This is a genomic window from Chryseobacterium arthrosphaerae, assembly GCF_001684965.1.
Lineage (GTDB): Bacteria > Bacteroidota > Bacteroidia > Flavobacteriales > Weeksellaceae > Chryseobacterium > Chryseobacterium arthrosphaerae.
This window is the reverse complement of the sequence record NZ_MAYG01000023.1, coordinates 287968-345638: the sequence shown is the minus strand read 5'-3', so window position 1 is coordinate 345638 and position 57671 is coordinate 287968. Positions and strand designations below refer to the sequence as shown.

The 57671-nt window shown below is 38.7% G+C and carries 57 protein-coding genes, 1 pseudogene and 1 riboswitch (1 of these 59 running past the window's edge); of the genes and pseudogenes, 41 read left to right on the top strand and 17 right to left on the bottom strand.

What is annotated here, in order from left to right; translation table 11 throughout:
- Positions 1 to 241 carry the 5' end (the start) of a metallophosphoesterase family protein gene (locus tag BBI00_RS20735; RefSeq protein ID WP_065400733.1) on the bottom strand. Its footprint begins 506 nt before the window's first position, so 241 of the gene's 747 nt are visible here — the first part of the coding sequence; it begins with the start codon at positions 239 to 241; its stop codon lies beyond the left edge, outside the window.
- A 312-nt stretch (positions 242 to 553) separates the two neighbouring features.
- Between BBI00_RS20735 and BBI00_RS20730 the strand changes: the two genes are divergently transcribed.
- The 5 genes from BBI00_RS20730 to BBI00_RS20710 all read left to right on the top strand — a co-directional run bounded on the left by BBI00_RS20730 (position 554) and on the right by BBI00_RS20710 (position 4625).
- Positions 554 to 1171 carry an NAD(P)H-dependent oxidoreductase gene (locus BBI00_RS20730; protein ID WP_065400732.1) on the top strand — a complete coding sequence of 206 codons (618 nt, stop codon included), beginning with the start codon at positions 554 to 556 and terminating at the stop codon, positions 1169 to 1171.
- Complete coding sequence (locus BBI00_RS20725) at positions 1168 to 1455, top strand: putative quinol monooxygenase (protein WP_065400731.1); 288 nt, start codon at positions 1168 to 1170, stop codon at positions 1453 to 1455. Before BBI00_RS20730 ends, BBI00_RS20725 begins: the two co-directional genes overlap by 4 nt.
- Before the next feature lie 80 nt (positions 1456 to 1535).
- Positions 1536 to 2219, top strand: coding sequence for a type 1 glutamine amidotransferase domain-containing protein (locus BBI00_RS20720; RefSeq protein WP_065400796.1), 684 nt, complete (start codon positions 1536 to 1538; stop codon positions 2217 to 2219).
- Positions 2220 to 2463: 244 nt separating this feature from the next.
- A complete protein-coding gene (locus BBI00_RS20715; protein ID WP_065400730.1) occupies positions 2464 to 3447 on the top strand; it encodes an aldo/keto reductase in 984 nt (327 codons plus the stop codon).
- Positions 3448 to 3656: 209 nt separating this feature from the next.
- Positions 3657 to 4625 carry a cyclase family protein gene (locus BBI00_RS20710; protein ID WP_065400729.1) on the top strand — a complete coding sequence of 323 codons (969 nt, stop codon included), beginning with the start codon at positions 3657 to 3659 and terminating at the stop codon, positions 4623 to 4625.
- Positions 4626 to 4820: 195 nt separating this feature from the next.
- Here the strand turns inward: BBI00_RS20710 and BBI00_RS20705 are convergent, their stop codons facing one another.
- The 3 genes from BBI00_RS20705 to BBI00_RS20695 all read right to left on the bottom strand — a co-directional run bounded on the left by BBI00_RS20705 (position 4821) and on the right by BBI00_RS20695 (position 6339).
- A complete protein-coding gene (locus BBI00_RS20705) occupies positions 4821 to 5264 on the bottom strand; it encodes a carboxymuconolactone decarboxylase family protein (RefSeq protein WP_065400728.1) in 444 nt (147 codons plus the stop codon).
- Between the two features lie 7 nt (positions 5265 to 5271).
- On the bottom strand, positions 5272 to 5703 hold the full coding sequence (locus BBI00_RS20700) for a DoxX family protein (protein ID WP_065400727.1): 432 nt from the start codon (positions 5701 to 5703) through the stop codon (positions 5272 to 5274).
- Positions 5704 to 5766: 63 nt separating this feature from the next.
- Positions 5767 to 6339, bottom strand: a complete 573-nt coding sequence (locus BBI00_RS20695; protein ID WP_065400726.1) for a Crp/Fnr family transcriptional regulator — start codon at positions 6337 to 6339, stop codon at positions 5767 to 5769.
- Between the two features lie 65 nt (positions 6340 to 6404).
- On the opposite strand from BBI00_RS20695, the gene BBI00_RS20690 reads away from it, so the two are divergent.
- From BBI00_RS20690 to BBI00_RS20675, 4 genes are all read left to right on the top strand, one after another.
- Positions 6405 to 6770 (top strand): DUF1304 domain-containing protein, encoded by a 366-nt coding sequence (locus tag BBI00_RS20690; RefSeq protein WP_065400725.1) that lies wholly within the window; start codon positions 6405 to 6407, stop codon positions 6768 to 6770.
- A 540-nt stretch (positions 6771 to 7310) separates the two neighbouring features.
- A complete protein-coding gene (locus BBI00_RS20685) occupies positions 7311 to 8561 on the top strand; it encodes a quaternary amine ABC transporter ATP-binding protein (RefSeq protein ID WP_065400724.1) in 1251 nt (416 codons plus the stop codon).
- 1 nt (position 8562) lies between these two features.
- Positions 8563 to 9390, top strand: a complete 828-nt coding sequence (locus tag BBI00_RS20680) for an ABC transporter permease (RefSeq protein WP_065400723.1) — start codon at positions 8563 to 8565, stop codon at positions 9388 to 9390.
- A gap of 1 nt (position 9391) precedes the next feature.
- On the top strand, positions 9392 to 10246 hold the full coding sequence (locus tag BBI00_RS20675) for a glycine betaine ABC transporter substrate-binding protein (RefSeq protein WP_065400722.1): 855 nt from the start codon (positions 9392 to 9394) through the stop codon (positions 10244 to 10246).
- 288 nt (positions 10247 to 10534) lie between these two features.
- On the opposite strand, the gene BBI00_RS20670 is transcribed toward BBI00_RS20675, so the two are convergent.
- Positions 10535 to 10912, bottom strand: a complete 378-nt coding sequence (locus BBI00_RS20670) for a winged helix-turn-helix transcriptional regulator (protein WP_034697438.1) — start codon at positions 10910 to 10912, stop codon at positions 10535 to 10537.
- 92 nt (positions 10913 to 11004) lie between these two features.
- Here BBI00_RS20670 and BBI00_RS20665 point away from each other — a divergent pair, with 92 nt between their 5' ends.
- The gene (locus tag BBI00_RS20665) at positions 11005 to 11997 is read left to right on the top strand and encodes an NADP-dependent oxidoreductase (protein ID WP_065400721.1); all 993 of its coding nucleotides are present in this window, start codon (positions 11005 to 11007) and stop codon (positions 11995 to 11997) included.
- 4 nt (positions 11998 to 12001) lie between these two features.
- The gene (locus BBI00_RS20660) at positions 12002 to 12478 is read left to right on the top strand and encodes a cupin domain-containing protein (protein WP_065400720.1); all 477 of its coding nucleotides are present in this window, start codon (positions 12002 to 12004) and stop codon (positions 12476 to 12478) included.
- A 316-nt stretch (positions 12479 to 12794) separates the two neighbouring features.
- On the opposite strand, the gene BBI00_RS20655 is transcribed toward BBI00_RS20660, so the two are convergent.
- Together BBI00_RS20655 and BBI00_RS20650 are read right to left on the bottom strand one after the other, a co-directional pair.
- Positions 12795 to 13256 (bottom strand): thioredoxin domain-containing protein, encoded by a 462-nt coding sequence (locus BBI00_RS20655; RefSeq protein ID WP_065400719.1) that lies wholly within the window; start codon positions 13254 to 13256, stop codon positions 12795 to 12797.
- Positions 13253 to 15322, bottom strand: coding sequence for a TonB-dependent receptor plug domain-containing protein (locus tag BBI00_RS20650; protein ID WP_065400718.1), 2070 nt, complete (start codon positions 15320 to 15322; stop codon positions 13253 to 13255). The genes BBI00_RS20655 and BBI00_RS20650 overlap by 4 nt, the downstream gene beginning before the upstream one ends.
- A gap of 121 nt (positions 15323 to 15443) precedes the next feature.
- On the opposite strand from BBI00_RS20650, the gene BBI00_RS20645 reads away from it, so the two are divergent.
- The 9 genes and pseudogenes from BBI00_RS20645 to BBI00_RS20610 all read left to right on the top strand — a co-directional run bounded on the left by BBI00_RS20645 (position 15444) and on the right by BBI00_RS20610 (position 25337).
- The gene (locus BBI00_RS20645) at positions 15444 to 16595 is read left to right on the top strand and encodes a homogentisate 1,2-dioxygenase (RefSeq protein ID WP_065400717.1); all 1152 of its coding nucleotides are present in this window, start codon (positions 15444 to 15446) and stop codon (positions 16593 to 16595) included.
- Between the two features lie 185 nt (positions 16596 to 16780).
- Entirely contained in the window at positions 16781 to 18292 is a 1512-nt protein-coding gene (locus tag BBI00_RS20640; protein ID WP_065400716.1) for a succinate CoA transferase, read from the top strand.
- A gap of 211 nt (positions 18293 to 18503) precedes the next feature.
- Positions 18504 to 19778, top strand: a complete 1275-nt coding sequence (locus BBI00_RS20635; RefSeq protein ID WP_065400715.1) for an acetyl-CoA hydrolase/transferase family protein — start codon at positions 18504 to 18506, stop codon at positions 19776 to 19778.
- Positions 19779 to 19917: 139 nt separating this feature from the next.
- On the top strand, positions 19918 to 20709 hold the full coding sequence (locus tag BBI00_RS20630) for a hypothetical protein (protein WP_065400714.1): 792 nt from the start codon (positions 19918 to 19920) through the stop codon (positions 20707 to 20709).
- 238 nt (positions 20710 to 20947) lie between these two features.
- Positions 20948 to 22078 carry a 4-hydroxyphenylpyruvate dioxygenase gene (hppD, locus tag BBI00_RS20625; protein WP_065400713.1) on the top strand — a complete coding sequence of 377 codons (1131 nt, stop codon included), beginning with the start codon at positions 20948 to 20950 and terminating at the stop codon, positions 22076 to 22078.
- A 72-nt stretch (positions 22079 to 22150) separates the two neighbouring features.
- Positions 22151 to 22612: a hypothetical protein gene (locus tag BBI00_RS20620; RefSeq protein ID WP_065400795.1), complete on the top strand. Its 462-nt coding sequence runs from the start codon at positions 22151 to 22153 to the stop codon at positions 22610 to 22612.
- A gap of 55 nt (positions 22613 to 22667) precedes the next feature.
- Positions 22668 to 23915, top strand: a complete 1248-nt coding sequence (gene fahA, locus BBI00_RS20615; RefSeq protein ID WP_065400712.1) for a fumarylacetoacetase — start codon at positions 22668 to 22670, stop codon at positions 23913 to 23915.
- Between the two features lie 204 nt (positions 23916 to 24119).
- Positions 24120 to 24464 (top strand): annotated as a pseudogene (locus tag BBI00_RS23010) (GxxExxY protein); the annotation flags it as partial.
- A 48-nt stretch (positions 24465 to 24512) separates the two neighbouring features.
- On the top strand, positions 24513 to 25337 hold the full coding sequence (locus BBI00_RS20610; protein WP_065400794.1) for a flavin reductase family protein: 825 nt from the start codon (positions 24513 to 24515) through the stop codon (positions 25335 to 25337).
- Positions 25338 to 25538: 201 nt separating this feature from the next.
- Here BBI00_RS20610 and BBI00_RS20605 read toward each other — a convergent pair whose 3' ends face one another.
- Both BBI00_RS20605 and BBI00_RS20600 read right to left on the bottom strand, forming a co-directional pair.
- Entirely contained in the window at positions 25539 to 26033 is a 495-nt protein-coding gene (locus BBI00_RS20605; RefSeq protein WP_065400711.1) for a hypothetical protein, read from the bottom strand.
- Positions 26034 to 26082: 49 nt separating this feature from the next.
- A complete protein-coding gene (locus tag BBI00_RS20600) occupies positions 26083 to 26925 on the bottom strand; it encodes an alpha/beta hydrolase family protein (RefSeq protein WP_065400710.1) in 843 nt (280 codons plus the stop codon).
- A 61-nt stretch (positions 26926 to 26986) separates the two neighbouring features.
- Between BBI00_RS20600 and BBI00_RS23005 the strand changes: the two genes are divergently transcribed.
- The 10 genes from BBI00_RS23005 (at position 26987) to tenA (ending at position 35621) form a co-directional block, all read left to right on the top strand.
- Positions 26987 to 27370: a hypothetical protein gene (locus BBI00_RS23005; RefSeq protein ID WP_083988602.1), complete on the top strand. Its 384-nt coding sequence runs from the start codon at positions 26987 to 26989 to the stop codon at positions 27368 to 27370.
- On the top strand, positions 27367 to 28239 hold the full coding sequence (locus BBI00_RS20595) for a PKD domain-containing protein (protein WP_083988601.1): 873 nt from the start codon (positions 27367 to 27369) through the stop codon (positions 28237 to 28239). The genes BBI00_RS23005 and BBI00_RS20595 overlap by 4 nt, the downstream gene beginning before the upstream one ends.
- A gap of 15 nt (positions 28240 to 28254) precedes the next feature.
- A complete protein-coding gene (locus BBI00_RS20590; protein WP_065400709.1) occupies positions 28255 to 29028 on the top strand; it encodes a HipA family kinase in 774 nt (257 codons plus the stop codon).
- Positions 29015 to 29398 (top strand): DUF3037 domain-containing protein, encoded by a 384-nt coding sequence (locus tag BBI00_RS20585; protein WP_065400708.1) that lies wholly within the window; start codon positions 29015 to 29017, stop codon positions 29396 to 29398. The genes BBI00_RS20590 and BBI00_RS20585 overlap by 14 nt, the downstream gene beginning before the upstream one ends.
- Positions 29399 to 29420: 22 nt before the next feature.
- A complete protein-coding gene (locus BBI00_RS20580; RefSeq protein WP_065400707.1) occupies positions 29421 to 30455 on the top strand; it encodes an alpha/beta hydrolase in 1035 nt (344 codons plus the stop codon).
- A gap of 214 nt (positions 30456 to 30669) precedes the next feature.
- Complete coding sequence (locus tag BBI00_RS20575; RefSeq protein ID WP_185116329.1) at positions 30670 to 32511, top strand: carbon starvation CstA family protein; 1842 nt, start codon at positions 30670 to 30672, stop codon at positions 32509 to 32511.
- A gap of 57 nt (positions 32512 to 32568) precedes the next feature.
- Positions 32569 to 32661, top strand: a riboswitch (TPP riboswitch).
- A gap of 63 nt (positions 32662 to 32724) precedes the next feature.
- Positions 32725 to 33522: a hydroxyethylthiazole kinase gene (thiM, locus tag BBI00_RS20570; protein WP_065400706.1), complete on the top strand. Its 798-nt coding sequence runs from the start codon at positions 32725 to 32727 to the stop codon at positions 33520 to 33522.
- Positions 33519 to 34154 (top strand): thiamine phosphate synthase, encoded by a 636-nt coding sequence (gene thiE / locus BBI00_RS20565; RefSeq protein ID WP_065400705.1) that lies wholly within the window; start codon positions 33519 to 33521, stop codon positions 34152 to 34154. Before thiM ends, thiE begins: the two co-directional genes overlap by 4 nt.
- Complete coding sequence (gene thiD, locus BBI00_RS20560) at positions 34151 to 34984, top strand: bifunctional hydroxymethylpyrimidine kinase/phosphomethylpyrimidine kinase (RefSeq protein ID WP_065400704.1); 834 nt, start codon at positions 34151 to 34153, stop codon at positions 34982 to 34984. Before thiE ends, thiD begins: the two co-directional genes overlap by 4 nt.
- Positions 34971 to 35621, top strand: coding sequence for a thiaminase II (gene tenA, locus BBI00_RS20555; protein ID WP_065400703.1), 651 nt, complete (start codon positions 34971 to 34973; stop codon positions 35619 to 35621). Before thiD ends, tenA begins: the two co-directional genes overlap by 14 nt.
- A 140-nt stretch (positions 35622 to 35761) precedes the next feature.
- Here the strand turns inward: tenA and BBI00_RS20550 are convergent, their stop codons facing one another.
- Entirely contained in the window at positions 35762 to 38530 is a 2769-nt protein-coding gene (locus BBI00_RS20550; protein WP_065400702.1) for a TonB-dependent receptor plug domain-containing protein, read from the bottom strand.
- A gap of 420 nt (positions 38531 to 38950) precedes the next feature.
- Positions 38951 to 41281 carry an ATP-dependent helicase gene (locus tag BBI00_RS20545; RefSeq protein WP_065400701.1) on the bottom strand — a complete coding sequence of 777 codons (2331 nt, stop codon included), beginning with the start codon at positions 41279 to 41281 and terminating at the stop codon, positions 38951 to 38953.
- 278 nt (positions 41282 to 41559) lie between these two features.
- Between BBI00_RS20545 and BBI00_RS20540 the strand changes: the two genes are divergently transcribed.
- The 3 genes from BBI00_RS20540 to secG all read left to right on the top strand — a co-directional run bounded on the left by BBI00_RS20540 (position 41560) and on the right by secG (position 45420).
- Positions 41560 to 42873 carry a M16 family metallopeptidase gene (locus BBI00_RS20540; RefSeq protein ID WP_065400700.1) on the top strand — a complete coding sequence of 438 codons (1314 nt, stop codon included), beginning with the start codon at positions 41560 to 41562 and terminating at the stop codon, positions 42871 to 42873.
- A gap of 8 nt (positions 42874 to 42881) precedes the next feature.
- The gene (locus BBI00_RS20535; RefSeq protein ID WP_065400699.1) at positions 42882 to 44927 is read left to right on the top strand and encodes a M16 family metallopeptidase; all 2046 of its coding nucleotides are present in this window, start codon (positions 42882 to 42884) and stop codon (positions 44925 to 44927) included.
- A 133-nt stretch (positions 44928 to 45060) separates the two neighbouring features.
- A complete protein-coding gene (gene secG, locus BBI00_RS20530) occupies positions 45061 to 45420 on the top strand; it encodes a preprotein translocase subunit SecG (RefSeq protein ID WP_065400698.1) in 360 nt (119 codons plus the stop codon).
- Positions 45421 to 45533: 113 nt separating this feature from the next.
- On the opposite strand, the gene BBI00_RS20525 is transcribed toward secG, so the two are convergent.
- The gene (locus BBI00_RS20525) at positions 45534 to 46373 is read right to left on the bottom strand and encodes a glycosyltransferase family 2 protein (protein ID WP_123902331.1); all 840 of its coding nucleotides are present in this window, start codon (positions 46371 to 46373) and stop codon (positions 45534 to 45536) included.
- Entirely contained in the window at positions 46369 to 46980 is a 612-nt protein-coding gene (gene recR / locus BBI00_RS20520) for a recombination mediator RecR (RefSeq protein WP_065400696.1), read from the bottom strand. Before recR ends, BBI00_RS20525 begins: the two co-directional genes overlap by 5 nt.
- A gap of 246 nt (positions 46981 to 47226) precedes the next feature.
- Between recR and BBI00_RS20515 the strand changes: the two genes are divergently transcribed.
- The 6 genes from BBI00_RS20515 to BBI00_RS20490 all read left to right on the top strand — a co-directional run bounded on the left by BBI00_RS20515 (position 47227) and on the right by BBI00_RS20490 (position 52112).
- On the top strand, positions 47227 to 47832 hold the full coding sequence (locus BBI00_RS20515) for an LURP-one-related/scramblase family protein (RefSeq protein ID WP_065400695.1): 606 nt from the start codon (positions 47227 to 47229) through the stop codon (positions 47830 to 47832).
- Between the two features lie 21 nt (positions 47833 to 47853).
- Entirely contained in the window at positions 47854 to 48345 is a 492-nt protein-coding gene (locus BBI00_RS20510) for a hypothetical protein (protein WP_065400694.1), read from the top strand.
- Positions 48346 to 48499: 154 nt separating this feature from the next.
- The gene (locus BBI00_RS20505) at positions 48500 to 49942 is read left to right on the top strand and encodes an aminoacyl-histidine dipeptidase (RefSeq protein ID WP_065400693.1); all 1443 of its coding nucleotides are present in this window, start codon (positions 48500 to 48502) and stop codon (positions 49940 to 49942) included.
- Between the two features lie 77 nt (positions 49943 to 50019).
- Positions 50020 to 50985: a hypothetical protein gene (locus BBI00_RS20500; RefSeq protein ID WP_123902327.1), complete on the top strand. Its 966-nt coding sequence runs from the start codon at positions 50020 to 50022 to the stop codon at positions 50983 to 50985.
- Positions 50986 to 51567, top strand: coding sequence for an LOG family protein (locus BBI00_RS20495; RefSeq protein ID WP_065400691.1), 582 nt, complete (start codon positions 50986 to 50988; stop codon positions 51565 to 51567).
- 41 nt (positions 51568 to 51608) lie between these two features.
- Positions 51609 to 52112, top strand: coding sequence for a hypothetical protein (locus tag BBI00_RS20490; protein ID WP_065400690.1), 504 nt, complete (start codon positions 51609 to 51611; stop codon positions 52110 to 52112).
- An 87-nt stretch (positions 52113 to 52199) separates the two neighbouring features.
- Here the strand turns inward: BBI00_RS20490 and BBI00_RS20485 are convergent, their stop codons facing one another.
- Both BBI00_RS20485 and BBI00_RS20480 read right to left on the bottom strand, forming a co-directional pair.
- Positions 52200 to 52529: a 2Fe-2S iron-sulfur cluster-binding family protein gene (locus tag BBI00_RS20485; RefSeq protein WP_047098450.1), complete on the bottom strand. Its 330-nt coding sequence runs from the start codon at positions 52527 to 52529 to the stop codon at positions 52200 to 52202.
- Positions 52530 to 52541: 12 nt separating this feature from the next.
- Positions 52542 to 53597 carry an NAD(P)/FAD-dependent oxidoreductase gene (locus BBI00_RS20480; protein WP_065400689.1) on the bottom strand — a complete coding sequence of 352 codons (1056 nt, stop codon included), beginning with the start codon at positions 53595 to 53597 and terminating at the stop codon, positions 52542 to 52544.
- A gap of 151 nt (positions 53598 to 53748) precedes the next feature.
- Here BBI00_RS20480 and BBI00_RS20475 point away from each other — a divergent pair, with 151 nt between their 5' ends.
- Positions 53749 to 54519 carry a DUF3108 domain-containing protein gene (locus BBI00_RS20475; protein WP_065400688.1) on the top strand — a complete coding sequence of 257 codons (771 nt, stop codon included), beginning with the start codon at positions 53749 to 53751 and terminating at the stop codon, positions 54517 to 54519.
- A gap of 277 nt (positions 54520 to 54796) precedes the next feature.
- On the opposite strand, the gene pheS is transcribed toward BBI00_RS20475, so the two are convergent.
- Both pheS and BBI00_RS20465 read right to left on the bottom strand, forming a co-directional pair.
- On the bottom strand, positions 54797 to 55807 hold the full coding sequence (gene pheS / locus BBI00_RS20470) for a phenylalanine--tRNA ligase subunit alpha (protein ID WP_065400687.1): 1011 nt from the start codon (positions 55805 to 55807) through the stop codon (positions 54797 to 54799).
- Positions 55808 to 55936: 129 nt separating this feature from the next.
- A complete protein-coding gene (locus BBI00_RS20465) occupies positions 55937 to 56596 on the bottom strand; it encodes a YceI family protein (protein ID WP_065400686.1) in 660 nt (219 codons plus the stop codon).
- A gap of 75 nt (positions 56597 to 56671) precedes the next feature.
- Here BBI00_RS20465 and BBI00_RS20460 point away from each other — a divergent pair, with 75 nt between their 5' ends.
- Positions 56672 to 57607, top strand: a complete 936-nt coding sequence (locus BBI00_RS20460) for a sulfate/molybdate ABC transporter ATP-binding protein (protein ID WP_065400685.1) — start codon at positions 56672 to 56674, stop codon at positions 57605 to 57607.
- Positions 57608 to 57671 lie beyond the last annotated feature (64 nt).

The window sequence follows — 57671 nt, the reverse complement described above, 5'->3', positions numbered from 1 at the left end:
AATGCTTATCCAAAGGAAAAACAGGCATATCGAAAGCAATTCTTTCATCATGATTTCCCATCAGACAGGGAATGTTCTGATCCCTTATTTTCTGGATCACTTCATTTCCCCAGGGAGCAAAATCTACCAGGTCTCCCAAACAGAATTTCTGATGAATTCCTCTTCGGTCCATATCTTTCAAGACCACTTCCAACGCCGGAAGGTTCCCATGCACATCACTGAAAATCGCTATCTGTATCATTATCATTCAATTTTGCCAAACAAATGTACATGACACAGAATGAAATCAATTCTTTAGGGATATGATATTTGACCATAACGGACAATTTTTATTCATCAATTCATAGACTACTATTAAGTATTCCCTTAGCAATCATCAGGCATTTTATCAAAAGCCATTGCATTAAATTTTATTCTGAAAGCTCACAAACGAACTGATTTACATCAAAAAACAAATTATAAATATTCTGATACTTTACTATAATTTATATTATTTTTATTATACAAAATACACTACTAACTTTGCAGAGTAAAATTTAAACAGTCATAAAAAATGAAAAAAGTACTCATCATCAACGGAGGGCAGAACTTCGGACATTCCGGAGGAAAATATAATCAGACTATCGCAGAAAATACATTAGCCGTTCTTCAGGAGTTTGAAAATGTAGAAGTAAAAATCACTAATGTAAGCGAGGATTATGACAAGCATGAAGAAGTAAAAAAATTCGTTTGGGCAGATTATATTATTTACCATACCCCAATCTGGTGGTTTCAGCTTCCTAACGGGTTGAAAAAATATATCGATGAAGTTTTCACTGCAGGCCACGCCAAAGGAATTTATATGAGTGACGGAAGAAATGCAGCGAATCCTGAGATCAATTACGGAACAGGAGGAATGCTTGGTGGCAGAAAATATATGCTGACCACAAGCTGGAATGCACCGGCAACGGCCTTTACGCTTCCCGGAGAATTTTTCAATGAAACAAGTGTAGATGACGGGCCATTATTTGGGTTCCACAGAATGAATGCCTTTGTGTCTTTAGAAAAAATGGAGAGCTTCCACTTCCATGATGTGGAAAAAAATGCCAATATAGAGCGCGATATGAAGCTTTACAGAGAGCATGTGAGAAATGTTTTTGAACAGGAATTAAAACCGGAATTTGTATCATGAAAATTCACCTTACAGCAGTCATAAAAGCAAAAGAAGAACACCAGGAAGAGGTACTGAAAGTTCTTCAGAACATGGTAAAAGAAACCAGAAAAGAAGAGGCTTGCGAACTTTACAACCTTCACCAGGGAATTGAAAATAAGAACCATTTTATTTTCTATGAGATCTGGAAAAGTGAAGAAGGATTGGCATTACATAATCAACAGCCTTACATCAAAGCATTTGGAGCTCTGGCAGATGAAAAACTCCAGGAAAAGCCTCAGATATACCTAACCCATATCATTTAACGATGAAGAAAATAATGCTGTTAATGCTGACAGTCCTGAGTATCGGGTTCGTTCAGGCACAAACTAAAAAATCAAAACACATGAAAAAGAAAATTTTATTCGTCGTTACAAGCCATGATAAAAAAGGAAGTACAGGTGAAGATACAGGATACTACCTGGGTGAAGTTTCCCATCCATGGGAAGTTCTTTACAAAGCCGGGTATGAGATAGATTTTGTAAGCCCCAAAGGAGGAACGCCACCGGTAGATGGATTTGATTTAAAAGATCCTGTCAATAAAGAATTCTGGGAAAACAAGGAATACAAAAACAAGATTGATCATTCTATGACACCGTCACAGGTGGATCCTAAAGAATATTCAACCATCTTTTATGCAGGAGGACACGGGGCCATGTGGGATTTTGCAGATAATAAAGAACTGGCAGCTATTGCTTCAGAAATTTACGAAAACGGTGGTATTGTTGCAGGGGTATGCCATGGGCCGGCAGGATTGGTAAATATCAGACTTAATAATGGAAAATACCTGGTAGATGGAAAGAAAATCAATGCGTTTACCAATGAAGAAGAATCTGAAGTAAAATTAACAAACGTTGTTCCTTTCTTATTAGAAAACAGACTGAAAGAAAGAGGGGCACAATTTGAAAAATCAGGGCTTTGGCAGAACCATGTAGTTGCTGATCAGAGAGTGATCACCGGGCAAAATCCGCAATCTGCCAAGAGTGTTGGGGAAGCAATTTTAAAAGAATTACATAATAAATCATTTTAACCACAAAGGCACAAAAGCTTTTAAACACTTAAGTAAATACAAGTGATTATGCAGAGACTATTGAGAAGAGCACTTAAGTTTTTGAAGATCTACGATTTTCATGAGTTTCTGATCAAACGGCTGCAAATCCCTCTCTCGGAGGAGTGGTAAATCAAAGATTTGACGGGGGCGGTTAATCAGATGTCTACAATATATTTTGAGTCTTTCAAGGTTTAGCACACAATAACAATTTAAAACAAACAAAATGGAATATAGAACATTAGGAAATACAGATTTAGAATTATCAACCATCACACACGGAGCTTTTGCCATTGGCGGTAACATGTGGGGTGGTAATGAAAAACAAGACTCTATTAACTCAATTCACGCATCATTGGATCATGGAGTGACTTCTATTGATACAGCACCTTTCTACGGTTTCGGATTAAGCGAAGAAATGATTGGTGAAGCCATCAAAGGAAAAGACCGTTCAAAAATCCAGTTGCTAACCAAGTTCGGGCTGGTATGGGACGGAAGCAACAACGGAAAAGGAGAGTTTTTCTTTGACGCTGAAGATGAAGGAAAAGTAATTCCGGTATATAAATTAGCTTCAAAAGAAAACATCATCAAAGAAGTTGAAGAAAGCTTAAAAAGACTCGGGACTGATTATATCGACCTTTTACAGCTTCACTGGCCGGACAGTACCACAGCGATCAGCGAAACGATGGAAGCTATGGAACTGTTGATCCAACAAGGAAAAGTTCGTGCTGCAGGGGTAAGCAATTACAGTGTTGCCCAGATGGAAGAGGCTAACAGAACTTTGAAATTAGCCAGCAACCAGGTTTCTTACAGTATGCTGAACCGTTCTATTGAGAATGATCTTGTTCCTTATTCATTAGAGAACAATTCAGGAATTATCGTATACAGCCCAATGGAAAGAGGTCTTTTAACAGGTAAATATTTTAAGGATAACAAATTAAAAGACAATGACCACAGAAACGGGTATTTCTCACAGTTTGATCTGAATAAAGTAAAAACATTCCTGGAAAAAATTGAACCTATTGCTCAGGAAAAAGGGGCCAGTCTTTCTCAACTGGTATTAAGATGGACTACTTTACAGCCAGCCATTACAGTAGTTTTGGCAGGTGCCAGAAATGCAGAGCAGGCTATTGACAATGCAAAAGCAATGGATATCAGCCTTTCTCAGGAAGAATTGAATTTCATCAACGCTGCTTTAAGCGAAATTTAATATAAAAACTGGAAGCCGGAAGAGGGAGGATGAAAGTACTGTCAGGTTGTTGACCGACTTCAAAAACTTCCCTCCTCCAGCTTCCTTTCTCTTTAAAGAAAAGTAACCCCGGAAGCATCATTTTCAATAACCGGAATGCCAGCTGTTCAGAGACTGCAACAACTTCCCGCTTCCAACTTCCCTTCTTTTTAACCTATACATCATAAAAAATGAAAAAGAATCTGATTAAAATATTCGGGTTAGTAACCCTATTGACTATAAACAGCATTGCATTAAACGCACAAACCCTTGTTAATCCTGCAGACCAGTCATGGTATCCGTCTGCTTACGGAGCGCAGGATGAAATCGGAGCTGCGAATTTATTAACACCTGAAGTGGTAAAACAGGCGCTTGGACTGGTAAAACAAGGCAAAACATTGGCATTGGCTGTTCCTATTGATAAAAACTTACCGGCTTTCAGACACAGAAGCTTCAATCTATACAACATCCAGCCCGGAGAACAGGGTGGAAAAAGTATTGGTCCCAACAGGTTTACATTCAACGATGAACTGGTGAACGGATGGACCGGCGTAGGCACTCAGCTTAACGGCATAGGACACATCGGTATTGATAATGTTTACTATAACGGGAATAAAGCTACAGATTTTGTAACCGTAGAAGGCGTAAAAAAACTGGGTGTTGAGAAAGTACCTCCTTTTGTAACCAGAGGTGTAGTTCTTGATATGGTGTCTCATTATGGAAAAGCCATTGTACCCGGCGGGACAGAATTTACCGTTGAGGATATCAAATCTGTCTTAAAGAAACAGGGGCTTACTTTGAGAAAAGGTGATGTTATTCTTTTCAATACAGGATGGCTTGAACTGATAGGTAAAGACAATAAACAGTTCTTAGAAACTGAGCCGGGAATCGGAATGGATGCCGCAAAATGGTTAGCTGACCAGGGAATTGTTGCTTTCGGTGGTGACACCTGGGCTTCTGAGGTCTATCCAAATCCAAAAAGTAAAGAAGAATTTCCCATCAACCAATATATGCTGGCCAAAAAAGGAATCTATAATTTAGAATTAATTGACAGCCGCCCGCTGGTAAAACAGAAAGTATGGGAATTCCTGTTTGTACTGGGACAGCCTCTCTATGTAGGGTCTACCCAGGTGAATGTGAATCCGGTAGCTGTATATTGATTTCTTTCTCAGATTTAAGAATAATGCGTAATTTACTATTCCGGACCTGAGGTACTGATTATACAATTTTAAAAATATCAATTACAGAATTTAATACCCACGGAACCTTCTGCTTTGCTATTTAACATCCAAAAAAAAGAGCTTTTCAGTGTTGAAAAGCTCTTTTTTTTAGTATAAAAACTGTATTATCACTACCTATTTAGCGATGGGCATGTGGGTACTGATTGCAATTCTGTTCCATGCATTGATAGTTACAATGGCCATAATGATCTGGGCAATCTGATTGTCATCAAAGAATGCTTTTGCTTTTTGGAATGTTTCATCACTTAATCCTTTGTGGCTGATTAAAGTAATTTCCTCAGTCATTGCCAGAAGTACCTGTTCTTCTTCCGTAAAAAACTCCCTGGCTTCTGTCCAGCCATCCAGAATGAAGATCCTTTGAGGCGTTTCTCCATATTTAATGGCATCTTTCGTATGCATATCAAGACAGAAGGCACACTTATTAATCTGGGAAGCCTTGATTTTAATTAATTCCTTTTGAATAGGGGTTAAAGAAGTTGTCTGTAAATATCCTTCTAATCCCATCATCGCTTTGTAAGCTGCTGAATCTACTGTTGCAATGTTTAATCTTGCGCTCATTATTATATTATTTTTTGGTTAATTGATCTATGCTGAAAGAATATTGTGGCTGCACAGCCAGTAAAAGAGCTCCTGCACACCCTACCCATACGGAATAGTTCAGCGGGGCTTTTGGTCCTGATGCAATGGTCATAGACAGGGCAAAAATCAGCAGCAGGATACTGCTTCCATAGGCTGCGAACTTTGTTTTAAATCCAAAAATCAGGAGTAAAGGAAAAAGAATTTCCAGAAAAGTAGCGGCATACGCTGAAACCGTGCTCAAAGATTCGGGAAGGAAAAATGTAAGCTGTCTTGTATATTCTTTAAAACGCTCCATATTCCCCCATGATGAGTTTTCTTTACTCCACCATCCGAAGCGGTCTGCCACTGCTGAAAGCATCGTTACAGCAAGAGCTGATCTTAAAAACAGCTGTGGAAATTGATTTTGGGTATCTGTCATTGTATTGGCTTTTAATCACATGACAAATTTCCGATATCTGATCCGTAAAAAACTTAAACTGGTTTAAGAACGTAATTTTGCTTTGATTTCACTTAAATATTCGGGAGTAAAACCCAGAAATGAAGCGATCAGATATTGAGGTATCCGTTGAATAAACCAGGGATATAATGTACTGAAATGAACATACAGCTCTTCTCTTGAATATTCTGCCAGATAGCGGAGTTTTCTTTCAGAAGCGGCATATGCTCTCTGATAAATGATTCTGAAGTATTTTTCCATCACAGGATGTTGCTCCAGTAATAGTTCCTGATTTTTAAAATCAATAACAAGAATGGTAGATTTTTCTACAGACTGAATATTGAAATCCGTCTGCATCTGCCTTTCATAAGCAAATGTATCCGTAATCCACCAATTCTCAATGGCAAACTGAGTGGTGTGCTCTACCCCTTTTTCATTAATAAAGTATTTTCTCAGGCAGCCTTCCACCACAAAATACATGGTCCTGCAGATTTCCCCTTCCAGCATCAGGCTTTGTTTCTTCTTTACCCTTACTACCTCGAAGAAAGAAAAAATGGAAGTATATTCTTCATCTGTTACTGTAATGAATTTATTTAAATGTGCCTTGAAATTATCCATCTTTAGAATTGAATACTCAAACTTAACTTTATTTTTTTAGTTTTACAATCACAAAATATGAAATCATGGAAGTCATTGCTAAAATCCTCATTGCAGCTGTCGCATTAGAACACCTTTATATCCTCTGGATGGAAATGTTCGCATGGGAAACCAAGGGAAAAGAAGTCTTCAAAGCAGCATTGCCTGCGGAAATGTTTAAACCTACAAAGGGATTGGCTGCCAACCAGGGATTATACAATGGTTTTCTGGCCGCAGGACTGATCTGGTCTTTTCTGATCAAAGATCCGCAATGGCAAACCAATGTAGCCTTATTCTTCTTAGGATGTGTAGCTGTAGCAGGGATCTATGGAGCGATTTCCGCAACGAAGAAAATATTCTTTGTACAGGCTTTGCCCGCAATTCTGGCGATTATTGCAGTTTTACTGAAGTAATTTTATACTTCATACGGTAAAGATCACTTTAATTTTTTACAATTGTCAATACTCTCCTATTTTTTAGCAGGAAAGAAAAAAAACACGAATAGCAGCTCATTTTTCAACCACACTAAAAACCAACACTTTACGGCTTAAAAAATCCATTTAATATAAAATCCGTAAATTTGCACCGTCATAAAAAATTGATACACAGTTTTTTTATGCTGGCCTGCATTTTGATGCAAAGTAGGCATTCAAGTTGTTCAGTACACATATCTGTAATTACCTCATCAGTAATTTAATTGTAGAATCTATGTAAAAGATTAGCTTCTTTTTACATATACACTCTTTTTCTAGAGTATAATCTATTGAAATATTTAAAATAAACATAAGGCCTCATGGTGCTTATGCATTATTTTTTTTTGTTGAAAGCTTTTATTTTTTAAAAGCCCAGCAAATTATTTTATCCTGTCACATCAGCAGAACAACTAAAGCTAAACGTATATAATGAATTGGTGTACAATTTTTTATATCAATTATTAATTCAAAATTCTGAATATGGAAAAAAATGAAAACAGTAGAAAAGTAAAACTTAAAGTTGAAGATCTGACTATTATTTTTGGTAAGAACAAAGAAAAAGCACAGGAACTTTTAGACAAAGGCTTTTCCAAAAAGGAAATTCTTGAAAAAACAGGTTGTACCATAGGAATCAACAAAGCAAGTTTCGAAATCTATGAAGGCGAATTCTTTGTCATCATGGGGCTGTCAGGAAGTGGAAAATCTACTCTACTGCGCTGTTTGAACAGACTGAATGAACCCACATCAGGAAAAGTATACATCAATGACGATGATATCACAGGGAAAAACAATAAAGAGCTGCTGGAAGTAAGAAGAACGGAAATGAGTATGGTATTCCAGAAATTCGGTTTGCTGCCTCATCATACGATTTTAGACAATGCAGCTTTCGGGCTGGAGATAAGAGGTGAAGATAAAGCTTCCCGGGATAAAAAAGCACAGAAAGCACTCGATATTGTGGGCTTAAATGGCTTCGAAAACCAGTATCCTTCGCAACTTTCAGGAGGAATGCAGCAGAGAGTCGGGCTGGCAAGAGCCTTGGCAAATGATCCCGAAGTGTTGCTGATGGACGAAGCCTTCTCTGCACTGGACCCACTGATAAAATCTGAAATGCAGGATCAGATGCTTGAACTGCAGAATACATTACAGAAAACCATTGTCTTCATTACCCATGACCTGGACGAAGCCATCAAAATCGGAGACCGCATCGTCATTATGAAAGATGGGGTCATAGAACAGATAGGTACAGCCGAAGATATTTTAACCAACCCTGCCAGCGATTATGTAAAAGCTTTCGTAGAAAAAGTAGACCGTAAAACAATCATCACGGCCAGATCTCTGATGTTCGACAAAGCTACGGTAGTCCGTTTCAGAAAAGACGGCCCTGAAGGCGCTTTAAGAAAAATGAGAACCACAGGCTTAGAAAACCTTCCGGTAGTAGATTTTCAGAATAAATTTCTGGGGTTTGTAACCCTTAATGATGTGGTCCGGATCGCCAAAAAGAAAGAACCTACGGTAGAATCAATTATCAACAGTAACGTTCCTTCAGTGTATCCTGAAGTGACGGTAGAGGAAATGCTGCCGCTGATCTCCGAAAATAAATCTTCCATTGCTGTTATTGATGAAGACAATAAATTTTTAGGTCTTGTTACCCAGTTATCCCTTGTCATAGAAGCGACCAAGTTTAACGAAGAAGAAATTATTGAATTAAAAGAAATTGCAAACAACCAATAAGATGAATAAAACTATAGATATAGGTCAATATGTAGAAACTGCAATCAATTGGCTCACAGAAAACGGAAAACCTGTATTTGATGTCATAAAACACATAGGAAATTCCTCTATCATGGGGATTGAATGGGTATTAACAAACACTCCTTTTTATGCAATCATTCTCTTTTTTACGCTGCTGGCACTATGGAAGGCCGGAAAAGGCGTCGCTGTGATAACCGCAGCCGGACTGAGCCTGATATTTTTAATGGGATTATGGAAAGAAACCATGGAAACCCTGGCCCTTATATTTGTCTCCACTATTACAGCCCTTATCCTTTCTATCCCTCTGGGAATTTTTGCCGCTAAAAGCAAAATAGCTGACAAAATCATCCGTCCGTTACTGGATCTGATGCAGACCATGCCCGCATTCGTCTATCTGATTCCTGCCGTATTATTTTTCAGTATCGGTAAAGTACCCGGTGCTTTTGCCACCATTATTTTTGCAATGCCGCCTGCGGTACGATTAACAACACTTGGAATAGAAGCCGTTCCGAAAGACATTGTGGAAGCAGCCAGAGCTTTTGGGGCCACCAACCGACAGATTTTGTTTAAAGTAGAGCTTCCCCTGGCGATGAAAACTATTTTGACAGGGATCAATCAAACCATACTGTTATCTTTATCCATGGTGGTTATCGCAGGAATGATTGCTGCAGGCGGCTTAGGAGAAAAAGTACTGGAAGGAATTAATAATCTGGATATCGGTCTGGGATTTGAAAGCGGACTGTCCGTTGTGATTTTAGCCATCATCCTGGACAGGATCACCCAGGGATTTGTAAAGAAAAAACAATAAAATGAAACAATTAAAATACCTTTTTTTCCCCGTTTTAATGTTCATTTTTACAGCATTAAATTCGTGTGAAAACATAAAAAACTCTAAATATATCACTATAGGAATGGTAGACGGCTGGGCAGAAGATGTGGCAATGACCCATATTGCTAAAGCTATTCTGGACCGGCAGGGCTATCATGTCATTATTCAGAAAGCCTCTACGGATATGATTCTGGCTTCAATGAATAATGAAGATACTGACCTTTTCATGGGCGTCTGGCTTCCTTACACCCATGCCAAAAAACTTGCTAAATTTCCGGGGCTGACTCATCTTGGAACCAATTATGATAACGGCCGTATAGGATTGGTAGTTCCTGAATACGTTCCTGTTAATTCCATTGAAGAACTTAATCAGCACCAGGAACAGTTCAATCATAGAATTATTGGAATTGAGAAAGGAGCAGGATTAACGACCGGTACAGATAAAGCCATTATTGATTATAAGCTGGATTACAGACAGATCAACTCCTCTACCATCGCCATGATCACAGAATTACAGAATGCCATACAGCGCAAACAGTGGATTGTGGTTACAGGATGGCAGCCCCACTGGATGTTCGGTAAAATGAAACTTAAATTTCTTGATGATCCCCAAAAGATTTATGGTGAAGCTGAACAGATTAAAACCTATTCCAGAAAAAGCTTTGGGAAAGATCATCCGGATCTGGCAAAATTCTTTTCAAGGCTCCATTTCGATGATGAAACCATGACTGATCTTTTAACAAAAATGGAAGACAGTAAAAACAAAGAAGCCACAGCAAAAAAATGGGTGGAAGATCATTCTGAACTGGTACAGTCCTGGCTAGATAAAAATTAATATAATTTGGTATTATTAAAAATCCTCAGCTCCACACGGGTCTGAGGATTTCTTCATCGAGATAGAATTTGATCTTTTCTCTATGAAGCAATATTATCAGTAATCGCAAAGGCGCAAAGAAATTTAATAACATAAAACTTTAAGGCGCAAAAAAATCAAAGATTTTCAGCAGGTTTGTTTTCAGTTAAAATTCAACAGAATTAAATTTTATCAAAAATAAAATCCTTGCACTTTAAGGTATATTTAAAGGAAAATTCTTGCTTCTTTACATTTTCCAATATCGTATAACTATCCCATTGATTCTTTAATTTTTTCCCGATGGATTATTCCCCAATTGACTAATGTCTCTGTCACCGGAAATACAGATTTCCCATACTCCGTTACGGCATAGGTTACCGTGATAGGTTTCGTATCCTGAATGGTTCTTGTGATCAGAAGATTGGTTTCCAGCTCTTTTAACTCTTTGCTCAGCATTTTCGCAGAAATTCCTTCGATGCTGCGTTCCAGCTTTTTAAAATGGATCATCTGATCCGGTCTGTTCGTCAGATACCGGAGAATCATCAGTTTCCATTTTCCTCCTAAAACATCCAGACTGTCCCGCATTGCGAATAATTCTTCTGTGCAGCTGGCTTCTCTCTCAATGCCGTTTTCGATAATTTTTGCCATAATAGTTTCATGAAGGTAACTAGTTACCATGAGTTAACTAGTAGCAAATATAAACTATTCCCTCTTTACATTTGTGTATCAAATTAACAATAATGAAAGCAGTTATTTTAAATAAAAACGGAAATCTGGAAGACGGTTTTACCGAACAGCCAAAACCTAAAGATAATGAGGTTTTAATCCAGATTAAAGCAAGCGGTTTCAATCCCATCGATTATCAGATGCTGGAAAATGAACTGGAACGGAAATTAATCAGTTCCCCGATCCTGGGACGCGAATTATCCGGAATTGTTGTAGATAAAGGAGCTGACGTCACTCAGTTCAATATTGGAGACGAAGTTTTCTGCGGAAGCGGATCTATGGGAAGCAATGGAACCTATGCAGAATATATTGCCGTTCCTGAAGCCATTGTAGCCCTTAAGCCGGAAAACATTTCCTTTGAACAGGCAGCCTCAATTCCTTCCGCAGGACTTACCTCTTTGCAGATCTTTAACCGTTTGAAATTAAAGCCGGAAAACACACTTCTTGTCACCGGGGCGGCCGGAGGTGTCGGTTCATTTCTAATCAAACTTTTACTGGCTCATAACATCCGGAAGATTACAGTAACCGTTGGCAGTGAAGAAAACAGACAGATGCTTCTCGGCTTAGGATTACAAAGTCATCAGATTGTTAATTACAGAGATGAAAATCTTATTGAAAAACTTTTAAAAGCCAACAATGATCAACCCTTCGAATATGGAATTGATCTCGTAGGCAATTATATGGCAGAAGTAACTGCGGAAGTTTTAAAAATCAACGGCACTTATGCAGATGTCACGGCCCTGGTAACAAAAGATGCTCATGAGATCCTTTTCAACAAAGGAACTTTAATCATGAATATCTCCAATTATACTTATGGCATGGTTAAAAAATATGATTACTATAAAAACAGCTTACTGGAAATAAAGAAACTTCTTGAAAACGGAGACATCCTTCCTCCCCAACATAAAATAATAGGAGATCTTTCTTTAGAAACCGTTCTAAAAGCACATTCCATTTTAAAAAATAATCAGACGCAGGGGCACAAACTCGTCATGAAAAACTCTTAAAACTATGAACAAAATACCAAGACGTATCGTAACCGGAATCAGAGAAGGAAAATCGGCCATTGTAGAAGATCAGCAGGTTGAAAATGCTGTAGAACACTTTCCGGGACTCATTATTTCAGACATCTGGAATACCCGGACAATGCCGGCAAGCTTAGAATTTGAAACCAGAATTCCAAACACCGGATTTCCGCAAACGCCCCAAAATGGCACTTATTTCAGGTATGTAGTTGTTCCACCGGATAAAGATTTAGGAATTGAGCTCAAAAAAGGAGAAACTCATCCGATGATGCACCAAACGCCAACACTGGATTATATTATTATTCTTTCCGGTGAACTTTACCTCATCATGGAAGAAGGAGAAACGCTTCTGAAACCGGGCGATATAGTAATTCAGCGGGGAACCAACCATGCATGGAGCAACCGCTCTGATGAACCTTGTATTCAACTGGCGGTGTTGATAGATGCTGAGGGGAAGAATTAAAAGATTTAATTATTTAAAATTTAAAGATTGGGATAGTTCTCACAAATTTTAAAAATTCAACCAATAAAAAATCTGTGTGTTCTGTATGATCTGTGGGATATAAAAAGATGACCTTTTACAGTTGGGTAAACGCAAAGGCGCAAAGAAATAAATATGATGCTGTTTTAAGGCGCAAGAAAATCAAAAATTTTCAGCAAGAATTGATGCATATATATTAGAATTATACAATTTTATCACAGATAAAATCCTTACGACTTAAAAATATCACCAAAGAAAAAACTTGCGCCTTTGCGTTTCCAACAAAAATCTCCCGATTTTACAAAGCAGAAATTTCCAACAGTTTCTCCTTCATTTTTTCAGGCGTCATCTGCCCTTCCTGATAATACACCAGATTCTGATGCTTATCAAGAAATACCCATAAAGGATAAACAGGCTGATTTTTATTTTTTGACAAAGCAAGCGCCAATTCATGAATTCCCGAGTTCCCATTCTGCAGATATTCAAATTCCTGATGCTGAAAATGAATCTTCTCTTTCGTTTTCTCTGCCTCAAAATTGACAAAATAAAAATGATCATTCATTAAATTAACCAGCTCTTTATCTTTATTCAAATGGTAAGATTCAATTTTACAGACCGCACACCAGTCCGTATAAAGATGGATCACCACAGGTTTTGGAAATTCTTTCTGCAAAGCTTCCAGTTCAGAAAAAGTGCCTGTCTTCATCTGAGACAGATAAAAACAGGGCACTAACATTAAAAATAAAGCTATTTTTTTCATTTAAGATTATATTTTACTCCCAAAAATCCTCTGATACGCTGCATCGGAGCATAGCCGTAAGCCGTATCGAAAGTATAATGATTCGGATTATTAATGGGATCATCAACATGTTTATCAAATGGATCAAACGGTCTCATCAGAGGATCTCCAGGGGTAAAATTGAATACATTTTTCACCCCGCAGTACACTTCAAATCCGGATTTGAAAGTCTTTGAAACCTGGATATTCGCTAAAGAATAGAATGGTGAATATTCAGGCCGGTAGTCATTCGGTAAAACAGGCAGTCTCATCGGCCCGTAGAACTGCCCTGTAAAATCGATGGTCAGATTGCTTGGAAATTTATAAGTTAAGTTATAAGTTCCACTCCATTTTGGAGCGTGTAACTGTTGTGTTTTTTGGTTTTCATTATCAAATTTCTGGTAAACATCAAGATAGGTTACGCCCAGGTTAACGCTTAAAGGAAACTGAAAAGCAAAGTCTACATTCAGGGAAGCCCCTCTGGAAATTCCATATCCATGAAGATTGTCATAGATGATCTTATCAGGATCAGAATCAAAGTCACCTACAATTTTATTGCTGAAATACGTATAGAATGCAGAAGCATCAAGATTTATCAAACGGTTTCCAACAGGAATTTTCCAGATATAATTCAGATTTCCGTTCACCGATCTTTCAGGCTGAAGATCTGATTTCACAACGACTTCCCTGGATCCGGTTAAAGCAGCATGGTCTTCTGTAAACAGATTCACCACCCTGAATCCGGTACCGAAATTGAAACGCAGCGTATGATAGGGGTTCGGAGAAAATTTCCATGCCAGTCTGGGTGAATGTACAGAATGATGCACCTTATCATAATCGTATCTGTACCCCAGCAATAAAGTATTTTTATCATTGATTTCCCATTGGTCCTGAATAAAAGCTCCCCAGATCGGAGATTTCATAGGAGCATTGGTGATGCCGTCTGATGCCAGTGTTCCCGGGGTGTTGTCATCGTAAAAAGTTCTTTTAAAAGTAAGTCCGGCCGTGATATCATGCTTTCCGAAACTTCTGTCCCAATAGGTTTGTACAAAAGCTACTTTCTGCAGGGCATTGAACGGATTGGCTCCGTAATATGAATTCTGATCGTGGTAATTATAAGAAAACTGGGTTACAATATGTTCTTTCAAAGGCCATTCATACAACCCGAAAACCTCTGCTCTGTTCGTATAAATACTTTCTCCATATACCTCATCACTTCCTCTGAATGATTTATTCCATTGCATCTCACCTCCGAAACGGTCCTCATACAGATACCTCAGGGCAAAACTTGCCTGCCTGTTCTCCTTTCTTTTAAAATTCCATTTGTTGAAAACAGAAATCCTGCTCTGTAAAGCAGTATCTGTGAAATTATCTTTATTCTGATCTATCCTTTCCTTAAAGCTGAAATAATTTAAACTTAACAGTGAAGCCGCATTCTTACCCACATTAAATTTAGTGGAAAGATCGAGATTATTTTCAAACCAGCCCGTCGTCATGAGATCAACACTCAATTTAGGAGCTGTCAGAGCATTTTTGGTGATAATATTGATTACCCCTCCCATTGCTTCAGAACCGTAAATGGAAGATGCGGGTCCTTTTACCACCTCTATCCTGTCCACCAGGCTATTCGGAATACCACTCAGCCCATATACTGTAGAAAGAGAGCTTACAATCGGCATTCCATCGATCAGGATCATCGTGTACGGCCCTTCAAGACCATTGATATGGATATCGCCGGTATTACAAACCGAACAGTTCAGCTGAGGTTTTACTCCGTTGACCATAGCGATGGCTTCAAAAATACTCGGTGTAGGGTTTTTCTGAAAAAATTTCTGACTGTAGATCTCAACTGCCACGGGACTTTTTGATCTGCTCATCGGTTTTATGGTACCGGTAACCACTACATCCTCTATAGTACTCGTCCTGATTTCTCTTTTAGTAACTCTCGCAGAATCCATGCTTTGGGGTGAATGTATATTTAAACTGTCTGTCTCCTGTGCAAAACAGTATGATGATAAAAAAGTAATAGAAAATAATATTCGCTTCATGAAATTAAAATTGTTAGACAAATCTAACAATTATTTTTTAATTACAAAACATCAGAAAAAATATTGATCAAGCTAATTCATGAAAAATGATTAAATTTGAGAAACTACATATGAAAGTAAAATGAGATATCATCTAGCGGGAAATATCCCACCAAAAAGACACACTATCTTTAAGTCTCCGGAAGATAAATTTTACTATGAACAGCTTTTCGGAACGGAGGGCTTTCATGGGATTTCGTCTTTGTTATACCATATTCACCGTCCTACACAGATCAAATCGATCGGTGAGCCTAAGGATGTAACGCCTAAAATTGCAGTTGAAAAAAATGTGACTCCAAGAATGTTCAAAGGAATGAATGTCACTCCTGAAGACGATTTTCTGGACAGCAGAAAGATCCTTTTGATGAACAATGACCTGAAAATGGGATTGGCCAAGCCAAGAAAATCAATGGATTATTTTTATAAAAATGCTGAATGTGACGAACTTCTGTATGTTCATAACGGAACCGGAATCTTAAAAACATTTGTAGGAGACCTTGAATTCGTAACCGGAGATTATCTTATTATCCCGAGAGGAACCATTTATCAGATAGAACTGCAGTCTGATGATACTGTATTTTTCGTATTGGAAAGCCACTCTCCTATTTATACTCCGAAAAGATATAGAAATGAATTCGGCCAGCTTCTGGAACATTCTCCGTTCTGTGAGAGGGATATCATTGCTCCTTCTTTCAAAGAACCTGTGGATGAGAAAGGAGAATTCCTGATCAAAGTAAAGAAAGAAAACCAGATCACCGACTTCATCTATGCTACACACCCATTTGACGTAGTAGGCTGGGACGGATATTTTTATCCTTATAAATTCAATATTAAAAACTTTGAACCGATTACGGGAAGAATTCACCAACCGCCGCCGGTTCACCAGAACTTTGAAGGTCACAATTTCGTAGTGTGCTCATTCTGTGCAAGAATGTATGATTACCATCCACAGGCTATTCCGGCACCTTACAATCATTCCAATATTGATTCTGATGAGGTATTGTTCTATACAGAAGGTGATTTCATGAGCCGTAACCATATCGACCTGATGGACTTTACGCTTCACCCGGGAGGAATTGTACACGGCCCTCATCCAGGTGCCATGGAAAGAAGCATCGGAAAAAAATTCACTGAAGAATATGCCGTGATGGTTGATCCGTTCCGTCCGTTGAAAATCACGGAAGAAGCTTTAAAAGTGGAAGATCCGTCATACAAAACTTCATGGCTCGAATAAAACGTAAAAGATCTTTCTTATTATAGAGAAAAACTATTACTGATTACATACAAAAGACGCTTTAAATCCTTTATTTAAAGCGTCTTTTTTCGTAAATTTGTAAGGCATGGTTAAGTCCATTTAACCATCATTATTTTTCATGACGCATCCTAAGTAATGGTGGTTTAATACAAAATCAATATTACATGTTAGAAAGAATCAGATTAGAAAGTCTACACCAAAAAGTAACAACGGCCGAAAATGCCGTGAAAATCATTAAAGACGGTATGACCATAGGGTCCAGCGGCTTTACCAAAGCGGGTGACAGCAAGGCTATTTTACCGGCCCTTGCGGAAAGAGGAAAAACTGAGAACCTTAAAGTCACTTTAATGACCGGAGCTTCACTGGGCCACGGAACCGACGGAAAATTAGCGGAAGCTGATGTCATCAGAAAAAGAATGCCGTTCCAGGTAGATCCTGTTTTAAGAAATAAGATCAATACAGGTGAAATTCTTTTCATCGACCAGCACTTAAGTGAAAGCGCCGAACTTCTCCATACCAAAAACCTTCAAAGTATTGATGTGGCTGTCATTGAAGCAGCTTATATAGAAAGAGACGGAAGCATTGTTCCCACAACCTCCGTAGGAAATTCCGTTACATTTGCAGCTTTGGCCAAAAAGATCATCATTGAAATCAATACGGAAGTTCCTGAAGAAGTTTACGGAATCCATGATATATACCAGGCAGAAGATTACCCTTACAGGAATGTTATCCCTATTGTGGCACCGTGGAATAAAATCGGCAGAAAAAGTATCCCTGTGGATCCCGATAAAATCGAAGCTATTGTTTTCACCAGTCTTAAAGACAGCCCGGCAGATATTGCAGAACCGGATGAAAAGACCACAGCTATTGCCAGACATCTTCTTGATTTCTTTGAGAATGAAGTTCGTTTAGGCCGCCTTACAGACCGTTTACTTCCTCTTCAGGCAGGCATCGGAAAAGTAGCCAATGCAGTACTTACAGGATTTAAAGACAGCAATTTCTATGATCTTACCATGTTTTCCGAAGTACTTCAGGACAGCACCTTCGATCTGATAGATTCCGGTAAACTCAGCTTTGCTTCGGCCTCCTCTATTACCGTTTCTAAAGAATGCTACGAAAGGGTTTTAGGAAATCTCTCCAGATACAAGGATAAATTTGTTTTAAGACCACAGAACATTTCCAATACTCCTGGACTGATCAGAAGACTGGGCGTCATTGCAATCAATACTGCTATAGAATTTGATATCTACGGAAATGTAAATTCCACCCACATCGGAGGTACAAAAATAATGAATGGTATCGGAGGTTCGGGTGACTTTGCAAGAAATGCTTATCTGAGTATTTTCGTGACACAGGCTGCTTCAAAAGGTAATAACATTTCCCACGTGCTTCCGATGGTTTCCCATACAGACCATACCGAACATGATGTTGATATCCTGGTGACAGATGTGGGACTGGCCGATCTGCGAGGGCTTGCTCCGAGAGAAAGGGCTCAGAAGATCATCGACAACTGTGTTCACCCGGATTACAGGGAAGAATTACAATCTTATTTTGACAGGGCCTGCGAGCGTGGAGGCCATACCCCTCACCTGCTGGAAGAAGCATTCAGCTGGCATTTACGTTTCTCAGAAACAGGAAGTATGAAACAGGCTGCTGAAGCTGAAGTTTCCCATTAAAAATACGATCTCTATAAATCATAAAAGGCTGAATGCAATGCATTTGGCCTTTTATTTTTAAGTAATACACCCCTCTTCTGATATGATAAAAATCCTTTTCAATATCTGCAAAATAATTAGAAAAAGTAAAAATATAAGATTATCTTTGAAGGAAGAGAGGTCATTTTTTGAAGCTGAAAATACAATCAACATCCTGTTAAAAAAATAAAATATGCATAATTACATAAGCGCAGAAGAGGCAATATACACCATAAAAAGCGGCAACCGGGTATTTTTCCACGGAAGTGCCTGCACCCCCAATTATTTGATTGACGAACTGGCAAGACAGTCACACAGGCTGGAAAATGTAGAAATGGTCTCCATTACCCAGCAGGGGAATGTAGAAATTGCAAAACCTGAGTATAAAGACAATTTTTTTATCAATTCTCTGTTTGTGTCCACTCCGGTGCGTGATGCCGTCAATTCCGACAGAGGTGATTTTGTACCCGTATTTTTAAGCGAAATCCCGATTTTATTCAGAAAAAACATTCTTCCACTGGACGTAGCACTGGTAACGGTTTCCCCTCCGGACAGGCATGGGTTCTGTACGCTGGGAACTTCAGTAGATATAGCGAGATCAGCTGTAGATACGGCTAAAATCATCGTGGCAGTTGTCAATCCAAGAATGCCGAGAACTCATGGGGACGGTATGATCCACATCAGCAGGATCCACAAGCTTGTATGGCATGAGGAAGAGCTTCCAACAGTAGATTACGGATCAAAAGTAGGTCCTGAAGAAATGTTGGTTGGAAAAAATGTAGCAGAGCTTATTGAAGACAGATCCACCCTTCAGATGGGTATCGGAACCATTCCTGATGCGGTCTTGAAATGCCTTACCAATCATAAAGATCTGGGAATTCACACTGAAATGCTGAGTGACGGCGTTATCGACCTGATCCAGAATGACGTGATCAACAACAAATACAAAGGTTACAACGATAATAAAACCATTACCAGTTTTTGTTTCGGGACCCGGAAACTGTATGATTATGTAGACGATAATACCGTATTTGCCTTCCGGGATGTGAGTGAAGTCAATTTCCCGATCAATATCATGAGAAACAAAAAAATGGTAGCCATCAATTCTGCCATTGAAATCGACCTTACGGGACAAGTCTGTGCAGATTCCATTGGAACCATGCAGTACAGCGGTATCGGCGGGCAAATGGACTTCATGCGGGGAGCAGCATTAGGTGAAGACGGAAAACCGATTATTGCCATCACCGCCAGAACGAAAAAAGGAGTCTCCAGAATTGTTCCTTATCTTAAACAGGGAGCCGGTGTAGTGACTACAAGAGGACACATCCATTACGTTGTTACGGAATACGGAACCGCTTATCTGTATGGGAAAAACCTTCGCCAGAGAGCTCAGGAGCTGATCAGTATTGCTCATCCTGACGACAGGGAAATGTTGGAAAGAGCAGCATTTGAAAGATTTAAACACTGATAATCAGCAAATAAAGTTTTTCAATCTGCATTTTTCGTGAGATGTTAAAAACATTTTTCTATCTCAACCCTACAGATCATAAAAAAAACTTTAATATTTTGGCAGTATATTTGATAAAACTCTTTCAAAAACAAGGAAATTGAAAACTATATATAATTCGATACGAGAAGAAGTTGTAAAGCATTCTAAGGTAAGGAATTCTGTTTTGGGGAATGTGAATGAATGGAAGAGAAGCCATTATATTATTCTTTCCGAAATTATCAAAGATGAGCTGTCCGGAGCCGAGGAACTGAAAGGAGGAAAAAAGTTTGAAATCGGGAGTACCATTTCGCATGTAACGCTACAGCGTTTCTTTGAAAACGATTACCAGGACAAAACCCACAGCGACCTGAGATTTTTAAAAACTTTAGACAAAATATGCATCTTTCTGGGCTACAGAGACCTTAATGATTATATCCACACGGTAAGACACAGGAAACAGGATGATCAGGGAGAAGAAAGCAATTCATTCATGACCCAGATCGTCTATGATTACTGTGCAGCTGCCTTTGAGTTCTACAAACTTTTTCCGGCGCATAATACGGAACTTCTGAAAGGTCTTGTGTTTGAAGATTCACCGTTTCTGGAAAGGGCATCACAGTTCAGTAAAGAATTATGTGATAAGGATTTTCATCTGGTAACGAAAAACAACCGTTCCAATTACGAAGTTTTTGATATCAATATTGTAACAGATGAACCGGACAAAAAAATACTGGAATCCCAGGAATTCTGGAATCTGCTGTTCAAAGTCGGGGAAACCGGAGAAGAGCACTTTGTGAACCAGCTGAGTACACAGATTTATTTTATTAAAAAGATTGATAATACCTGGAAAATCTGGGATAATTATAATCCTGATGCCGGGAGACTGAACAGAAAAATAGAAACCGTCTGAAAAATAAGAAAGCCGCAGAGATGATCTGCGGCTTTCATGTTCGAAATATTTTTTTTCACTTGTCTTTTGTATTACAAATGTAGGCGGTTGATTCCATACAGATGAAACTTAAATATACTTAAATAAACTTTTCTTTAACGTTATGTTAAATAAATTCAAGGATTAGTAGGGAATATTTTTCCTATATCCAAGTTTTTTGTAATTTGCATACCAATAAAATAAAAGTAAAAGAGAAAATATGTCAACACTTACATTTGCCGAGAAAATTGCTCAAGCAGAAAATTTCTTGCCGATTAACGGTACAGATTACATTGAGTTTTATGTAGGAAATGCAAAACAGGCTGCCCATTATTACAAAACCGCTTTCGGTTTTCAGTCTGTAGCTTATGCGGGTCCTGAAACAGGAGTAAGAGACCGTGCATCTTATGTGCTTCAACAGGGAAAGATCAGATTGGTATTAACTACCGGATTGAAGTCTGACTCTCCTATCAACGAACACGTAAAGAAACATGGCGACGGGGTAAAAATTTTGGCACTTTGGGTAGATGACGCTTATGCAGCTTTCGAAGAAACTACCAAAAGAGGTGGAAAACCATATTTGGAACCCGTAACTTTAACTGATGAGCATGGTGAAGTAAGAATGTCCGGAATCTATACCTACGGAGAAACTGTTCATATGTTTGTAGAAAGAAAAAACTACAACGGAGCGTTCATGCCCGGATATGAGAAGTGGGAAAGTGCCTACAACCCTGAAGAAGCAGGATTACTGTATGTAGACCACTGTGTAGGAAATGTAGACTGGAACAGAATGATCCCTACCGTAGAATGGTATGAAAAAGTAATGGGATTTGTCAACATCCTTTCTTTCGATGACAAGCAGATCAACACAGAATATTCTGCTCTGATGTCTAAAGTAATGTCTAACGGAAACGGATATGCAAAGTTCCCTATCAACGAGCCTGCAGAAGGTAAGAAAAAATCTCAGGTAGAAGAATATCTTGATTTCTACGAAGGTGAAGGTGTACAGCATATTGCAGTAGCTACCAAGGATATCATCCATACAGTAACCGAACTGAAAAAACGTGGCGTGGAATTCCTTTCCGCACCGCCGGAAGCTTATTATGACATGGTTCCTGAACGGGTAGGCCATATTGATGAAGATTTAAAGAAACTTCAGGAGTTAGGTATACTTATTGATCATGATGAAGAAGGGTATTTACTTCAGATCTTCACCAAGCCTGTGGAAGACCGCCCTACTCTGTTCTTCGAAATCATTGAAAGACATGGTGCGCAGAGTTTCGGTGCAGGAAATTTCAAAGCTTTATTTGAGGCATTGGAAAGAGAGCAGGAAAGAAGAGGTAATCTTTAATTTTACGTTAAAAAATAGTAAGTTTTGTCAGGATACAGTGTTCTGGCAAAACTTTTTTATAAAACACAGTATATGAGAAAATTTTTAATTGGGATTTTATTCTTCGGAACATTAGGGCTGAAAGCCCAATATGGAACCCTGAATGCAATCCTGGACCGACTTGAGGCAAGAAAAGGCATCAATCAGAATCTTGAAAAGGTGAATATTGACAACAAGAAATTTGTTTTCATCAAAGATGAGGCTGATCATACGGAAAGAGATTTTATTATTATCAAAGGAAATGCGGCAACGTATGTAGAAGTTTTTGATGATAAAGCCACCGGAGAAAGCAGTTCCAATGTTTTCACAGGGGATATTGTCAGAAAAAAGAATATTATTTCCTTACGGGCAGATATGCTTGAAAATAAAAAAGTTCCTATCCCAGTCACCAAAACCCTGCTATTGACCCGGCAGGATAATATTCTGTACCTTATAGATGTCAATACCAAAGCCCGGTGGATCGATGAGCAATCTTACTCCAAAAAGGCAAAATAACATCCCTGAATGCCCTTTTTCAGGATGATCATTTAATCTAACTAAATCTAAACTTATGAAATCATTTGTAGACTATTCCTCAGATTCGGATTTTTCTATACATAATATTCCTTTCGGAGTCGCAGTTTTTAATAAAGAATACATCGGATGCTGTACAAGGATCGGAGATCAGGTCATTGATCTTGCCACTTTGTATGATCTCGGATATTTCGAAGACATTGAAGGATTAGACGACAATGTTTTTGAAGCGTATACCATCAACGAATTTATTGAGCTGGGTAAACCTGTTACCAACGCCGTTCGTACAAGAATCCAGGCATTGTTACAAGAAGGTTCTACCCTGTCAAAAGATCAGAAAACCATTGAAGAAGCGTTTTATGATCTTGACAAAGTAAAAATGATGATGCCTGTTCACATTCCGAATTATACAGACTTTTACAGCAGCATAGAACATGCTACCAACGTAGGAAAAATGTTCCGTGACCCTGCCAACGCATTATTACCCAACTGGAAACATTTACCGGTAGGTTACCACGGTAGAGCCTCTTCTATTGTAGTTTCAGGTACAGAGATCAACCGTCCCAAAGGACAAATGAAGCCTGCAGATGCAGATAAACCTGTTTTCGGACCTTGCAAGCAGCTGGATTTTGAACTGGAAATGGCTTTCATCGTCAACAAAAATACGGAGATGGGAGAAAGTATTTCTACGAAAGACGCTGAAGATGCGATCTTTGGAATGGTGGTATTCAATGACTGGTCTGCAAGAGATATCCAATCCTGGGAATACGTTCCGCTTGGACCATTCCTTGCGAAAAACTTCGGTTCATCCATTTCTCCATGGGTAGTTACCCTTGAAGCACTGGAACCATTCAGAACAGCTTCTCCGGTACAGGATCCTGAAGTGCTGGATTATTTAAAATTTGAAGGTGATAAAAATTACGACATCAACCTTGAAGTATATATCCAGCCTGAAAACGGTGATCAGAACCTGATCTGCGAAAGCAACTACAAATACATGTACTGGAATATGAACCAGCAACTGGCTCACCACACTATAAACGGATGTAACATAGAAGTGGGTGACCTATATGCCAGCGGTACTATTTCCGGAAACGATCCAAAATCTTTCGGTTCTATGCTTGAGCTGACATGGAGAGGTCAGAATCCTCTGTCATTAAGCAACGGCGAAGAAAGAAAATTCATTGAAGACAACGATACCGTTACCATGAAAGCATGGGCTGAGAAAGATGGTGTGAGAGTAGGTTTCGGTGAAGTTTCGGGTAAAATTATTCCAACACTTTAATAATTATTTTTAAACACTTTAGTTTTTTAAGCTAAATGATTATGGAAAATTAAGTTCACTTTAGTGTTTGAAAATCTACGATTTTCATTTTAATGCATTATGATAACTCAAAAATCAGTCAATGATCTTTCTTATAAAATTATTGGGGCTTGTATTGAAGTTCATAAACTGGCAGGTCCAGGTTTATATTAAGAAGTTTATCATCAATGTTTAGAAAGAGAATTTAATCTGTTAGGTTTAAAATACCAGAGTGAACTTGAAATTCCTTTTTTTTATAAAGAGAAACGTATAGATTGTAAGGTAAAATGTGACTTTTTAATTGAAGAATTAATTGTTTTGGAATTAAAATCAGTTGCTGAAATTCATCAGATTCATAAAGCACAAACTATAAACTATATGAATTTATTAAAAGTACCTCGTTCAATTTTAGTCAACTTCAATGTTACCAACCTTTATCATGAAGGCTGTGAATCTTTGTATCTCCGATCTTTAAAGGACTTTCAAGAGAATGAAAATCGTAGATTTTCAAACTTAAGTGCACTTCAATAAGACGCAATCAGAAATAACTTAAGCAACTTAAGTGTTAAAATGAAAAATATGAAAACAGTAATCCCCTCTGAAATAACCTCCGTACAACTACAGACCATCATGCAGACCGCCGTTTCACCACGTCCTATTGCACTTGCTTCTACTGTAGATAAAGATGGTAATAATAACTTATCTCCGTTCAGTTTTTTTAATATGTTCAGTACGGTTCCTCCGATCTTGATTTTTTCCCCATCGAGGAGAGTACGTGATAATACCACCAAACATACGCTGGAAAATGTTCATGAAGTAGCTGAAGTGGTAATTGGAACAGTGAATTTCCCGATTGTACAGCAGATTTCATTAGCTTCCACAGAATATGAGACCGGAGTCAATGAGTTTATCAAATCCGGCCTTACGATGAAAGATGCAGATCTTGTACAGCCTAAACTGATTGAAGAATGCCCTGTCAACTTTGAATGTAAGGTTTTAGAGATAAAATCATTGGGTGATCAGGGTGGTGCCGGAAACCTCGTGATCTGTGAAGTCCAGAAAATCCATATCAGAGAAGAATACCTGAATGAAGCAGGAAATCTGGATCAGAAAAAACTGGATATGGTAGCCCGCTTAGGAGGAAACTGGTATTCCAGGAGCAATGAGAACAGTCTTTTTGAAGTTCCAAAACCCCTGGTTACTAAAGGAATTGGCTTTGATCTTCTGCCTGATGCTATCAAATACAGTAAAGTATTCACCGGAAACGATCTGGGAATGCTTGCCAATACGGAAGTTTTACCTGCCGGTGACTTTCATGCTGATGAAAACATTCATCTTGACGCACAGAAATTACTTCTGGAAAGCAAAGTTGAAGAAGCGTGGGTTTTACTCACGATACAATAAAAAAATCGGTCTGAAATTTCAGACCGATTTTTTATTTAGGATGAAGCTGGAGGTTGGAAGTTTAAAAAGCTTTTTGAATAACTGCTGCCCAAATGAATCACCTTTGGAAAACAGTCTTATTTTGATTTCAATAGATAGGGAAAACCATTCATAACTTCCAACTTATATCTTCCAGCTTTCTTCTTATATTTTACTTCATTTTCAATCATTCTTAAAACGTAATTTTCCGCTTTCATCAAAGTTTGTCACTTTACCATTTTTATCAATGGAAACACTCAGTTTGTCATTTTTAGCATCATAATAAATGCTTGTAGCAAATCCGGGGCAGTCATGCTGCTTACATCCTGTCAGTTTATAAATTCCATTTTCTGAGGTGATAGGACCTTCTACATTGAAATTTTTCACCATTTCATCATACTGTGCTCCTGTAAGTTTTTTCAGTCTTTCTGAGATAGCTTTATCTTCAAATAATTTGATATCATGAGGATATTTTCCTACACTTTTAGTAATAATATCTGTTGACCTTGAAGCAGAAGGAGGAGGTGATGCTACAGAATCATTTTTTGTGATCACAGAATCTTTAGGCATTACGGTAGCCAAAGTATCTGTACTTACAGAGGTTTCTGTTTTTGTTTCTTTTTTACATGAAACAACACATAGTGAAAGCGCAAATGCGCCTGCAATAATTTTTTTCATAATTATACTGATATGGTGGTTAATTTATTATAACGCATCTTTACCCGTTTTATTTCAGTTTTTCTTTGATAAACCCAATACACTTTTCTGTGACTGTATTCAGGTCCTGCGGAAGATCCTGTTCCGTCCAGGGTTCTTTTGCTCCGAAAGTATGGTTGGCGTTTTCAATAAGGAACAGTTCTGAATTCGGGTTCAGGATATGAAGATGTTCTGCATGTTTTGCATCCACGGCTTCATCTTTGGTCCCATGAATGATCAGCATATGGGCCTTCGCCATTTCAGTGGCTCTTTCCACATCAAAGCGGTGGATATTCTGCTCATAATCTTCATAAAACTGATAATAATGAGGCATCTCCTGGTGGGTACGTCCGTTTAAAGCATAGTATACCCCTTCCTTTTTCCAGTTTTCAAATGCTTGTCCTGTGGGAAATCTTTCCAAAGTATCCACGCTTGCCAGGGTGATCAGACCGTTGATTCTTTCATCTTCAAACGTTTTAATGATTGAAATTCCGCCTCCCCTGCTGTGCCCGATCAGCACCACTTTTTCCGGATCTGCATTCGGATGGTCGATAAAATGATCAATCACAACACTAAGGTCTGAAAGTTCTTTAGTATAATTATTATTCCCAAATGCTTCAAGATCTGCAAAATCGCTTGGGTTGTCTACTGTGGTACCATTGTGCGAAAAATTAAAGGTAACAAAGAAAAAACCTGCTTCTGCAAACTTTTTGCCCATCAGATCCCATGCGCCCCAATCTTTATATCCTTTATATCCGTGAACAAAGACTACGAGAGGCCGTTTTTTTCCGTTGTCAATGTAAAAAATATCAGCAAGAAAACCTTTTGTTTCTTTATTTTCTAAATATATATTCTTTTCACTAATCAAATTCATAAAATAAATGGGTTTTATTTAATATTCTTTATATTTATAAAGCTAATTTAAATTGAAATTTATGAAAAAAACTCTACTTTTTTTATTTTTAATTACTTTTTCTTTTGCAGTCTGCCAGACGTCCAGAAGAGTATTCTTCATCGGAAACAGCTATACCAATGTCAATAATCTTCCCGGTCTGATCAAAAATGTAGCCGATTCTGCAGGTGATATATTGGAGCATCAAAGCCAGACACCGGGAGGGGCAACGCTTCAGAGCCATATCAACAGTACCACTGTCGCCACGCTCAATCAGGGAAACTGGGATTATGTGGTATTGCAGGAACAGAGCCAGCTTCCTTCTTTTCCGGAACAGGTTGTTCAAGCCAGGTCTATCCTTATGCTGCACAGCTTTCTGACCTTATCAAAACGACCAATCCGTGTGGAAATGTCATTTTTTATATGACCTGGGGCCGTAAAAACGGTGATGATACACGTTGTAATGCCCAACCTGAAGTATGTACCTATGAAGGAATGGATAACCTGATCTATCAGCGTTATGTGGAAATGGCACAAGCCAACGAAGCCCTTCTGTCTCCGGTTGGCAAAGTATGGCGAAGCATCAGGCAGCAGGATCCTTCTTTAGAGCTTTATGATCCGGATCAGTCACATCCCAGTTATCTGGGTTCCATGGCAGCTGCCTATACATTCTACACCATCATTTTCAAAAAAGATCCTACCCTGGCTTCCTATATCGGAAATCTGGCTCCTGCACAGGCCCAGTTGATCAAAAATATTGTGAAAGCAGAAGTTTATAATACGCTGGATACATGGAATGCCGTTTCCAATGATGTTCACAGCAGATTTGTTTATCAGCACACAGGAAACTCTGCCATTCAGTTTACCAGTAAAACACCCAATGCTACCACTTACCTGTGGGATTTCGGAGATGGCAATACATCGGTACAACAAAACCCTGTGCACACTTATAATTTGCCGGGAGATTATGATGTAAAACTTACAACCGATGCCTGCGGATCCAATACTACCAAAACAAAACGGGTAACAGTCAGCAATCTCAGCATCAAAGAAGTAACTCCCGAAGACCCGGTTCAGGTGTATCCTAATCCTGCCCAAAGTGTAGTCAATATCAGCACTAAAAAGAACATTGAAGTGCTTTCCTTTACCGATTCCACCGGGAGAATCATCCCGCACACTGTGAACAAAACCGATTCCGGCTATACCATTCCACTCCACCATTTACCTTCCGGGATTTATCTTTTACATTATAAAACAGGAGAAAAAGAATTGATCAAAAAAATTATTAAAAAATAACCTTATTTTTGCTTCATGCAGAATTTAAGAACTGTAACCGTAATGCGTTACATTCTGCCGCTGAGGGAGGGAGGTTCTCTTCCCGCTCTGGCAGAAGCTGATGATGACTTTAAGTATGTTTTAAAATTCCGTGGTGCAGGCCATGGGGTAAAAATGCTGATCTCCGAACTTCTGGGCGGAAAAATTACAGAAGCTCTCGGGCTGAAAATCCCGGAACTGGTTTTTGTAAATCTTGATGCCGACTTCGGGAGAACGGAAGCCGATGAAGAAATACAGGACCTGCTGAAGTTTTCAGAAGGACTGAATCTTGGGCTTCATTATCTTTCCGGCTCTATTACTTATGACCCCGGAGTAAGCGTTGACCCGCTTCTGGCTTCAAAGATCGTCTGGCTGGATGCCTTCATTACCAATATAGACCGTACTTTTAAGAATACGAATATGCTGATGTGGCATAAGGAGCTTTGGATCATTGATAATGGTGCGTCTTTCTATTTCCATCATTCATGGCAGAATTTTGATGCAGCGGCAAAAACCCCTTTCAAATATGTAAAAGATCATGTACTGCTTCCAAAAGCGAAAATGCTGGACGAAGCTGACCGGTTTGCCCATGAAGTCCTGAATGATGAGCTGTTCAGAGACATTGTTAATTTAATTCCTGAAGACTGGTTACATTGGAATGATGCTGATGAAACTCCTGATGAGATCCGTGAGATCTACTTCCGGTTTTTGAAAACCAGATTCGAAAATTCTCAAATCTTTGTAAACGAAGCTAAAAATGCAAGAGGATAAAATATATGAATATGCGGTAATACGCCTGGTGCCCAAAGTTGAAAGAGAAGAGTTTTTCAATATCGGACTCGTGATGTTTTCCAAGAAAGAAAAATTCATCAGAGTGGAGTTTTATCTGTGTCCTGATAAATTCAAACTGATGCACAGTAAGCTGGATTATCAGGACATCATTCAAAATCTGGTAAGCTTTCAGAAAATTGCCAACGGAGATAAAGACGGCGGTCCTATTGCCCTACTGGATATACCTGAACGTTTCCGCTGGCTGACGGCTGTACGAAGTGCTGTGGTTCAGACTTCAAGACCTCATCCCGGAAAATCCAAAGATCTGAATACTACTTTTGGTAAGCTTTTTGAGGAGTTAGTAAAATAGCACACTCCCAAAAAAGTTTATTATGAACTCAACTATACACAACATATCACACTACAGGTTTATTACAAACCTGTTTTTTATTTTATTTTTAAGTTTTTCAAATTCATTTTTTTCACAGTCTTTTCAACAGGGAGCTGCCAAACCCCAACGTGTCAAAAGCACTCTTCTTCCGGAAATCGCTAAGGTTTCTGAAGATATTGTATATAAAACCAACAGAAAGGGAAATCCTGTGAAACTGGATCTTTATCTGCCTCAAAACGCTTCATCCGGGAAGTTTCCTGTATTGATCTATGTGCATGGCGGAGGCTGGATAGAAGGAGATAAAGTAATTCATGCCGACGATTATGTTGAAACCACTGCATCTAAACTGCTTGCCAGACAATATGCAGTACTGAGCATCAACTATACTCTTCTGGATGATAACACGCATTTTCCACTGCCCGTAGAGGATACCAAAGATGCTGTAAGATGGGTGAGAAAAAATGCAGAAAAATATAATTTCGACACCAACAATATCGGTCTTTTCGGGGCTTCGGCAGGAGCGCATCTTTCTTTACTGGCGGCCTATACCCAGGAGGATAAATTTATAGGAAGTCCTGAACTTGCCGGCTATCCCGCCAATGTAAATTATGTGATAGACCACTATGGACCCGCTGACCTGAATACACTTTTCCATACCAGCGCAGGAACCATCCCGGTATCTATGATCGGACTGATCTCTAAAAAAATTATCTCATTGCAGGAAAATCTTGTCAAAGGAATTTCAGGATATGATATTAAAAAACAACAGCAGGAAGCTATCAGTTATCTGAAAACCGTATCACCTACTCATTTTGCTTCTACCGGAGTTCCTACACTAATTGTACAGGGCAATAAAGATAAAGTGGTTCCTTTAAGCCAGGCAAAAAAGCTTCACAGAAAATTGAAAAGAGCAAAAGTTCAGACCTCTCTGATCATTATTGAAAATGGTGTTCACAGTTTTTCAACGACTGATAAGCAGACTCTGGATAGAATGACCGATCAGATGGTGGATTTCGTTGTTTCACAGAAGAAATAAATCAAAAGAAATACACACCACAATAAAATCCAAACATTAAAAACATAATATTCAACAGATTATATTTTTAAATCTTTAAAATCATCATAACTTTGCTAGTTTAGTATACATATTCATCATTTTTATATACAAAATAATTAACTTGGCTTTTATTTAAATTATTTACAATAAAAAAGTCAATATTTTCAATTATTAACTGATAAAAATTAAGGATATGGATATACTGAATAATATAAATGCTCTAACATTAATATTCACATCAATACTTATTTTTGCGATTGCTTATCGTATTTACGGGATCTTTATGGCTAATAAAGTATTGCGGCTTAATGACAATAATACGACTCCCGCTATAGAATTTGCAGACGGTAAGGATTATGTTGCTACGAATAAAAATGTACTTTTCGGTCACCATTTTGCAGCTATTGCAGCGGCTGGCCCTCTTGTAGGTCCCGTTCTGGCGGCACAGTTCGGCTATCTTCCCGGAGCTTTATGGATCCTGATAGGATGTGTATTGGGAGGCGGCGTACATGATATGGTTGTATTATTTGCATCTGTAAGGCACAAAGGGCAGAGTCTTGCAACCATTGCATCAAAGGAGATTGGTAAAACAACGGGTACTGTAGCGGGATTTGCCATTTTATTTATTCTTATTCTTACGCTGGCAGGTCTGTCACTGGCCTGCATCAATGCCATGCATGAAGCTTCATGGTCTCTGTTTACGGTAGTTATCACAATGCCGATCGCCGTGATTATGGGACTTATAATGCGCTATAAAAAGAACAGTGTGCTCTTTGCCAGTATTCTGGGCGGTATACTTCTGATTGCGGGAATTATCGGCGGGCATGGCCTTATGCAGAATGCTACGATGAACAATTTATTTTCATGGGATATCAAAACAATTTCGGTGGCGATTCCGTTATATGGTTTTCTGGCTTCTGTTCTTCCGGTATGGCTGCTTTTAGTTCCCAGAGATTACCTTTCCACGTATTTAAAAATCGGGACCATCATTATGCTTGCTGTAGGTGTTATTGTGATCCATCCTACGGTACAGATGCCTGCCCTTACTGCATTCATCAATGGCGGAGGACCTGTCATAGGAGGTCCTGTACTTCCATTTATTTTTATTGTAATCGCCTGCGGAGCTATTTCAGGGTTTCATGCAGTGATTGCGACAGGGACTACTCCTAAAATGCTCAACAGGGAAAGAGAAATTCTTTTTGTAGGGTATGGTGCCATGCTTGTTGAAGGTTTTGTAGCCCTGATGGCACTGATTGCAGCATGTACTCTGATGCCCGGAGACTACTTTGCAATCAATACGCCCAAAGAGTCTTATGATGCTTTCCTGGCAGCCCACCCTTCTCTGCATGGGGTAGATATTGATTATTATTCACAGAAGATAGGCATTGACCTGCACGGAAGAACCGGTGGCGCAGTTTCTCTGGCTGTGGGAATGGCTCATATTTTTAATAAGATACCTTATATGGATCAGCTGACGGCTTACTGGTACAATTTTGCGATCATGTTTGAAGCGGTATTTATTCTTACGGCTATTGATGCAGGAACAAGAGTTGGACGTTTCTTTTTACAGGAGATGCTGGGCTCTGTAATGCCTAAATTCAATGATAAAAACTGGATCCCGGGAATTATTATCAGCAGTTTGCTTTTTACTTTCGCCTGGGGCTACCTGGTCTACACCGGAAATGTAAGCAGCATCTGGCCTTTATTTGGAATCAGCAATCAGCTGCTGGCAGCGTGCGGACTCATCGTCTGTACCACAATGCTGATCAGGATGAACAGAGGGAAATATGCATTATGTTCTGCTATTCCGGGGGTATTTATGGCCATCATTACATTCTGGGCCGGTTATCTTCAGGTCACCACCATCTATATTCCCAAAGGGCAATACTTATTAGCAGCTTTAGCCGTTACAGCCATGGTACTGATGCTTATCGTCTTTATCGGAGCGTTCAGAAAATGGTACCAGCTGCTCAAAATCACTACTACAGAAACCGATTTCTATGGTGAACAGGTGAAAGAACTTGTGGAAAGATAAACTTCTCCTTTAAAATAGTCAGTGCACTTTGCCTGCTCTGATAATTTTTATACATTTGTTTTGCTTTAGGGGTATTCTGAAAAGAATTGAGAGAGTCCCTTTGAACCTGATACGGCTTACACCGACGTAGGGAAAAGCAAAACTACATTGCCGGCCAATGTGCTTTTGTCTTGGATTTTTTCCTGAAGCTATTTTTTATTTTAATGATAAACAATGGAAAAAATTCTCTGGCAGCACGTTCAGCTTGTAAAACAAAAGTCTCCCCTGGTTCACAACATTACCAACTATGTAGTGATGAACAATACGGCCAATGCCCTTTTGGCTGCAGGAGCATCCCCCATCATGGCCCACGCCAAATCTGAAATCAGAGAAATGGTCAACATTTCAGATGCTGTAGTCATTAATATCGGTACTCTTGATGAATACTGGTCTGAATCTATGTTTATAGCTGCTGAAACCGCTAATGCAATCCACAAACCATGGGTACTGGATCCTGTTGGTGCAGGGGCAACGTCTTTCCGGGATCAGATTTTACAACAGCTTTTGGAATACCGCCCCACCGTTATCAGAGGAAACGCTTCTGAAATTATTGCTCTGGCTAAAATCAATACAACCGTAACTAAAGGGGTAGACAGCACCGCTGCCAGCAATGATGCTGTAGATGCAGCTCAGCTTCTTGTGAATCAATTTAACACTGTTGTCTGTATTTCGGGAGAAACGGATATTATCCTGAATCCGGACCAATGTTTCATGATCAGGAACGGCCATCCGCTTATGACTAAAGTAACAGGACTCGGCTGTTCAGCAACAGCATTGACAGGTGCATTTGCAGGATGTTCGGAAGACAAAACATCAGGTGTGGCAGCGGCAATGGCATTACTGGGTATCGCAGGCGAAATTGCGTCCAAAGAAAGCAAAGGTCCCGGAAGCCTCCAGGTCAATCTGATTGACAAACTTTACAATATCACGGAAGAGGAATTCATCAGTCACTTAAAAATCGACAGGAAATGAGTATACATCCTTTCCCTTATAAGCTGTATCTGGTGATCTCTGAAGCCGACTGTCTGGGAAAAAACTTTCTGGACGTTGCTGAACAGGCTATTCTTGGCGGTGTGGATGTCATTCAGCTTCGTGAAAAATATGACCGTACCGAGGTTTTCATCCAAAAGGCAAAACAGCTTATTGCCATTACAGATAAATATCATATTCCGCTCATCATCAATGACAATATTGAGGTCGCTGAAAAAGTAAATTCTGCTGGCATCCATGTTGGCAACTCTGATACCCCTCCTACTCTTTTGAGACAGCATCCTTTTACGGGAAATAAGATCATCGGTTATTCTATCGAACATCTCTCCCAGCTTGACAACGAACAGACTGCCATATCTGACTATCTGGGAATAAGTCCTGTATTTAAAACAAAAACCAAAACAGACACCATTACAGAATGGGGTCTGGACGGTATTGCAAAGATCAGGCAGCTGACAGAAAAACCTCTGGTTGCTATTGGCAGTATTCATTCCGGAAATGCAGGAGCGATTATAAATGCCGGTGCTGACTGTCTTGCTGTAGTGTCAGCAATATGCGGTGCAGACAATCCTCAGAAGGCAGCTTATGAATTAAAAAATGAAATTTTAAAATGAAAAAATACAGATACCCCTCAGTACTTACCATTGCAGGATTTGACGGAAGCGGCGGTGCAGGTATCCAGGCTGATATCAAAACGGCTTCAGCTCTGGGATGTTTTTCGACATCGGTATTAACGGCTTTACCGGTACAGAATACCCAGGGTGTAAGAAAAATATATCCGGTTCCTGTGGAAGCAGTAGCAGATCAGATCAAAGCTATATTGGATGATATTGTTCCTGATGCCATTAAAATCGGAATGGTTCACACCCCGCAGCTCGTAGACACCATTGTTTCAACGCTTGCTCAATATAAAAAAATACCGGTGGTATTCGATCCTGTTATGGTAGCCACCAGCGGACACAGGCTGATTGAAGAGGAAACCATCAATGCCATTACAGAAAAGCTTTTCCCGATTGCTGATGTAATTACGCCCAATATGGACGAGGCCGCAATTTTAGCAGAGCTGAAGGTAGAAACTCTTGAAGACCTCTACACAGCAGGAAAAAAGATAAAAAACCTGGGCTGTAAAACCATCCTTCTTAAAGGAGGCCATCAGGAAACCTCAACAATTACTTCTTTATTTTATGATGAAAATGAAGTGTTCCACTCTTTTGAAACCCTAAAATTCAATACCAATAACACCCATGGCTCCGGGTGTACACTTTCCTCTGCCATAGCAGCCTATATTGCCCGGGGAAAAACATTGTATGACGCTGTTTCTTCAGGACAGGAATATACTTATCAGGCTATAGAAAACGGAACAGATGTACAGACAGGACTAGGAAACGGTCCGCTTAACCACTTTTTTAACCCTCAAAAACTGATCAAAAATGAAATGGTCTGAACAAACCTGGAAAGATATCGAAGAACTCTATGAATCTATTCTGAAAATGCCTTTTATCAGAGAATTATCGAAAGGTTCCTTACCACAGGAGAAATTCCGTTTTTATATGGCCCAGGATTCCCTGTACCTGGAACATTTCGGGAGAACACTTTCCCTGATTGCCGCAAAGATCGCCGATCTTCAGGATGTACTCGCTTTTATGCGTTTTGCTGAAAATGCTATTGTAGTGGAAAATGCTTTGCATGAATCTTATTTCAAAGATTTTGGGGTAAGTGATAAAGGGATTTTACAGCCTGCCTGTCATCATTATATTCATTTTCTGAGAAGTACAGCCGCTTTAGAATCAGTAGAAATTGCCGTAGCAGCAGTACTTCCGTGTTTCTGGATCTACAGGGAAGTCGGCGATTATATTTACCGTACCCAGAACACAGTAGATAATCCCTATGAAAAATGGATTGACACGTACGCCGGAGAAGAATTTTCAGCAGCAGTGGATCAGGCGATAGCGATTTGTGATAAAATAGCCGAAAACAGCACCGGAGCGACCAGACAAAAAATGACAGAAGCCTTTATCATGGCCTCAAGAATGGAATTCCATTTCTGGGAAGCCGCTTATGAATTGAAAATGTGGAATTAAGCTTTAGGATGAAGCATAAATTGATGGACTGGCTTCTGAAGCCTCTTAATAAAGTTCCTTCTTTTTATCTGTAAAATATTTAAGTCAACAAAAAACGGATCCATTCCCGGATCCGTTTTTTTTAAAAGTATAAAAGTTGATTAAAAATTGAAATTAAGTCTTGAGAAAACATATCTTCCGTTCTGTCCGAACTGGGAGGTGGAACGGGAGTAGATAAACTGATCATTATTGGTAGAAGCAGGAAGATTTTTAGTCGGATAAATATCAAATACGTTATTTACCCCTAACGTCAATCCTATATTCTTCGTAAACTGATAAGCCAAAGATATATCGGTAATCACTTTATCTGCAATTTTCTGGTGTTCATTAAACTCTGTGATACCGTCCCCGTTGGCATCCAGAACGTCAGCTCCGGTTACTTTCCCGAAATAGGTATTTCTTAGGTAGAAGCTCGCATTTTTCCATGATAAGGTATTGGAAAGACTGGCTTTTACTCTTGGCACTGCCTCTTCCAGGTATACTCTTGATTTTTCGGAGAAATAAATCTTTTCCAGTGCAGGCGACTGTAAAAGTCCTGATGAATGAATATCTCCTACCTGCTTGGTTTGGTTCAGGTTGATGGCAAAGTTATTATCCAGTTTAAAATCTGAAAATCTGGTATTATGAGCAATAACCACATCGAGTCCTTTGGTTTCCGTATCGATAGCATTGGTGAAAAACTGAGCACCGTTGATCCTAAAATTATCAAACTCTGTCTGTGCTCCCGAAGGAACATCTTTTCTCAGGAACTGGTCTGTCAGAATAATACGGTTGTCTATTCTTGTAAAGTATCCGTCGGCAGTGAACGTCAGCCCTGCAGATGGTATTCTATAGGTAAATCCTATGCTTGCGGATTTTGAAGTTTCCTGCTTCAGCTTAGGGATATTCAACTGTGCCGCCAGCTGGGAATCGTTACTGAACGTACCTACCTCCAGCAGCTGATTATTGGTAAATAAAGTAGAAGTTATATTATAATAGATCTGATGGATAGACGGAGCTCTGAATCCGGTGGAACCTGCAAACCTCAGGTTAAAATCAGGAGCGATTTTAATTCTTGAAGCCAGTTTATAATTAAACGTTGATCCGAAATCCGAATAATTTTCATACCTCGCAGCAGCGTCTACCAATAACCAATGGGTAAAGTTCAATTCAACATCGGCGTAGGCTGCAACAGATTGTCTGTTTTTATCTACGGCATTTTCAGGTTTGAAACCGTTAAAGACCTGTGAACCTCCCGGCAGTGGCTGCCCAAAGAAATCAGTAGGTCTTTGTTGAGAATTATCTCTGTATACATTTCCGAAAACATCATAAGTAGCATAAGAAGCTTCTTCTCCTGCTGTAATCTTAAAGTTTTCGTAGCGATGTTCGGCACCGAATGCAACGTTAATTCCTTCCCAAACATCATATTTTTTTGAGAAATCTAAATTGATGGTATTTTGTGAAAACCTTAATCCTCCGGCATTAAATTCCCTTGGCGAAGCAAAACGCATTGAGGTATTTCCTGTATTGCTGATGTTATACGTAAAAGAATTCTGGCCGTAAGTATTGCTGAAATCAATATTCCATCCTTCCCATTTTCCTTTGATTCCCGCTGCCAGTGAAATATCCTGAATATCAGTCCCGATCTGAGGCAGGTAACCATTAGGATACAATCCGGTAAAAGTCCTGTTTTCTCTCGGTCTTCTGTAAAAACCACCGGATGTACCGTGTCTTAAACTATACCCTCCGAAAGTATACACCTTCCAGTTATCGCTGACAGGTACCTCAGCATTCAGAAAAAGCTGATGGTTATTCAGTTTGGACTGCCCCACCTGCATATTGAAATCTTTTCTGGTCTGGCCCCTGTAGGCAAGTTCCTGATCTGTAATGTAATTAAGTTCATCGGTAGTAAATGCTCCCGTCTTCAATACATTTTGCAAAGCTCCAATTGTATTGGCAGTCTGTATTTTATTTTGTAAATCTGGAGTAAAATAACTTACGTTCTGTGCATATTGATGGATATAATCAACAATCTGCTGCGAGTTAGGCGTATTGCCGATATCTGTAAAAAGTGAAGAAAGATTCACTCCGTCATTCAGGGCTCTTTGTTCGATTGCATTATAAGCGTTATAGAGTGTTCCGCTTTCTGTTCCGGCTCTGTAGGTAGGATTTCTGAACTGTGAGGTCCAGGTGATGTTAAAAAAACCTCCTTTTGTTCCGATTTTATTTCCATAATTCAGATCCAGCTGAATATTCTGGCCGTCAAAATCTCCTGTATGATCATTTGCTGTAGGAGTCAGATTTCCGCCATAGCTGATCTGTCCTGCCAGTTTTCCCGTATCTTTTTTAAGCTCAAGATTGATAACCCCGGCAATGGCATCTGATCCGTATTGGGCTGCAGCACCATCCCTCAGTACTTCAATTCTGTTTAAAGCAAAGGAAGGAATAGCATTCAGGTCAGTTCCTACCGTACCCCTTCCCGGTGTTCCGTTCACATTCACCAGAGCCGAAGTATGCCTTCTCTTTCCATTGACCAAAACCAACACCTGATCCGGCCCCAACCCTCTGAGCTGTGCAGGATCCAAATGGTCTGTACCGTCTGAATTGGTCTGAATAGTAGAAGTAAAAGATGGGGCAACCGCATTCAGAATTTGCCCGATATTGGTCTGCGGAAGAATAACTGACGATTCTTTTACATTGAATACATCTACAGGAACCGGGCTGTCTACTTTAGATCTCGCTCCTCCCCTTGATCCCAGGATCACTACTTCTTCTACAGTATTGGTTTTGACACTGTCTTTTTTTATTTTGATACTGTCCTTTTCCTGTCCGTAAGTAAAAACTCCCAGGAAAAATAATACAGAGGCTGAAACAATAGTTTTATTTTTCATATAGTTTAGAAATTTGATTGAACATTTATGTTTTTGCAAGGTGCAAATGTAAAATATATTTATTAGTCTACAAAATAGATAGACTTTGTTTTTCTAAAAAATAGTTATAGTTTGTTTCTATCCCTCACTTAAAGTTATGATTAATTAAGGAAATATTCATAAAAAAACATGTTTTTACAGAAGGTTAACCTTAAAATGAATTTTATAAAAACGCTACGCCCGCAAAGAAATAATGTACTTATCGGTTATTCTTCAGGCCGCAACGGCACTTCGTTCAGCAGAGGATTTGTCTTAGCTAAGTGGAACGCCTTTACGAACGAAAAAATGAAACAGTTCAAATAGAAACTATGCGAACTTCGTTTAAATAAAAACAACGGATCCAATAATTGAATCCGTTGTCTTTATATTTTTATTTTGAAATTAAATTTTAGTCAGTTTTGCATATTTGAGAATCAGATTTTTCTCTCCTTCATGCATAAAGACAACTTTGGCCTTGATATTCTGGGGATCGGTTCCATCCAGGAAAGTAACCTCTCCTATTCCGAAACGGTCGTGTCTCACTTTATCGCCTACTTCAATATCCTGGGAAGAAGCTCCGCTAGGATTGATGATTTTGGCTGTACTCACCGGCTTCAGCTTTCTCGTTTCCGGCGCGGGTTTTGAATGATCATCCCTGTTAATAGTCTTTTTCTCAACTTTTTTGAAGCTTTTCATTTCTGAAGGATGCTCGTCAAAAATATTGGATTTCACTCCGGAATTATTGATAAACCTTTTTTCCATGGCAGGATTAAGGAATTCAATATATTCATCATCAATTTCACTTAAGAATCTTGAAGGTTCAGCATCTGTAATTTTACCCCATTGGAAACGGGAAACCGCATAAGAGAAGAATGCCTGCTTTTCAGCTCTTGTAAGGGCAACGTAGAAAAGTCTTCTCTCTTCTTCCAGGTCTTCTCTGGTGGCTGAGCTCATGAAGCTCGGGAAAAGATTTTCTTCAAGTCCCACTAAATGTACCACCGGGAATTCCAAACCTTTTGAAAGGTGAATCGTCATCAGGGAAACCATATCATCCTCAAGATCTTTATCCTGAGTATCGGCAGAAAGGGCGATATTCTCAAGGAAATTGGAAAGGCTGGGATCTCCGTCTTCCAGCTGCATCTGCTCTTCAATGAACCCCTGCATAGAGTTCATCAATTCCTGAACGTTTTCTACTCTGGAAATCCCTTCCGGAGTCTGATCATCTTTCAGAAACTTGATCAGCCCGCTTCGTTTGGCCACTTCCATTGCCACGCTGTAGGCAGTTTCGGTTTTCAGCAATACCTGGAAAGCTTTGATCATAGACCAGAAGTCATTCAGCTTATTCAGCACTCCATTGTTGAGCCCCAGCTGCGGGGCGTACATCGGAAGATTATCCAATACTTTAGATACGGAAACATTGTGGGCATCTGCAAAAACAATCAGTTTATTCTGGGTGGTTTCTCCAATTCCCCTTGCAGGATAGTTGATGATTCTCATCAAAGCTTCAGAATCGTTTTCATTAATCAGAAGACGCAGGTAACCGATGAGATCTTTTACCTCCTTCCTCTGATAGAAAGAAAGTCCACCGTATACTTTGTACGGGATATTTTTACGTCTCAAAGCATCTTCAAATGCTCTGGTCTGAGAGTTGGTTCTGTATAAAATAGCAAAGTCGCTGTACTTTCTCTGGTCACGGTTTCGAAGTTCCCAGATATTTCCGGCTACAAAGTTGGCTTCATCAGCATCCGAAAGTGAGCGGTAAATTTTGATCTTATCACCTTCTTCATTATCACTGAAAACATTTTTCTTAAACTGCTGCAGGTTTTTGGCAATCACAACATTGGCTGCGTTGACAATATTCTGGGTAGAACGGTAATTCTGCTCCAAAGATACTGTTATGGCATCAGGATAATCTTTCTTAAAGTTTAAGATATTATAGATATTTGCCCCACGGAAAGAGTAGATGGACTGGGCATCGTCTCCTACCACACAGATGTTTTCAAACTTTGAAGCCAGCGCTTTTACAATCAGGTACTGTGAATGGTTGGTATCCTGGTACTCATCTACCATAATATACCTGAACCTGTCCTGGTATTTTGCCAGCACTTCCGGAAAACGGGTCAGCAATTCGTTGGTTTTTAATAAAAGATCATCAAAATCCATTGATCCGTTTCTGAAACACTGCTCTACATACTTCTGATAGATCTGCCCTATGAATTTCATATTTGCCTTTTCATCAGCTTCCATCAGTTCAGGATTGTTGAAATAGGCTTTTACTGTAATCAGGTTATTTTTATAGGTTGAAATTCTTGCCTGAACTTTTTTGGGTTTATAAAGATCAGCATCGATGTTCATATCCTTCAATACTTTTTTGATCACATTCAGTGCATCCTGCTGATCATAAATGGTAAAATTGGAAGGATACCCCAGATAATGGGCTTCAATTCTCAGAATTCTTGCAAAAACCGAGTGAAAAGTACCCATCCAGAGACTTCTTGCGTTGCTGTCTCCCACTACTTTAGCAATACGTTCCTTCATTTCACGGGCCGCTTTATTGGTAAAGGTAAGCGCCAGGATGTTAAAAGGATCTATTCCGTTGTGGATCAGGTGGGCAATACGCATTGTAAGCACACGTGTTTTTCCGGAACCAGCTCCGGCAAGTACCATCAAAGGGCCCTGTAAAGAGGTAACTGCTTCATATTGTGATTCATTGAGTCCTTTCAGATAATCCATACTGCAAAAAAATTTGGGATTACAAAATTAAGATATTCAGAGGAGAATTCAAATTAAGATTAAATAAGTTAGGAATCTGAGACAACATAATTGCCGCCTAAATATAAAAGCCTGTGCGTTTTACCACTTAATGCTCAATTTAAAAAGGCGGTTAAAGTGAATTTATTTTATATGCTCTCATTTCTCCTCCCTGATTTATTTTATTATGACTTACCATTCAGATATCTGTAACATTTAATTCACTTTTCCTACTAATAAGCAAAACAATTTCTAACTTTATGAAAAAGCGATTTCTTTCTGCTGCTGCCGTAGCTTTCTTTGGGCTCATGCTGAATGCACAGCAAATCAAATTCGAAGAGTATGATCTTCCCAATGGCCTCCATGTCATTCTTCATCAGGATAATTCGGCTCCGGTAGTCACTACAGGAGTAATGTACCACGTAGGTGCCAAAGATGAAGTAAAAGGAAGAACCGGATTTGCACACTTCTTTGAGCATCTTTTATTTGAAGGAACTCCCAATATCAAAAGAGGAGAATGGTTCAAGATCGTTTCATCAAACGGAGGGCAGAATAATGCCAATACGACTAATGACAGAACCTATTACTATGAAACTTTCCCTTCCAATAACGAACAGCTTGGCCTTTGGATGGAAGCTGAAAGAATGCGCCATGCTGAGATCAACCAGATTGGGGTAGATACCCAGAGGGAAGTTGTGAAAGAAGAGAAGAGATTGAGAATGGATAACCAGCCTTACGGAAATCTTTTCCCGACGATCCAGAAAAACCTGTTTACCAATCACCCGTACAACTGGCCTACAATCGGTTCTATGGAAGATCTTAACGCTGCCAAGCTTGAAGAGTTCCAGGCTTTTTATAAAAAATACTATGTGCCGAACAACGCTACTTTGGTAGTGGCAGGAGACATTCAACCTGAGCAGACTAAAAAATGGATTCAGGAATATTACGGAGGGATCCCAAAAGGAACTCTTTATCCGAAGGACTTCCCGAAAGACACTCCGATCACTCAGGAAAAAGAAGTGACAGCTACAGATCCTAACATTCAGCTTCCGGCATACGTTTTTGCTTACAGAACACCTGCCAACAAAGAAAAAGATGCTTATGTACTGGATATGCTTTCTTCTTATTTAAGCAACGGTAAATCATCGGTTTTATATAAAAAATTAGTAGATCAGGATAAAAAAGCACTTCAGGTAGCTGCATTCAATCAGGGGCTTGAGGATTACAGTATTTTTGCCTTCTTTGCTATTCCGATGGGACAGACCACTAAGCAGACTTTGCAGGCTGATATTGATGCGGAGATCAAAAAACTTCAGACGACTCTGATCTCTGAAGAGGATTATCAGAAAATTCAGAATCAGTTTGAAAATCAGTTTGTGAACCAGAATTCAAGCATTGAGGGGATTGCCGCTTCTTTGGCAACCAACCACGTATTGATGGGAAATACGAATCTGATCAATAAAGAGATTGATATCTACAGATCCATCACCAGACAGGACATTCAGAATGCTGCGAAAAAGTATCTGAACTCCAACCAAAGAATTATCATCAACTACGTTCCTGAGAAAAAATAATTTACCCCATGAAAAAGCAATTCACTTATATAGCAGCGGCATTTTTATTTACAGGAATGCTTTCTGCCCAAAAAATAGACCTTAATGCAATGCCAAAACCAGGGCCAACCCCTGCGATCAACATTGCGAAACCCAAAACCTTCCAGCTAAGCAACGGGCTTACTGTAATGGTTGTTGAAAATAATAAACTGCCTAGAGTAAACACTACTCTTTCTATGGACAGACCTCCTTACTATGAAGGAAATATTGCAGGAGTAAGCTCACTTATGGCCGAGCAGCTTGACAACGGAACAACCAACCTGAACAAGGATGAATTCAATAAGAAAATTGACTTTCTAGGTGCTAATATCAACTTCTCTTCTAATGGAGCGTCATCCAATTCCCTTTCAAAATATTTTCCTGAAGTACTGGGACTGATGGCTGATGCTATTATCAACCCAAAATTCTCTGCTGAAGAAGTTCAGAATGCTAAAGAAAGAATCATTGAAGGCCTGAAAGCTGACGAAAAAAATGCATCTTCCATTGCTGAAAGGGTTTCTAATGCCCTGATGTACGGAAAAAATACTTCAAGAGGAGAATTTGAAACAGTAGAATCTATCAACAAGATCCAGTTGGCAGACGTTCAGAATGTTTATAATAAATACTACGCTCCGGATAATGCTTACCTGGTGATTGTAGGGGATGTAAAATACGATCAGATAAAACCATTGATTGAGAAGGCTTTTGGAGGATGGAAAAAATCAAATACAAAGTTTGCAGCCTTAGAACCGGCATCCAATCCTGCTAAAACTGAGATTAATGTAGTTGATGTACCTTCAGCAGTACAGTCTGTACTTTCTGTAAGCAACCTCAACAATCTTAAAATGAAAGATCCGAACTACTTCTCTGCTACCATGGCCAATTATATTTTAGGAGGCGGTGGTGAAGCCAGACTTTTCATGAATCTCAGAGAAAAGAACGGTTTTACTTATGGAGCTTATTCCAGGATGAGTACCAGTAAATATTCTCCTGAATTTACAGCTGAAACCAGCGTAAGAAATGAAGTGACGGATAAGGCTGTAAAGGAAATGATGAACGAACTTAATGCCATTTCAACGGTAAAGCCTGATGAGCTTGCCAATGCCAAAGCCAAACTGAAAGGGGCCTTCATCATGTCTCTGGAGAAGCCTGAAACGATTGCAAGATTTGCATTGAATCAAAAAGTTCAGGACCTTCCGTCAGACTTTTACACCAATTATCTGAAGTCTATTGACAAGGTTACAGCTGCTGACGTGTCTAATGCGGTGAAAGCAACCATACTTCCTAATCAGAGCAGAATTTTTATTGCTGGTAAAGCATCAGATATTGCTGAAGGATTAGAGAAATTGGGATACCCGGTAAAATATTTCGATAAAGAAGCCAACCCTGTAGCTAAACCAACTGTACAAAAAGTTGATGCCAACGTAACAGTTTCAACGGTAGTTGATAAATACATCAGTGCTATCGGAGGAAAAGCCAATGTAGCTAAAATTTCTTCTTACACCATGAATGCTTCCATGTCGATGCAGGGGCAGAATATTGATTTTAAAACCATTAAGGCACAAGGCGGAAAGGAAGTGACCACCGTAACAGCAATGGGCCAGGTAATGCAGAAGCAGGTATTTGACGGAAAAACAGGTTATTCTGAGCAAATGGGTAAAAAAATAGACATTACCCCTGAGCAAATTGCTGAAAAACAAAAGACGCCTGAGCTGTTTGAAGAATTGAGCTTCGCAAAATCTGCTGATTATAAACTGGGAGGAATTGAGAAAATCAATGGAGAAGACTCATATGTAATTAAAGGAGGTGATACAACCTATTACTACAGCGTAGCTACCGGATTGAAGACCGGAGAAACCAAGAAAGTAAAGGCACAGGGACAGGAAATGATCATCCCTACAACATTCTCTGATTACAAAGAGGTAAACGGGGTGAAAATGCCTTACACCATCTCTGTAAGCCAAATGGGAATGGACATGACTATGAAGGTAAAATCCTATGAAGTGAATAAAGCTACGGATGCTGATTTTAAATAACAACATCGTATTTTTATAGAAAAAACGGTAACAAATGTTGCCGTTTTTATTTTTATCAACATTTGGCGACATCTTTTTTTGCCGTTCAGTAAAAAAAGATTAAATTTGCCCATTCAAAAAGATATCAGAATTAATGGATACTATATTTACACTATTGATGGTTCTTGTTATGATTGCCAGTGTCTTATTGGTAATTATCGTTATGGCTCAAAATCCAAAAGGAGGAGGTCTTTCCAGTACTTTCGGAGGTGCATCTTCTGCACAGTTCGGGGTACAGAGAACCAATGACTTCATGGAAAAAGCAACATGGACTCTGGGCGGAACTATCATCGTTCTTATCCTTTTAAGCGTTGTTATTACAGGAAAACCTTCACAGGCCGCTGCAACTCAGCAACAACCTGCCAAGAAAGAAGCTCCGGCTAAAAAATCGGCTCCGGCTTCTTCTACAACAACTACCGCTCCGGTATCCACTCCGGCAGCCCCTGCAAAATAAGAAGATCAATATCTTATATACAAAAAAGCAACTCACACTGAGTTGCTTTTTTATTGTACTATACTTCTGATTTAATTTTAAAAAAAGGAAGAGGTTACCTGTAGAAAAAGTGGTTACTTCAATCTGATCTTTTCAATCTGATGCCGAAGTTTCAATCCGGCTTTTAAAAACGAGTACTGCATTGGTTTTGAATCCTTATAATATTTATCAATAAAGATCTGCATCGCTCCGTAAAACCTCTGCAGATATACTTCATCCCTTATTGTACTTTCCCCTTTATGATGAAGAATGGAAGCTTTGCCATAATAAAAATTCTTATAGCCGTTCCTTAAAAAAGTATAACAGAGATCAATATCTTCCCCATACATAAAATAGGCTTCATCCAGGCCGCCTATCTTTTGATAGACTTCTTTTTTAGCCAATAAAAATGCGCCTGTAATCACTTCCACTTCAGCTATTTCATTTTCTTCCAGATCATTCCTGTAATAGGATTTCGAATTGTTTTTTCTGAAATTGGTGAACAGCTTTTCAAACGAATTGAACATGTCCGGAACTGAGCGTTTGCTTTCCGGCAGAAAGTTGCCTTCCGCATCATGCATCCGTACCCCCATACACCCGAAATCAGTTTTGGAATCAGCGAAATCCAGAAGTTCTTTCATATAAAAACCTTCGAATTCCGTGTCAGGATTTAAAAGGAGCAGATAGTCACCCTTTGCTTTCTGTATGGCCTGATTATTAGCTTTTGAAAAACCTCCGTTCACTTCAGAAGCGATAAACTGTACATCGGAAAACTCAGGAATAAGTTCCTTCCACGAACTGTCTGCAGAAGCATTATCAATAACCAAAATCTCATATTCTACTTCCTGTATATATTTCTGAAGCGATAAAAGACAGTTACGCAGCAATTGGGTTACATTATAATTGACAATAATAACGGACAGCTTCATATTAATCCTTTTCGTTGTATGGTAATCTGTTGATGATTGATCTTCCCAATGAGATTTCATCTGCGTATTCCAGCTCATCCCCTACCGAAATTCCTCTTGCAATGCTTGAAAAATTCACATTAGCATTTTTAAATTTCTTATAAATATAATAGGCCGTTGTATCTCCTTCCATTGTGGCACTCAGGGCAAAAATAAATTCCTTTACCTTACCTTCATTCACTTTTCTCTCAATACTCGGAATATTCAGCTGACCGGGCCCTACTCCTTCCATCGGAGATATTTTGCCGCCCAGGATCAGGTATCTGCCGGTATATTTCCCTGTATTTTCTATAGCAATAACATCCCTTACGTCTTCAACAATGCAGACCAGTTCTTCGCTTCTTTTCTCATTACTGCAAATCTCACAAACGTCAAAATCAGAGAAATTATGACATTCTTTGCAGTATTTTATTTCGTTGACAAGATTAATCAGGGAGTTTCCAAGGCTCACGGCTCTGGAATTAGGCTGTTTCAATAAATGTAATGCTAATCGTAAAGCAGTCTTTCTTCCGATACCGGGCAATCCCGAGATCTCATCCACCGCCTTTGCCAATACTTTGCTTGGGTAATCCATAAGTACAAAAATAAGGATTAAAGTTGATAATTGAGTGTGAATGATGAATCGTCAATTCGCTTCGCCTGTGAATTTTTATAGAATGATGATTGACTATTGACTTTGCGAAACAAAAATTGACCAATGACCACTTAATTAATGTCTCATTTTGATATTTTAAAATTTCCCATCCCGCCTGATACCATAGAACTCTAAAAAAACCTTTATATTTGCGGCTTAAATTAAATATGAAAAAAATAAACTAACATGGTACTTAACAACCTTAACTATCCGCTGGATTTCAAATTCAAAATCACTACCTTAGCAAGCGACTTCAACATTACTGACAAAAACGGGAATTATGTAGCTTACGTACGTCAGAAAATGTTTAAACTGAAGGAAGATGTAATCGTTTTCAATGATGAGAGCAAATCGAAGGAACTTTTCCGGATCAGAGCCAACAAATGGATTGATTTCAATGCTTCTTATTCTTTGAATGATCTTATTGACAATAAAAACTTCGGAAGACTGGCAAGAAAAGGGATGCGTTCTATCTGGAAAGCAAGCTATGATATTCTTGATGCTAATGATCAGCCGAAATTTAAAGTTCAGGAAGACAGCGCATGGGTAAGATTCTGGGACAGCTTTGTGGGTGAGCTTCCTATCATCGGGATGTTTACCGGATATTTCCTTAATCCGTCTTACACGGTAACAGGAATTGACGGGAAAGCTTATTTTAAACTGAAAAAAATGCCTTCATTCTTCGGAAGAAGATTCCAGCTGGACAGGCTGATCGATATTGATGATGAAGAAGAAAGTCTGGTAATCCTTTCTTTATTGATGATGACCCTACTGGAAAGAGCAAGAGGCTAAAAAATATTAAAACCACAACACATGAAATACCTAATCATTTTATTTTCTGCATTTCTGCTGGTAGCCTGTAAAAAGGAGAAAGAAACAGTTTCAGGTTCCACCGCTGCCGATTCTTCAAAAATCGTGAAAGATTCTGCTACTGTCCATACTTCACAGGGAGATATTCTGGTGGGCACCATTCCGTTTCCCAAAGAAATTAAAGAATGCTCATGCTATTTTGCCAAGACCAAAGCAGACTTTGAATCTGAACGATATATCTATGCAGATGATGCCGGAAAAACAGCTTATATGATGCTGGACGGCAAAAGACTGGCCATGAACCTTATCTCATCGAGCGATATGGAAGTGGATGAAGAACTGACCAAAGAAATAGAAAACGATGATTACAAGATTTCTGTAAAAGGTAAAAAAATAAAAGGCGAAGAAGCTTTACTGTTTGAAGGTACACTCACGATTGAAAAACCGGATGGCACCGTATACACAACTCCTATCTACGGTGAATGCGGATGCTAAACAGACAAAACCTCAATAAGTAAGGAAAGCGGAGATGACCAACACTTATTTTCAGTTCTCATAGCTTTCTTTATCCTTATACAATTCACAAAAAATGCTTCTGTATCCCACGGAAGCATTTTTTATTTTGTAAATTTGGGAAAAATAAAATTCAATGGAATTATCTAATATAGAACCGCAAATAATCTGGAAAAACTTCTCCAAATTAAATGCAGTTCCGAGACCATCAAAAAAAGAGGAAAAAGTAATTGCATTCATCAAAGGATTTGGTGAAGACTTAGGACTTGAGACTACTGTAGATGAAGTAGGAAATGTAATTATTAAAAAACCTGCCACTGCAGGAATGGAAAACCGTAAATCTATCGTACTGCAATCGCACCTGGATATGGTTTGCCAGAAAAACAATGATGTCAACTTTGATTTTGAAACAGAAGGAATCAAAATGGAAATTGATGGGGATTGGGTAAAGGCAAAAGGAACTACCCTGGGAGCAGATAACGGTTTAGGAGTAGCAACGATCATGTCTGTCCTTGAAAGCTCAGATATTCCACATCCTGCCCTGGAAGCTTTATTCACTATCGATGAGGAAACAGGTATGACAGGAGCTATCGGTCTAAAACCAGGACAGCTTACCGGAGATATCCTTTTGAATCTTGATACGGAAGAAGATGATGAAATTGATATAGGCTGTGCAGGAGGTGTTGATGTTACGATCACTCAAAACTATGCAACAGAAGCTCCAAAAGGACAGATTGTAAGAATTGAAGTGAAAGGATTACAGGGAGGCCACTCAGGAATGGATATCCACAAAGGGTTCGGAAACGCAAACATCATCCTGGGAAGACTTCTTTACAAAGGAATAGAAAATCAGAATGTAGAACTAATCTCTGTAGATGGTGGCGGATTAAGAAATGCTATCCCAAGAGAAGCTGTTGCCATTATCTCTGTAAGAAATGCACAGGAATTCATTCAGGATGCTACAGTTCTTAAAAAGGAAATTTTAGAAGAATTTGCCTCTGTGGAGGCAGGTATTCAGATCAATATTGAGAACTCTACCTCTTCCGAGAAAGCCATTTCAGAAGAAGATTCCAAGAAAGTGATCCTTACTTTAAAAGCTCTTCACAACGGAGTTTACAGAATGAGCCCGGATGTGGCAGATCTTGTAGAGGCTTCCAACAATGTGGCAAGAGTTGAATTAAAAGGAGGGGAGCTTAAAATTTTAAACCTTACAAGATCTTCAGTAGATTCTTCTAAATATTCTACAGCAGAACAATTAAAATCTGTAGCAGAGCTTGCAGGAATGAATGTGGTATTCAGCGGTTCTTACCCTGGATGGAAACCAAAACCAGGTTCAGAGATTGTAAAGATTATGGAGAAGATCTATACTGAAAAGTTCGGGGATAAACCTCACGTAGTAGCTTGCCACGCAGGTCTGGAATGTGGGATTATCGGGGCCAACTATCCTGAAATGGAAATGGTAAGCTTCGGGCCAACGATCAGAGGAGCACACTCTCCGGAAGAAAAAGCGAATATTCCTTCTGCTCAGAAATTCTGGAGCTTCCTGAAAGATATTTTAGCCAATATTCCTCAGAAATAGAACAATAAAATAACTATCCTGAATATCCAAAGTCTTTTGATTTTGGATATTCTTATATAGTAATACAATATAGAACCATGAAAAATCTTATTCTCATATTATGTTTATTCATTTCTTTAAAAACCTTTTCACAAACGCAAAAATTAATGGGAGAATGGTTTTTGGATAGAGTATATCCATCCACTGGAAAAAGTTTAGAAATAAATAATCGTAAATATTCTATCTTTCTTTCTTATAACATCAAACCCAATGAATTAATAATCAATAATCAGAAGTTTGAGGCCGTTTTTTTAAAAGATAAAATAAAACTGAAAGACAGAGAGCTAACATATTGGTATGATGAAAATTATTTACTTGTTCAGGAAGGTAATGAAATATATACCTTTTTAAAAAAAAATGATTTTACCAAAAAAAATCCAGAATTTAATCCCCAAATTAATTTCGTTAAAAACGACACAGTAATCGTTGCAAATCAAATCATTAAACCTGTATTTAATAACGAAAAGACATTTGACCGTTTTGTAACCAATCATATTTCTGATTCTTCCTATAATAGTGGTGATGATTTATATTTTAAGGCAGAATTTGTGTTAACAAGAGATAATAACATTACTCAAATTAAAATTATTGATCCATATACACCGCAATATCAATCGGAATTTGTTCAGGCCCTAAAAAAATCAGAACAATACTTTGAAAATCCATATCGAAAAGACATGCTGATCACTGTTGAAAAATTTTTCCCAAAATGGATAGGAGACTTAAAAACAAAAGAAGAAAAAGAGTTATATTCAATATTGAGTACTGGGAATAAATATTTTTATAAGAATAATTTTGAAAAAACAATAGAGACTCTTAGCAAATTAGATGGAATAAAAGTACGGGATATTGAATTTAATCCATTAGTACATGAAGCTTATGTTTTACTAGGCATATCATATTTAGTGTTAGGACAGAATGATAATGCATGTACAAGTTTTAACAAAGCAGGTAGCATAACTGATTTTGGAGTCAGAAACTATTTAAAAGATTTTTGTAAATAAATGAAAAGTATAACCGTATTCTGTGGCTCAAGCTTTGGCACAGATAAAATTTATGAAGAACAGGCATTTTTGCTGGGTCAGACATTAGCGAAACAAGATATACAACTCATTTACGGCGGTTCTCAAACCGGTTTAATGGGAACGGTAGCCAACGGAGCATTAAGTGAAAATGGAAAAGTAACCGGTGTTCTACCCCATTTTTTACAGGCTAAAGAAATTGCTCATAAAAACCTTACTGAACTGGTTCTGGTAGAAACGATGCATGAGAGAAAGACCAGAATGAGCGAGCTTTGCGATGGAGTGATCGTTCTTCCCGGCGGCTATGGAACTTTGGAAGAATTTTTCGAGATGATCACCTGGGCACAGCTTGGCCTTCACAAAAAACCAATCGCCATTTTAAATATTGACGGATTTTATAATGATCTGATCAATCTGGTTCAAACTATGGTTGACAAAGGCTTTTTAAAGCAGATAAACAGGGATATGCTCCTGATCAGTGATCGTATTGATGACCTGCTGGAAAAAATGAGGAATTATCAGGCACCTACGGTTGGCAAATGGATTTCTAAGGAGGAAATATAAATAATATGGCTGTAAAATGTATACTCTTTTTATTTTGCTGTTTGCTTTATAACAATCACCAGGCACAAAAACAACAATACCTATTTAAAACGTATGTTGGAGATCTGAATAATGATAAAATCCCGGATGAAATTTATATACGGGAAATTAAATGTAAAGGCAGCTATGATGATGAGGATGGATCGAGAGTATGCAGAGTAGCCACAGTAATTCTATATGAAGATAAAGACAAAGACAAATCAACTTCATGGACTAATTCAAATATTGTCCCTTGTTCATTTTGCAGTGAAGATGAAAAAGACCCGTTTAAAGAAGTAAAAATTAAAAAGAATGGTTTTTCCTTTATTTCAGTTTCTACCAATCTTCCCAGCGGAATGAAAATAAAAAAAACAATTACTTTTAAATATGATAAAAATAGGAACAATTTTATTCTTTTTAAAGTTATACAGGAAATGGAATCCTATGAAAATGGAGATATCAAAAGGAAAGTGAATACTGAGACAATTAAAGATTTTGGAATTATTCCTTTCAGTGATTATTTCTAACAAAAGAATACAGAAACCTGATTGAAAAGAAAACCCCGTCCGAAAAATTCGGACGGGGTTTCTTATTAAGATTAAAAAATATTTCTTCTATGGATAAGGAGCAATTTCCACTTCTAGTCCCTCCATTTCATCCACTATGTGCAGCTGGCATCCTAATCGGCTGTTATCTTTCACATGGAAAGCTTCAGCAAGCATGGCATCTTCTTCATCTCCCATCGGTTCCAGACCAGGATCATTGATTACATAAACCTGACATGAAGCACACATCGCCATTCCTCCACATACACCAATCGTACCTTCTTCTGCCAATTCATAGGAACGGATGATCTCCATTAAGTTCATGGACATATCCGTAGGCGCTACGACATCGTGGGTTACCCCTTCTCTGTCGGTGATTTTAATATTAATATCTGACATAATTCTGCAAAATTAGTCAATTTTTTTCACAACCGCCTTCTCTGCTTCTTTACGGCTTCCGTCGAATCCGTCTACTCCACTTACCGTTGTATATTTTAATACGAATTTTTTACCGGGATTGAGTCTGTTATATACACTCTGACACATCAGGGTAGCTTCGTGGAAACCACAAAGGATCAGCTTCAGTTTTCCAGGATATGTGTTGATATCTCCGATGGCATAAATCCCGTCAATATTGGTTTGATAATCAAGAGCGTTGTTTACGACGATGGCATTTTTCTCTATATTCAGTCCCCAGTTTCCGATCTCACCCAACTTAGGCGTCAATCCGAATAAAGGAATAAAGTAATCCGTTTCAATATCGTAAGCTTCTTCACCTTCTTTTTCTACAGTAATTGCTTCTACTTTACCATCACCTTTGATCCCGGTTACTTCAGCAGGTGTAATTAATTTAATTTTCCCCTGATTTTTAAGATCCTGAACTTTTTCTACAGAATCCAAAGCCCCTCTGAACTCATTTCTTCTGTGGATCAGCGTTACTTCACTGGCTACGTTAGAAAGGAAAATACTCCAGTCAAGAGCAGAATCACCACCTCCGGCAATTACTACTTTTTTGTTTCTGAAGTGCTCAGGTTCCTTAACGAAATACTCAAGTCCTTTTTCTTCATAATCCGCTACATTTTCAAAAGTAGGCTTTCTAGGTTCAAAAGTTCCCAATCCACCTGCAATGGCAATAGCTTTACATCGGTGAACGGTTCCTTTATTTGTAACTACTTCAAACCACTCTTCGTCAACTTTTGTATAAGAAACGGCTGTTTCTCCCAAAGTGAACCCCGGCTGAAACTGCTTGATCTGCTCCATTAAATTATCCACCAATTCCCCAGCATTCACTGAAGGATACCCCGGAATATCGAAAATAGGTTTCTTAGGATAAAGTTCAGCCAATTGCCCTCCCGGCTGCGGAAGTGCATCAATAATATGACACTTCATTTTTAATAAACCAGCTTCAAAAACTGCAAAAAGTCCTGTAGGTCCCGCCCCTATGATCAATATATCAGTGGTTATCATAATTTAAGATAATTTAATTATACATGTAAATGCAAATTTACTAATTTTAATGCGAAGCATATTTAATTGATTCTAAATAAAAACCTGAGATTTGTCAAATATCTATCAATGAAGATTTTAAATTTGGCAATGTTTTTGTAAATGTCTTGTTATGAAGAAAATTTTAAACCTCTTTGCAGTATTTATATTCTTTTTAGGCTCTGCCCAGATTGATAATGTCGCAGACGGCGAATCGATCACCCTAAGAATCCATTACGGGTTTCTGAATGCAGGAACTGCCAATCTTACAACCCAAAAGACCAATTATAAAGGAGTGCCGCATCTGTATGTGAAAGGAACCGGGCAGACTACCGGAGCCGTAAAAGCATTCTTCAAGGTGGAAGATTTGTATGAAAGTTTCATCAATACTGAGACCGGTTTACCAAGTTTCTATGTAAGAAATGTACGTGAGGGAAGCTATCGCCAGCATCTTGAAACCGTTTTCAATCATGATAACAATACTTTGATCTTAACAGACAAGAAAACACCTGCCAATGGTTCCAAAGTACTGAAATCTGTAAAAGGAGTTCAGGATATGCTTTCATGTTTCTATTATCTGCGAAGCAAAAGCCCTGATGAATTAAAAGTAGGTACCATCATCAATATGAATGTTTGGATAGATGATGAAATGTTTCCTTTTCAGCTGAAAGTCATAGGAACAGAAAATTTAAAAACCAAATTCGGAACCATCAACTGTCTGAAAATTATCCCTTCAGTGAAAAGCGGAAGAGTATTTAAAGAAAAAGAAGGCGTAACGATGTGGGTTTCCAATGACGCCAATCATGTACCGATGCTTCTTAAGGCTGAGCTTGCCGTAGGATCTCTGAAAGCCAGTATCGATGGCTATAAAAATGTAAAGTATCCTTTAAAGTTTACCAAATAAACTGATCATTAGTTTTTTTAATCTACGAATGTCTGTAATTTTTTACAGACATTTTTTATTTTAAATGTAATATATGGTGAGCATCGGTTGTCTTTATAATAGAGCAGCAAGAAGACTGCAGCATGTCAATACTTCAATTCCAGAACAGCAGATCCGAAGTATGGACATAAGAAACAGACACGTGTAAATTTTTCAATAAGATCAGTTTTTAATTACGTTTTGTTTCTTAGGTCAGTAATTAAAAACAAAAACCTCCGGAGCTCCGGAGGTTTATTTTTTATAATGTTTTGAACTGTTCCAGTGTTCTGATATCATTTTCAAAGAACATTCTGATATCACTCATCTGGTACAGCAGCATGGTGATTCTTTCAATTCCCATTCCGAATGCATATCCTGAATATTTTTCAGCATCAATATTCACATTTTTCAGTACGGCAGGGTCTACCATTCCGCAGCCCATGATTTCCAGCCATCCTGTTCCTTTGGTGATTCTGTAATCAGTTTCAGAGTTCAATCCCCAATACACATCAATTTCAGCACTTGGCTCTGTGAACGGGAAGAAAGAAGGTCTCATTCTGATTTTAGATTTACCGAAAAGTTCAGTAGTAAAGAACTGGATCGTCTGTTTCAGGTCAGCAAAGCTTACATTCTCATCTATGTACAACCCTTCAATCTGGTGGAAAATACAGTGAGAACGTGAAGAGATCGCTTCATTTCTGAAAACCCTTCCCGGAGATAAGATTCTGATCGGCGGCTGATTTTCTTCCATATAACGGGTCTGTACGGAAGAAGTATGCGTTCTTAAAAGAATATCCGGATTCTGCTCAATGAAGAACGTATCCTGCATATCTCTTGCCGGGTGGTATTCCGGAAGGTTCAGTGCAGTAAAGTTATGCCAGTCATCTTCAATCTCAGGACCGTCTGCTACCGCAAAACCGATCGATTTGAAGATTTCAATAATTCTGTTTTTAACCAGGTTGATCGGATGTCTTGATCCTAATTCCAACGGAAAGGCCGGTCTTGTAAGATCTTCTTTTTCCAGGACAATAGAAGATGCGGAAGCATTTTTTAAATCTTCTAATTTTACAGCTACAGCCTGCTTTAAAGTATTGATCTTCTGTCCGAATTCTTTCTTCTGGTCGTTAGGAACTTCTTTAAATTTTTCAAAAAAATCATTAAGAACCCCTTTTTTACCGTTGTACTTGATCCGGAAGTTTTCGATATCTTCCTTAGAGGTAGCATTGAAGCTGTTTACTTCGATCAGTAGTTCTTCTATCTTTTCTATCATTATTTTACCCTTTCAAAATGTTTTGCAAAAATACGACTTTTAAGTTTAATAATTAATTGACTCATAAAAAAATCTGCCTCTTTTTCGGGGAGGCAGACTTCAATCACTTATTTCACTTAAATAAAAAAATTATTTCTTTTCTAAAGCCTTCACGTTGATCTGAAGCGTTACCTCATCTTTAATCACTCCGTTTTCAGCCGGAGCCTGGAACTTCACTCCAAACTCTTCTCTTTTGATATCTTTCGGTTCGGTAGCTACACTCACTTCTCCTTCTTTCACAGAAACATTAGCTTTGAACTGAACCGGTTTTGTAATTCCTTTAATGGTCAGGTTACCATCTAAAAGCGTATTGTAATCTCCTTCCGTAGCAGGAGTCACTTTTGTAATTTCATAAGAAGCTGTTGGGAATTTTTCAACTTCGAAGAAATCTCCGCTCTTCAGGTGACCATTCAGTTTCCCCATATCTTCAGGACTGTCTTTAAGATCCACTGAAGTTAAGGAATTCATATCAGCAACGAATTTACCGCTTTCCAGTTTTCCGTCTTTCACCGTTACATCTCCGCTTTCAAACCTGATGGTTCCAAAGTGGCTTGTATTCTCAGATTTGAATACTTTATACCCTTTCCATTCAACCTTACTGTTTAGCGTATCCAATGTGTACTGACTTCCTTCTTTGGTAGTCGTTACCTCATTACTTTCACTCGTAAGCGGTTTGTCTTTTTTACAAGAAACCATTACCGCAGCAACGAATAAAGCAGGAATAGCTAGTGAAAACAGTTTTTTTCTCATTTTTGATTTATTTTTATTACTTCCGCTAATATAATAAAAAAAATTATGTTTTCATAAAAACCTTACATTTGTAATATGCTATTAGAAATAAACAATTTATTTTTCTCTCACAATCCCGATAAACCCCTGTTTCAGAACCTTAATCTACGATTTGAGGAAAACAGGATTATTGCCCTTGCAGGAGAAAGCGGATGTGGGAAATCTACGCTTCTCAATCTGATCTATGGCCTTCTTGACTGGGAAAGCGGAGAGATCATTTTTAACGGAACCCGGCTTTTAGGTCCTAAAGGAAATCTTGTACCCGGAGAAGCAGAAATGAAATCCGTAGCTCAGAGTTTTGATCTTATGCCGTATGCTACCGTAGCGGAAAATGTAGGTAAGTTTATTTCAAATATCAATTTAAGCAAAAAAAAGGAAATTGTCCTGGAACTACTTGATGTTGTAGGACTTCAGGAGTTTGCCAATGTACTTCCAAAATACCTGAGCGGCGGACAGCAGCAGCGGGTAGCTATTGCAAGAGCACTTTCCGTATTGCCAAAACTGCTCATTCTGGATGAACCGTTCAGTAACCTGGATTTCCCAAGAAAGATTGAACTCAGGGAAAGGCTTTTCCGGTACGTAAAACAGCATCAGATTTCCCTGATCATTTCCACCCACGAACTTCAGGATATCATGCCATGGCTTGATCAGATCGTTATTCTTCAGGGCGGAAGACTGATCCAGAATGACAGTCCGGAGGAAACTTACAGACGTCCCTACAACTCGTATGTTGCCAAATTATTCGGGGAAGTTAATATCTTCAATGAAACTGAAGCGGCTGATTTTCAGCTGCCGAAATTCTCCTACTATCCCAAAGAAATAAAAATCACAGAAAACGGTCTTGAAGCCGAAGTGCTTGAAAGCAGATTTGCAGGGAATTATTACTGGAATAAGATCAGGGTAAAGAATAAAGAACTTGTGGCCTACACCGATGAAAAACTGAATGGAATGGTCAGTATTTCGTTTGTTTAAAATGAATAAATACCGGAAGTTGGGAGAAGAAAACTGGAAGTTGCTTTCAGTGAGTATTACTTAC

Excerpts from the sequence above, each read along its gene's own strand:
- BBI00_RS20605 (WP_065400711.1), bottom strand. The coding sequence starts at position 26,033 with ATGAAAAAAATTATTGCAGGCGCATTTGCGCTTTCACTATGTGTTGTT.
- BBI00_RS20515 (WP_065400695.1), top strand. The coding sequence starts at position 47,227 with ATGGTACTTAACAACCTTAACTATCCGCTGGATTTCAAATTCAAAATC.
- BBI00_RS20600 (WP_065400710.1), bottom strand. The coding sequence starts at position 26,925 with ATGAATTTGATTAGTGAAAAGAATATATATTTAGAAAATAAAGAAACA.
- BBI00_RS20585 (WP_065400708.1), top strand. The coding sequence starts at position 29,015 with ATGCAAGAGGATAAAATATATGAATATGCGGTAATACGCCTGGTGCCC.
- BBI00_RS20485 (WP_047098450.1), bottom strand. The coding sequence starts at position 52,529 with ATGTCAGATATTAATATTAAAATCACCGACAGAGAAGGGGTAACCCAC.
- BBI00_RS20510 (WP_065400694.1), top strand. The coding sequence starts at position 47,854 with ATGAAATACCTAATCATTTTATTTTCTGCATTTCTGCTGGTAGCCTGT.
- BBI00_RS20655 (WP_065400719.1), bottom strand. The coding sequence starts at position 13,256 with ATGAAAAAAATAGCTTTATTTTTAATGTTAGTGCCCTGTTTTTATCTG.
- BBI00_RS20480 (WP_065400689.1), bottom strand. The coding sequence starts at position 53,597 with ATGATAACCACTGATATATTGATCATAGGGGCGGGACCTACAGGACTT.
- BBI00_RS20690 (WP_065400725.1), top strand. The coding sequence starts at position 6,405 with ATGGAAGTCATTGCTAAAATCCTCATTGCAGCTGTCGCATTAGAACAC.
- BBI00_RS20720 (WP_065400796.1), top strand. The coding sequence starts at position 1,536 with ATGAAAAAGAAAATTTTATTCGTCGTTACAAGCCATGATAAAAAAGGA.
- BBI00_RS20535 (WP_065400699.1), top strand. The coding sequence starts at position 42,882 with ATGAAAAAGCAATTCACTTATATAGCAGCGGCATTTTTATTTACAGGA.
- recR (WP_065400696.1), bottom strand. The coding sequence starts at position 46,980 with ATGGATTACCCAAGCAAAGTATTGGCAAAGGCGGTGGATGAGATCTCG.
- BBI00_RS20665 (WP_065400721.1), top strand. The coding sequence starts at position 11,005 with ATGAAAGCAGTTATTTTAAATAAAAACGGAAATCTGGAAGACGGTTTT.
- BBI00_RS20680 (WP_065400723.1), top strand. The coding sequence starts at position 8,563 with ATGAATAAAACTATAGATATAGGTCAATATGTAGAAACTGCAATCAAT.
- tenA (WP_065400703.1), top strand. The coding sequence starts at position 34,971 with ATGAAATGGTCTGAACAAACCTGGAAAGATATCGAAGAACTCTATGAA.
- hppD (WP_065400713.1), top strand. The coding sequence starts at position 20,948 with ATGTCAACACTTACATTTGCCGAGAAAATTGCTCAAGCAGAAAATTTC.
- BBI00_RS20675 (WP_065400722.1), top strand. The coding sequence starts at position 9,392 with ATGAAACAATTAAAATACCTTTTTTTCCCCGTTTTAATGTTCATTTTT.
- BBI00_RS20495 (WP_065400691.1), top strand. The coding sequence starts at position 50,986 with ATGAAAAGTATAACCGTATTCTGTGGCTCAAGCTTTGGCACAGATAAA.
- BBI00_RS20505 (WP_065400693.1), top strand. The coding sequence starts at position 48,500 with ATGGAATTATCTAATATAGAACCGCAAATAATCTGGAAAAACTTCTCC.
- BBI00_RS20725 (WP_065400731.1), top strand. The coding sequence starts at position 1,168 with ATGAAAATTCACCTTACAGCAGTCATAAAAGCAAAAGAAGAACACCAG.
- BBI00_RS20580 (WP_065400707.1), top strand. The coding sequence starts at position 29,421 with ATGAACTCAACTATACACAACATATCACACTACAGGTTTATTACAAAC.
- thiM (WP_065400706.1), top strand. The coding sequence starts at position 32,725 with ATGGAAAAAATTCTCTGGCAGCACGTTCAGCTTGTAAAACAAAAGTCT.
- BBI00_RS20670 (WP_034697438.1), bottom strand. The coding sequence starts at position 10,912 with ATGGCAAAAATTATCGAAAACGGCATTGAGAGAGAAGCCAGCTGCACA.
- BBI00_RS20500 (WP_123902327.1), top strand. The coding sequence starts at position 50,020 with ATGAAAAATCTTATTCTCATATTATGTTTATTCATTTCTTTAAAAACC.
- pheS (WP_065400687.1), bottom strand. The coding sequence starts at position 55,807 with ATGATAGAAAAGATAGAAGAACTACTGATCGAAGTAAACAGCTTCAAT.
- BBI00_RS20700 (WP_065400727.1), bottom strand. The coding sequence starts at position 5,703 with ATGACAGATACCCAAAATCAATTTCCACAGCTGTTTTTAAGATCAGCT.
- BBI00_RS20550 (WP_065400702.1), bottom strand. The coding sequence starts at position 38,530 with ATGAAAAATAAAACTATTGTTTCAGCCTCTGTATTATTTTTCCTGGGA.
- BBI00_RS20465 (WP_065400686.1), bottom strand. The coding sequence starts at position 56,596 with ATGAGAAAAAAACTGTTTTCACTAGCTATTCCTGCTTTATTCGTTGCT.
- BBI00_RS23005 (WP_083988602.1), top strand. The coding sequence starts at position 26,987 with ATGAAAAAAACTCTACTTTTTTTATTTTTAATTACTTTTTCTTTTGCA.
- secG (WP_065400698.1), top strand. The coding sequence starts at position 45,061 with ATGGATACTATATTTACACTATTGATGGTTCTTGTTATGATTGCCAGT.
- BBI00_RS20595 (WP_083988601.1), top strand. The coding sequence starts at position 27,367 with ATGACCTGGGGCCGTAAAAACGGTGATGATACACGTTGTAATGCCCAA.
- BBI00_RS20715 (WP_065400730.1), top strand. The coding sequence starts at position 2,464 with ATGGAATATAGAACATTAGGAAATACAGATTTAGAATTATCAACCATC.
- thiE (WP_065400705.1), top strand. The coding sequence starts at position 33,519 with ATGAGTATACATCCTTTCCCTTATAAGCTGTATCTGGTGATCTCTGAA.
- BBI00_RS20705 (WP_065400728.1), bottom strand. The coding sequence starts at position 5,264 with ATGAGCGCAAGATTAAACATTGCAACAGTAGATTCAGCAGCTTACAAA.
- BBI00_RS20650 (WP_065400718.1), bottom strand. The coding sequence starts at position 15,322 with ATGAAGCGAATATTATTTTCTATTACTTTTTTATCATCATACTGTTTT.
- BBI00_RS20575 (WP_185116329.1), top strand. The coding sequence starts at position 30,670 with ATGGATATACTGAATAATATAAATGCTCTAACATTAATATTCACATCA.
- BBI00_RS20545 (WP_065400701.1), bottom strand. The coding sequence starts at position 41,281 with ATGGATTATCTGAAAGGACTCAATGAATCACAATATGAAGCAGTTACC.
- BBI00_RS20710 (WP_065400729.1), top strand. The coding sequence starts at position 3,657 with ATGAAAAAGAATCTGATTAAAATATTCGGGTTAGTAACCCTATTGACT.
- fahA (WP_065400712.1), top strand. The coding sequence starts at position 22,668 with ATGAAATCATTTGTAGACTATTCCTCAGATTCGGATTTTTCTATACAT.
- BBI00_RS20590 (WP_065400709.1), top strand. The coding sequence starts at position 28,255 with ATGCAGAATTTAAGAACTGTAACCGTAATGCGTTACATTCTGCCGCTG.
- thiD (WP_065400704.1), top strand. The coding sequence starts at position 34,151 with ATGAAAAAATACAGATACCCCTCAGTACTTACCATTGCAGGATTTGAC.
- BBI00_RS20475 (WP_065400688.1), top strand. The coding sequence starts at position 53,749 with ATGAAGAAAATTTTAAACCTCTTTGCAGTATTTATATTCTTTTTAGGC.
- BBI00_RS20460 (WP_065400685.1), top strand. The coding sequence starts at position 56,672 with ATGCTATTAGAAATAAACAATTTATTTTTCTCTCACAATCCCGATAAA.
- BBI00_RS20685 (WP_065400724.1), top strand. The coding sequence starts at position 7,311 with ATGGAAAAAAATGAAAACAGTAGAAAAGTAAAACTTAAAGTTGAAGAT.
- BBI00_RS20540 (WP_065400700.1), top strand. The coding sequence starts at position 41,560 with ATGAAAAAGCGATTTCTTTCTGCTGCTGCCGTAGCTTTCTTTGGGCTC.
- BBI00_RS20730 (WP_065400732.1), top strand. The coding sequence starts at position 554 with ATGAAAAAAGTACTCATCATCAACGGAGGGCAGAACTTCGGACATTCC.
- BBI00_RS20640 (WP_065400716.1), top strand. The coding sequence starts at position 16,781 with ATGTTAGAAAGAATCAGATTAGAAAGTCTACACCAAAAAGTAACAACG.
- BBI00_RS20610 (WP_065400794.1), top strand. The coding sequence starts at position 24,513 with ATGAAAACAGTAATCCCCTCTGAAATAACCTCCGTACAACTACAGACC.
- BBI00_RS20620 (WP_065400795.1), top strand. The coding sequence starts at position 22,151 with ATGAGAAAATTTTTAATTGGGATTTTATTCTTCGGAACATTAGGGCTG.
- BBI00_RS20660 (WP_065400720.1), top strand. The coding sequence starts at position 12,002 with ATGAACAAAATACCAAGACGTATCGTAACCGGAATCAGAGAAGGAAAA.
- BBI00_RS20645 (WP_065400717.1), top strand. The coding sequence starts at position 15,444 with ATGAGATATCATCTAGCGGGAAATATCCCACCAAAAAGACACACTATC.
- BBI00_RS20695 (WP_065400726.1), bottom strand. The coding sequence starts at position 6,339 with ATGGATAATTTCAAGGCACATTTAAATAAATTCATTACAGTAACAGAT.
- BBI00_RS20635 (WP_065400715.1), top strand. The coding sequence starts at position 18,504 with ATGCATAATTACATAAGCGCAGAAGAGGCAATATACACCATAAAAAGC.